Annotated in this window: 50 protein-coding genes (1 of these 50 only partly in view); 29 read left to right on the top strand and 21 right to left on the bottom strand. The window is 70.4% G+C overall.

What is annotated here, in order from left to right; all coding sequences use genetic code 11:
* The first annotated feature begins 197 nt into the window (after positions 1 to 197).
* Positions 198 to 1,487, top strand: coding sequence for a hypothetical protein (locus ABD256_RS29690; RefSeq protein WP_344426226.1), 1,290 nt, complete (start codon positions 198 to 200; stop codon positions 1,485 to 1,487).
* Between the two features lie 110 nt (positions 1,488 to 1,597).
* Here ABD256_RS29690 and ABD256_RS29685 read toward each other — a convergent pair whose 3' ends face one another.
* The 8 genes from ABD256_RS29685 to tkt all read right to left on the bottom strand — a co-directional run bounded on the left by ABD256_RS29685 (position 1,598) and on the right by tkt (position 12,426).
* Positions 1,598 to 2,974, bottom strand: coding sequence for an FAD-dependent oxidoreductase (locus tag ABD256_RS29685; protein ID WP_344426224.1), 1,377 nt, complete (start codon positions 2,972 to 2,974; stop codon positions 1,598 to 1,600).
* 43 nt (positions 2,975 to 3,017) lie between these two features.
* A complete protein-coding gene (locus ABD256_RS29680) occupies positions 3,018 to 3,626 on the bottom strand; it encodes a PadR family transcriptional regulator (RefSeq protein WP_344426221.1) in 609 nt (202 codons plus the stop codon).
* Positions 3,627 to 4,213: 587 nt separating this feature from the next.
* Positions 4,214 to 4,993, bottom strand: coding sequence for a 6-phosphogluconolactonase (gene pgl / locus ABD256_RS29675; protein WP_344426218.1), 780 nt, complete (start codon positions 4,991 to 4,993; stop codon positions 4,214 to 4,216).
* Complete coding sequence (gene opcA, locus ABD256_RS29670) at positions 4,990 to 6,015, bottom strand: glucose-6-phosphate dehydrogenase assembly protein OpcA (protein WP_344426215.1); 1,026 nt, start codon at positions 6,013 to 6,015, stop codon at positions 4,990 to 4,992. Before opcA ends, pgl begins: the two co-directional genes overlap by 4 nt.
* Positions 6,012 to 7,541 (bottom strand): glucose-6-phosphate dehydrogenase, encoded by a 1,530-nt coding sequence (gene zwf, locus ABD256_RS29665; RefSeq protein ID WP_344426212.1) that lies wholly within the window; start codon positions 7,539 to 7,541, stop codon positions 6,012 to 6,014. The genes opcA and zwf overlap by 4 nt, the downstream gene beginning before the upstream one ends.
* The gene (locus ABD256_RS29660) at positions 7,538 to 9,172 is read right to left on the bottom strand and encodes a glucose-6-phosphate isomerase (RefSeq protein ID WP_344426209.1); all 1,635 of its coding nucleotides are present in this window, start codon (positions 9,170 to 9,172) and stop codon (positions 7,538 to 7,540) included. The genes zwf and ABD256_RS29660 overlap by 4 nt, the downstream gene beginning before the upstream one ends.
* A 9-nt stretch (positions 9,173 to 9,181) precedes the next feature.
* Positions 9,182 to 10,297, bottom strand: a complete 1,116-nt coding sequence (tal, locus tag ABD256_RS29655; protein ID WP_344426206.1) for a transaldolase — start codon at positions 10,295 to 10,297, stop codon at positions 9,182 to 9,184.
* Positions 10,298 to 10,320: 23 nt separating this feature from the next.
* Positions 10,321 to 12,426 (bottom strand): transketolase, encoded by a 2,106-nt coding sequence (gene tkt, locus ABD256_RS29650; protein WP_344426203.1) that lies wholly within the window; start codon positions 12,424 to 12,426, stop codon positions 10,321 to 10,323.
* Between the two features lie 311 nt (positions 12,427 to 12,737).
* Here tkt and ABD256_RS29645 point away from each other — a divergent pair, with 311 nt between their 5' ends.
* Positions 12,738 to 13,718, top strand: a complete 981-nt coding sequence (locus tag ABD256_RS29645) for a heme o synthase (protein WP_344426201.1) — start codon at positions 12,738 to 12,740, stop codon at positions 13,716 to 13,718.
* Positions 13,719 to 13,730: 12 nt separating this feature from the next.
* Here the strand turns inward: ABD256_RS29645 and ABD256_RS29640 are convergent, their stop codons facing one another.
* Positions 13,731 to 13,973, bottom strand: coding sequence for a hypothetical protein (locus ABD256_RS29640; RefSeq protein ID WP_344426199.1), 243 nt, complete (start codon positions 13,971 to 13,973; stop codon positions 13,731 to 13,733).
* A gap of 93 nt (positions 13,974 to 14,066) precedes the next feature.
* On the bottom strand, positions 14,067 to 14,252 hold the full coding sequence (locus tag ABD256_RS29635) for a hypothetical protein (protein WP_344426280.1): 186 nt from the start codon (positions 14,250 to 14,252) through the stop codon (positions 14,067 to 14,069).
* On the opposite strand from ABD256_RS29635, the gene ABD256_RS29630 reads away from it, so the two are divergent.
* From ABD256_RS29630 to ABD256_RS29615, 4 genes are all read left to right on the top strand, one after another.
* Positions 14,209 to 14,967, top strand: coding sequence for a DUF5753 domain-containing protein (locus ABD256_RS29630; protein ID WP_344426269.1), 759 nt, complete (start codon positions 14,209 to 14,211; stop codon positions 14,965 to 14,967). The two genes, ABD256_RS29635 and ABD256_RS29630, sit on opposite strands and share 44 nt — an antisense overlap.
* A gap of 22 nt (positions 14,968 to 14,989) precedes the next feature.
* Complete coding sequence (locus ABD256_RS29625; RefSeq protein ID WP_344426196.1) at positions 14,990 to 15,241, top strand: DUF397 domain-containing protein; 252 nt, start codon at positions 14,990 to 14,992, stop codon at positions 15,239 to 15,241.
* 138 nt (positions 15,242 to 15,379) lie between these two features.
* A complete protein-coding gene (locus tag ABD256_RS29620; protein ID WP_344426193.1) occupies positions 15,380 to 17,719 on the top strand; it encodes an AAA family ATPase in 2,340 nt (779 codons plus the stop codon).
* A 10-nt stretch (positions 17,720 to 17,729) separates the two neighbouring features.
* The gene (locus ABD256_RS29615) at positions 17,730 to 18,347 is read left to right on the top strand and encodes an FKBP-type peptidyl-prolyl cis-trans isomerase (protein WP_344426190.1); all 618 of its coding nucleotides are present in this window, start codon (positions 17,730 to 17,732) and stop codon (positions 18,345 to 18,347) included.
* A gap of 229 nt (positions 18,348 to 18,576) precedes the next feature.
* Here the strand turns inward: ABD256_RS29615 and ABD256_RS29610 are convergent, their stop codons facing one another.
* Positions 18,577 to 19,548 (bottom strand): quinone oxidoreductase family protein, encoded by a 972-nt coding sequence (locus ABD256_RS29610; RefSeq protein ID WP_344426187.1) that lies wholly within the window; start codon positions 19,546 to 19,548, stop codon positions 18,577 to 18,579.
* A gap of 116 nt (positions 19,549 to 19,664) precedes the next feature.
* Here ABD256_RS29610 and ABD256_RS29605 point away from each other — a divergent pair, with 116 nt between their 5' ends.
* The gene (locus ABD256_RS29605) at positions 19,665 to 19,970 is read left to right on the top strand and encodes a hypothetical protein (RefSeq protein WP_344426184.1); all 306 of its coding nucleotides are present in this window, start codon (positions 19,665 to 19,667) and stop codon (positions 19,968 to 19,970) included.
* Positions 19,971 to 19,981: 11 nt separating this feature from the next.
* Here ABD256_RS29605 and ABD256_RS29600 read toward each other — a convergent pair whose 3' ends face one another.
* Complete coding sequence (locus ABD256_RS29600) at positions 19,982 to 20,878, bottom strand: LysR family transcriptional regulator (protein ID WP_344426182.1); 897 nt, start codon at positions 20,876 to 20,878, stop codon at positions 19,982 to 19,984.
* Between the two features lie 136 nt (positions 20,879 to 21,014).
* Between ABD256_RS29600 and ABD256_RS29595 the strand changes: the two genes are divergently transcribed.
* From ABD256_RS29595 to ABD256_RS29580, 4 genes are read left to right on the top strand one after another with little or no spacing between them, the layout of a single operon-like run.
* On the top strand, positions 21,015 to 22,247 hold the full coding sequence (locus ABD256_RS29595) for an aromatic ring-hydroxylating oxygenase subunit alpha (protein ID WP_344426179.1): 1,233 nt from the start codon (positions 21,015 to 21,017) through the stop codon (positions 22,245 to 22,247).
* 36 nt (positions 22,248 to 22,283) lie between these two features.
* Positions 22,284 to 23,282: a PDR/VanB family oxidoreductase gene (locus tag ABD256_RS29590; RefSeq protein ID WP_344426176.1), complete on the top strand. Its 999-nt coding sequence runs from the start codon at positions 22,284 to 22,286 to the stop codon at positions 23,280 to 23,282.
* Between the two features lie 26 nt (positions 23,283 to 23,308).
* Positions 23,309 to 24,655 carry an NAD(P)/FAD-dependent oxidoreductase gene (locus ABD256_RS29585; protein ID WP_344426173.1) on the top strand — a complete coding sequence of 449 codons (1,347 nt, stop codon included), beginning with the start codon at positions 23,309 to 23,311 and terminating at the stop codon, positions 24,653 to 24,655.
* A gap of 27 nt (positions 24,656 to 24,682) precedes the next feature.
* A complete protein-coding gene (locus tag ABD256_RS29580; RefSeq protein ID WP_344426266.1) occupies positions 24,683 to 25,861 on the top strand; it encodes an NAD(P)/FAD-dependent oxidoreductase in 1,179 nt (392 codons plus the stop codon).
* A gap of 21 nt (positions 25,862 to 25,882) precedes the next feature.
* On the opposite strand, the gene ABD256_RS29575 is transcribed toward ABD256_RS29580, so the two are convergent.
* From ABD256_RS29575 to mptB, 5 genes are all read right to left on the bottom strand, one after another.
* The gene (locus ABD256_RS29575; RefSeq protein WP_344426170.1) at positions 25,883 to 26,794 is read right to left on the bottom strand and encodes an acyl-CoA desaturase; all 912 of its coding nucleotides are present in this window, start codon (positions 26,792 to 26,794) and stop codon (positions 25,883 to 25,885) included.
* Between the two features lie 91 nt (positions 26,795 to 26,885).
* Positions 26,886 to 27,854: a COX15/CtaA family protein gene (locus ABD256_RS29570; RefSeq protein WP_344426167.1), complete on the bottom strand. Its 969-nt coding sequence runs from the start codon at positions 27,852 to 27,854 to the stop codon at positions 26,886 to 26,888.
* Positions 27,855 to 27,881: 27 nt separating this feature from the next.
* Positions 27,882 to 28,667 (bottom strand): ABC transporter permease, encoded by a 786-nt coding sequence (locus ABD256_RS29565; protein WP_344426164.1) that lies wholly within the window; start codon positions 28,665 to 28,667, stop codon positions 27,882 to 27,884.
* 76 nt (positions 28,668 to 28,743) lie between these two features.
* Complete coding sequence (locus tag ABD256_RS29560; protein WP_344426161.1) at positions 28,744 to 29,670, bottom strand: ABC transporter ATP-binding protein; 927 nt, start codon at positions 29,668 to 29,670, stop codon at positions 28,744 to 28,746.
* 24 nt (positions 29,671 to 29,694) lie between these two features.
* On the bottom strand, positions 29,695 to 31,296 hold the full coding sequence (gene mptB / locus ABD256_RS29555; RefSeq protein ID WP_425546541.1) for a polyprenol phosphomannose-dependent alpha 1,6 mannosyltransferase MptB: 1,602 nt from the start codon (positions 31,294 to 31,296) through the stop codon (positions 29,695 to 29,697).
* A gap of 131 nt (positions 31,297 to 31,427) precedes the next feature.
* On the opposite strand from mptB, the gene ABD256_RS29550 reads away from it, so the two are divergent.
* The 8 genes from ABD256_RS29550 to lepB all read left to right on the top strand — a co-directional run bounded on the left by ABD256_RS29550 (position 31,428) and on the right by lepB (position 38,941).
* Positions 31,428 to 32,279, top strand: coding sequence for a helix-turn-helix transcriptional regulator (locus ABD256_RS29550; RefSeq protein WP_425546540.1), 852 nt, complete (start codon positions 31,428 to 31,430; stop codon positions 32,277 to 32,279).
* Positions 32,276 to 33,721 carry a Fe-S cluster assembly protein SufB gene (sufB, locus tag ABD256_RS29545; RefSeq protein ID WP_344426155.1) on the top strand — a complete coding sequence of 482 codons (1,446 nt, stop codon included), beginning with the start codon at positions 32,276 to 32,278 and terminating at the stop codon, positions 33,719 to 33,721. Before ABD256_RS29550 ends, sufB begins: the two co-directional genes overlap by 4 nt.
* 1 nt (position 33,722) lies before the next feature.
* Positions 33,723 to 34,901 carry a Fe-S cluster assembly protein SufD gene (gene sufD / locus ABD256_RS29540; RefSeq protein ID WP_344426152.1) on the top strand — a complete coding sequence of 393 codons (1,179 nt, stop codon included), beginning with the start codon at positions 33,723 to 33,725 and terminating at the stop codon, positions 34,899 to 34,901.
* Positions 34,902 to 34,993: 92 nt separating this feature from the next.
* On the top strand, positions 34,994 to 35,764 hold the full coding sequence (sufC, locus tag ABD256_RS29535) for a Fe-S cluster assembly ATPase SufC (RefSeq protein ID WP_344426149.1): 771 nt from the start codon (positions 34,994 to 34,996) through the stop codon (positions 35,762 to 35,764).
* A 51-nt stretch (positions 35,765 to 35,815) separates the two neighbouring features.
* Positions 35,816 to 37,105, top strand: a complete 1,290-nt coding sequence (locus ABD256_RS29530; protein ID WP_344426146.1) for a cysteine desulfurase — start codon at positions 35,816 to 35,818, stop codon at positions 37,103 to 37,105.
* Positions 37,102 to 37,563 (top strand): Fe-S cluster assembly sulfur transfer protein SufU, encoded by a 462-nt coding sequence (sufU, locus tag ABD256_RS29525; RefSeq protein WP_344426143.1) that lies wholly within the window; start codon positions 37,102 to 37,104, stop codon positions 37,561 to 37,563. Before ABD256_RS29530 ends, sufU begins: the two co-directional genes overlap by 4 nt.
* A 5-nt stretch (positions 37,564 to 37,568) precedes the next feature.
* Positions 37,569 to 37,982 (top strand): metal-sulfur cluster assembly factor, encoded by a 414-nt coding sequence (locus tag ABD256_RS29520; RefSeq protein ID WP_344426141.1) that lies wholly within the window; start codon positions 37,569 to 37,571, stop codon positions 37,980 to 37,982.
* A gap of 185 nt (positions 37,983 to 38,167) precedes the next feature.
* Entirely contained in the window at positions 38,168 to 38,941 is a 774-nt protein-coding gene (gene lepB / locus ABD256_RS29515) for a signal peptidase I (protein ID WP_344426138.1), read from the top strand.
* Here lepB and ABD256_RS29510 read toward each other — a convergent pair.
* Positions 38,871 to 40,823 (bottom strand): ABC1 kinase family protein, encoded by a 1,953-nt coding sequence (locus ABD256_RS29510; protein ID WP_344426135.1) that lies wholly within the window; start codon positions 40,821 to 40,823, stop codon positions 38,871 to 38,873. The two genes, lepB and ABD256_RS29510, sit on opposite strands and share 71 nt — an antisense overlap.
* Before the next feature lie 202 nt (positions 40,824 to 41,025).
* On the opposite strand from ABD256_RS29510, the gene ABD256_RS29505 reads away from it, so the two are divergent.
* The 3 genes from ABD256_RS29505 (at position 41,026) to ABD256_RS29495 (ending at position 43,527) form a co-directional block, all read left to right on the top strand.
* The gene (locus ABD256_RS29505) at positions 41,026 to 41,565 is read left to right on the top strand and encodes a snapalysin family zinc-dependent metalloprotease (RefSeq protein ID WP_344426132.1); all 540 of its coding nucleotides are present in this window, start codon (positions 41,026 to 41,028) and stop codon (positions 41,563 to 41,565) included.
* A 70-nt stretch (positions 41,566 to 41,635) separates the two neighbouring features.
* Entirely contained in the window at positions 41,636 to 42,910 is a 1,275-nt protein-coding gene (locus ABD256_RS29500) for a sensor histidine kinase (RefSeq protein WP_344426129.1), read from the top strand.
* Positions 42,874 to 43,527: a response regulator transcription factor gene (locus tag ABD256_RS29495; protein ID WP_344426127.1), complete on the top strand. Its 654-nt coding sequence runs from the start codon at positions 42,874 to 42,876 to the stop codon at positions 43,525 to 43,527. Before ABD256_RS29500 ends, ABD256_RS29495 begins: the two co-directional genes overlap by 37 nt.
* On the opposite strand, the gene ABD256_RS29490 is transcribed toward ABD256_RS29495, so the two are convergent.
* Positions 43,511 to 45,232, bottom strand: coding sequence for a GGDEF domain-containing protein (locus tag ABD256_RS29490; protein WP_344426125.1), 1,722 nt, complete (start codon positions 45,230 to 45,232; stop codon positions 43,511 to 43,513). The genes ABD256_RS29495 and ABD256_RS29490 overlap by 17 nt on opposite strands.
* A gap of 106 nt (positions 45,233 to 45,338) precedes the next feature.
* On the bottom strand, positions 45,339 to 46,451 hold the full coding sequence (locus ABD256_RS29485) for a lycopene cyclase family protein (protein ID WP_344426122.1): 1,113 nt from the start codon (positions 46,449 to 46,451) through the stop codon (positions 45,339 to 45,341).
* 81 nt (positions 46,452 to 46,532) lie between these two features.
* On the opposite strand from ABD256_RS29485, the gene ABD256_RS29480 reads away from it, so the two are divergent.
* The 6 genes from ABD256_RS29480 (at position 46,533) to ABD256_RS44510 (ending at position 55,076) form a co-directional block, all read left to right on the top strand.
* Entirely contained in the window at positions 46,533 to 48,104 is a 1,572-nt protein-coding gene (locus ABD256_RS29480; protein WP_344426261.1) for a deoxyguanosinetriphosphate triphosphohydrolase family protein, read from the top strand.
* Positions 48,105 to 48,314: 210 nt separating this feature from the next.
* Positions 48,315 to 51,137 carry a S8 family serine peptidase gene (locus tag ABD256_RS29475; RefSeq protein WP_344426119.1) on the top strand — a complete coding sequence of 941 codons (2,823 nt, stop codon included), beginning with the start codon at positions 48,315 to 48,317 and terminating at the stop codon, positions 51,135 to 51,137.
* 73 nt (positions 51,138 to 51,210) lie between these two features.
* On the top strand, positions 51,211 to 51,885 hold the full coding sequence (locus ABD256_RS29470; RefSeq protein ID WP_344426117.1) for an acVLRF1 family peptidyl-tRNA hydrolase: 675 nt from the start codon (positions 51,211 to 51,213) through the stop codon (positions 51,883 to 51,885).
* Positions 51,886 to 51,899: 14 nt separating this feature from the next.
* On the top strand, positions 51,900 to 52,919 hold the full coding sequence (locus ABD256_RS29465; protein WP_344426114.1) for a pentapeptide repeat-containing protein: 1,020 nt from the start codon (positions 51,900 to 51,902) through the stop codon (positions 52,917 to 52,919).
* A gap of 138 nt (positions 52,920 to 53,057) precedes the next feature.
* Entirely contained in the window at positions 53,058 to 54,686 is a 1,629-nt protein-coding gene (locus ABD256_RS29460) for an ABC-F family ATP-binding cassette domain-containing protein (protein WP_344426111.1), read from the top strand.
* A gap of 180 nt (positions 54,687 to 54,866) precedes the next feature.
* Positions 54,867 to 55,076 carry a helix-turn-helix domain-containing protein gene (locus tag ABD256_RS44510; protein ID WP_110339417.1) on the top strand — a complete coding sequence of 70 codons (210 nt, stop codon included), beginning with the start codon at positions 54,867 to 54,869 and terminating at the stop codon, positions 55,074 to 55,076.
* Here the strand turns inward: ABD256_RS44510 and ABD256_RS29450 are convergent.
* Positions 55,063 to 56,361 carry a glycosyltransferase 87 family protein gene (locus ABD256_RS29450; protein WP_344426106.1) on the bottom strand — a complete coding sequence of 433 codons (1,299 nt, stop codon included), beginning with the start codon at positions 56,359 to 56,361 and terminating at the stop codon, positions 55,063 to 55,065. The two genes, ABD256_RS44510 and ABD256_RS29450, sit on opposite strands and share 14 nt — an antisense overlap.
* Before the next feature lie 156 nt (positions 56,362 to 56,517).
* On the opposite strand from ABD256_RS29450, the gene ABD256_RS29445 reads away from it, so the two are divergent.
* On the top strand, positions 56,518 to 57,671 hold the 5' portion of the coding sequence (locus ABD256_RS29445; RefSeq protein WP_344426103.1) for an ABC transporter ATP-binding protein. 712 nt of this gene lie beyond the right edge of the window; only the first 1,154 of its 1,866 coding nucleotides appear in the window; it begins with the start codon at positions 56,518 to 56,520; the stop codon falls past the right edge of the window.

Below are 57,671 nucleotides of genomic sequence, written 5' to 3'. Positions count from 1 at the left end.
CGCGCTCCGGGGCCGGCGTCCGGCATCGACACCGGTGTCGCGTGCTACCGGAAGTGGCTCACCAGCGTCATCCGCTGAGCGCCGCACGGGATGTATGTCCATTGTGGAGGATGAGCCGGGGCGGGTGCCGGTGGCGGCCGTCCCGCTCCTTCACCGTGAATTGACCTGTTCTTTGGATTTTCGTTACGAGGAAGTGCATGAGCAACAAGGTGCGAATGTGGGTTCTTTCCCTCTGTGCGGTCGTGGTCGTGGTCGTCATCGGTCTCTCGGTGGTCCTGAACCACACCGATTCCGGCCAGGGCGAGCAGCGGCAGCAAGGTTCCGGGGACGGCCAGACCGTCCAGCGGCCCGGTTACGCCGACAGCTCGTCGGTCGCCGATGCCGCTCCGCTTAAGGAGCAGCCGAATCCGCAGGCGGTGAACCACGGCGGCCAGCCGGTCGTCCAGGCGTGCGCGCTGCTGTCGCTCGACGACTTGACCGCGCTCGGCATCCGCGTCGACGCACGGCCGGATCCCAACGTGGTGAACTTCCAGCGGATCTACCTGGCCGCGGACGGCATCGGGCCGGTGAAGGCGGGCAGCCAGAACTTCTCGCACGCCGGGACCCTCGCGTTGAACAAGTGCAACTACGGGCTCCTCGGCCCGGACGGCGGCACCAACGACACCTTGGCGGTCGCGGTTTCCCAGCCCGGCTACATCCCCGGCGCCGGTACCGGCTTCGACAAGTACCCCGCCAAGCAGAACATGGGATCGGTCAAGGTGTATTCGCAGCGGCGCCCGGCGGGCAATCCGGCCGACGCCACCGGTGAAGCGATCCTGGTCCTGGGCAAAACGGTGGTCAGCGTCGACTTTTCGTTGACCGCGGGCGGGTACGCGCCCCAGTTGCAGGATCTCGCCGCCCGGATCGCGAAGAACCTCGAGACGCAGGCTGCGGCACCCGCCGGGCCCTCCACGATCACCTACGACAGCCCGGTCTTCCCGGAGCAGGCGCTACAGCCCTGCCCGCTGCTCACCCCGGACGCGGTCGGCCCCGCCACCGGTGCCGAGGTCTCACCGCTGGTGGCGGAGATGCCGGGGACGGCGATCGGCGCGGTGCGGTTCCCGCACGACGAGCAGGCGTACAACTACGTGCAGCTCGAGTGCGAGCGCGGTACCGGAACCGATGACGCCTTGTCCCGCAAGGGATTGTCGCTGGAGGTGACCAGTTACCTTTCCGAAGACGGTGCCAAGAAGTACGTGGAGAACACCGCGGGCGCCCACGGCGGCCAGCCGGCCGCGGCCCCGGTCGGTGACGAATCCCAGATCATGACCGACACCATGTCGGTCAAGACCGAGGGGGCACTGATCTTCCGCAAGGGCCGGTTCGCCTTCGAGCTCTACCTTGCCGACCACGACGGCCATCCCAACGGCATCACCGTGGCCGAGGCCAACGCCTCGCTGGTCCCGGCGGCGCAGAAGATCCTGCGGAACCTCGGCGACCAGCACTGACCAGACCCGGACACCACAGCGCACGAGGGCACGACACCGTGGGCGGCACGTCGCGCCGATCGGCTGCGCGGCGCTGCCTCGCCAAGCGATCGACAGCCCGCTTGCCGCGTTCAGCGGGTGGATGACCGGCCTGGCCGGTCCGGTGTGCGCGCGCCGCGGCCGGCGAGCATGCGGTGGACCAGTTTGCGCTTCAGCGGGGGGAGCGCCTGGACCGTCCTGGCGCCGCCGCGGAACAGGGCGAGCAGCGTCCTGCCGCCGACGCGGCCGTTGAGCGGGTTGTCCTTGCCGTAGAACTTCAGCGACTCGCGGACCGCGTCGAACCCGTACTCGATCATCTGCGCCTCGTACTCGTGGATGCCCTCGACGAGCCCGGTTTCGCCCCGGTGCGCCGCGACGAGCCGCTCGGCGAGCAGCCGGGCGTCCTTGAGCGCGGTGTTCGCGCCGACGCCGCGGCCGGGCGTCATGGTGTGGATCGCGTCGCCGAGCAGCGTCACCGTGCTGGTTTCCCATGCCGGGACCGGCACCGAGGTCGACTGGCGGGTGGACACCGCGCAGGTGGTGGGATCGCTCAGCTCGAAGAGCCGGTGCAGCACCGGGGACCAGCCCGCCGCCATCTCCTTCGCGATCTCGATGACCTCTTCGCCCGCTGCCTCCGCGAGCCCGGCCGGGCTGAGCCCCGGTGGCAGCGCGATGCCCCAGATCAGGTGGTCGGTGGTGTTGTCGAACTGCAGGCCAGGCCACGCGGCGAGCAGGTCGGCGTCCTGCTCGCCGATGCCGTTCTTCGGCCTCCGGTGCTCGTCCCACGGGAACTCCATGGTGTGCAGGATGAAGAACCGGCCGCGCGGCGCGAGGATGATCGACATGCCCTCGGTCATGTGCGGCGGGAGCAGTGCGCGGACCTCGTCGTCGAGCGGCACCTTCCCCGCGGCGCCGGCCATCTCGGCGTCGTCGAGCGTGGCGTGCGGGAGGTACTGCTCGCGCACGCGGGACCGGGTGCCGTCCGCGGCGACGAGCACGTCGCCGGTCGCGGTGGAGCCGTCCTCGAAGTGCGCGGTGATCCGGCCGTCGGCTTCGTGCTCGTAGTGGGTGAAGTACTTGCCGAAGTGCAGGATGTCGTCGACGCCGGTGCGCAGGAGCTGTTTCAGCGTCACGCGGCTGACGGACTTCTCGCTGTCCAGCGCGTCGCGGTCGAGCGGGAACTCGAGCGAGATCAGCTCGGTCAGCTTCTCGGTGTAGAGGTTGCCGCGACGCATCGGCGCGGCACAGGTCGCGACGAAGGTGTCGAACAGTTCGGGCGACAGGCATGCCCGCAGCGCCCGTGTGCCCTCCGGGTTGATGCCGACGCGATGGCCCTGCAGGAAGTCGACGCGCGTGCGGTCGCGTTCGTAGACGGCGACGCTCACGCCGTTGTTCTTGAGCGCGTGCGCCAGCGCCATCCCGCCGGTGCCGGCGCCGATGATCAGGACGTGGAAGGGTTTTTCGGGCATGACAGGGCTCCCCAGGTGTTCGGTGCGGGAAAACGAAAGTGGGTCAGTCGGCGCTCGGCGGACTGAGCCGCGCGATCTCCGCGGCGACCAGCTCGGCCGACCAGGTCAGCTCACCGCCGCGGATGTCGTCGATCAGGGAATCGAGCCAGTCCAGCTCCGCCGCGACGACGGCGCGCTGGACCTCTTCTTCGAGCAGCATGAGCCGGGGGAGGGCCGCCTTGCCCTCCGACAGCGCCCGCTCGGTGTCGGCGAGCCGTGCTTGGAGCGCTTCGCGCCGCGTCTCCAACAGGGAAAGCGCATCCTCGACGTCGAGCAGGGGCAGGTACGCGATCGCCACCGGGAACTCCGGGAAGACGTCCCTCGGCGCGGAAAGCATGGTGCGCAGCCAGTCCTGGAACGTCGTGCGGCCGAGCGCGGTGATCGCGTAGACGGTTCGCTCCGGTCGCGCCGGATCCCGCACGACCTCGCTCACCTCGATCAGCCCGTCCCGTTCGAGCCGCGTGATCGCCTGGTAAAAGCTGCTTCGCTGGTCGAGTGCGACGACCCGTTCCTTGCGGCGCTCCTTCAGCAGGCGCTGCATCTCGTACGGGTGCATCGGAGCTTCGAGCAGCAGCCCGAGCACGACGAACAAGAGCGGAGAGGGACGCTTCACCGGACTCATAGTGATGAACGTACTAGTGAGAAGCTCACTAGTCAAGATGGCCGCGATGTGGCGGACGTTCAGGCCGGGTGATCGGGCGGGGTGGGATCCGTCAACGCCCTGAAGGCGGCCTTCGGGGAATCTGACGCCGCGAACCCGGCCCTCGCGGCGGGCGCCGTGGCAGCGCTTATGCCCTCAAGGGCACCTTGGGGGCATGGACGCCGCGAAGGTCACCTTCAGGGCATGCGCGAACGGGATGACGGGCCCGCATGCCTGGAAGCGGCCTAATGGGGCCTCACCGCCGCGAATGCGGCCCTCACGAGCCTGCCCCGCTCGCGCGATCTGCTCCGCTCCCGCGCTCATGAGCTGAAGGTGCCCCTGGGGGAATCTGATGCCGTGAAGGGCACCTTCGGGGCATCAGCCCCGGCATGCTCCGCGCCGTGAGGGGCGAGAATGCGGCGTCAGATTCCCCGAAGGCGTCCTTCAGGGCGGAGGGCCTCATACGTCCGCCACCCAGTCGCCTGAATCGACGCGCATGAACAGCCCCCCGTACGCCCGCGTATTTAGCGAAGTGCCATCGCGGGTGGAAAACCGAGCGGTCAGGAGATCGGGGGGCGGTACACCTTGGTGAGCTTGCCGGCGGCGGCCCGGTCGAGCAGCCACAGCGTCCGCCGCTGACCGCGGGCGCCCGCGACCGGCAGCTGCACTTCGCCCGCACCGGAGAGCGCCAGCGCCACCGCGTCGGCCTTCGCTTCGCCCCCGGTCATCAGCCACACGTCGTGCGAGCGCCTGATCGTCGGCAGGGTCAGCGAGACCCGGGTCGGCGGCGGTTTCGGGCAGTTCCGCACGGCCACCACGGTCCGTTCGGCCTCGTACGCCGCGGGCGATTCCGGGAACACCGACGCGGTGTGCCCCTCGCCGCCGAGGCCGAGCAGCGTGATGTCGAACGACGGCACGTCGCCGTGGTCCTCCGGCTTCGCGTTCTTCGCCAGTACCTCCGCGTACGCCGCGGCGGCCGCCTCCGGGTCGTCGCCGAACTCGCCGTCCGACGGCGCCATCGCGTGCACCCGCGCCGGGTCCAGCGGCACGTGGTCGAGCAGCGCCTCGCGTGCCTGCTTCTCGTTGCGGTCGTCGCTGTCCGCGGGGACGAACCGCTCGTCGCCCCAGTAGACGTCCAGCCGCGACCAGTCGACGGCGTCGCGCGCGGGGGAGTCGCGGAGCTGCTCCAGCACCGCGATCCCGGTACCGCCGCCGGTGAGCACGAGCGACGCGGACCCCTTGGCCGCCTGCACGTCGACCAGCTTGGTGACCAGCCTCGCCGCCGCCGCGGCGGCGAGCAGCTCGGTGTTCGCGTAGACGACGACCTCGGTCTTGCTCACGACTTGCCCTTTCCGGCCGGGGCCGCGGCCGCGGCGGCCGCGGGCGTGGTGGTGGTGGGCTTCTTCTTCGTCGCGCTCGACTTCGGGGCGGTCGCCTTCGCGGTCCCCGCGGCGAACTTGCCGAGCCCGCCGAGCGAGGCTTCGTAGATCTCGTCCGGGTCGAGCCTGCGCAGCTCCTCCACCAGGCAGTCCTTGGTGTCCCTGCGCTGCAGCGCGATCCGCCTCGTCGGCTGGCCCGGCTGGGTCAGCATGCCGACGCGGCCGTCGGGCCGGTGCAGCTCCACCGTGCCGGACCGGCGTTCGAGCGAAACCGACACGATGCCCTGCGCGCTGCTCGTCTTGACGCGCTTGACCGGCACCTTCAGGTAGGCCGCGAGCCAGCCCGCGAGCAGTTCGGTGGACGGGGAGTCCGCCTCGCCGGTCACGGTCGCCGACTGCACCTTCTCGTACGGCGGGAGGTCGAGCGCCGACACGAGCTGGGCGCGCCAGTGCGTCAGCCGCGTCCACGCCAGGTCGGTGTCACCCTCCACATAGGACTTCGAGCGGGTGGTGAGCGCCCTGATCGGGTTGCGCTCGGCGGCGGAGTCGGTGATCCGCCGCTGCGCCAGCTCGCCGAGCGGGTCCTTCGCCGGCGCCTTCGGGCCGGTGCCGGGCCACCAGGTGACGATCGGCGCGTCCGGCAGCAGCAGCGGCACGACCGCGCTCTGCCCCTGCGCGGCGAGCGGCCCGTACAGGCGCAGCACGATCACCTCGCTGGCGCCCGCGTCACCGCCGACCCTGATCTGGCCGTCGATCCTCGCCGCCGCGGTCCGCGAACCCTTCGCGACCACGATCACCCGGGACGGGTGCTCGCGGCTCGCTTCGTTGGCGGCGTCGATGGCCTCTTCGAGCTTGTCGTCGTCGTCCGCGACGATGACCAGGGTGAGCACCCTGCCCAGCGCCACGGCGCCGCCGCGCTCGCGCAGTTCGACCATCTTCTTGTTGAGCTGCGAAGTCGTGGTGGATGGCAGATCGATGATCACGGACGCCTCCAGTTCCGGCCGTCGCGTGCCAGCATCTCGTCGGCCGACGGTGGTCCCCACGAGCCGGGGGGATAGGTCTCCGGCTCGCCCTTCTTGGCCCAGTGGTCGAGGATCGGGTCGAGGATGTTCCAGGACAGCTCGACCTCTTCGTTGACCGGGAACAGCGACGGCTCGCCGAGCAGCACGTCCAGGATCAGCCGCTCGTAGGCCTCCGGCGAGGACTCGGTGAACGCGTGGCCGTAGCCGAAGTCCATCGTGACGTCGCGGACCTCCATCGTGGTGCCGGGCACCTTCGAGCCGAACCGCAGTGTCACGCCCTCGTCCGGCTGTACCCGGATCACCAGCGCGTTCTGGCCCAGTTCCTCGGTGGCCGTGGAGTCGAACGGCAGGTGCGGCGCGCGCTTGAACACGATCGCGATCTCGGTGACCCTGCGCCCGAGCCGCTTGCCGGTGCGCAGGTAGAACGGCACCCCGGCCCACCGGCGGTTGTGCACGCCCAGCGTCACCGCCGCGTAGGTCTCGGTCTTGGAGTCCTTCGCGAACCCGCCTTCCTGCAACAGGCCGGGCACCTTCGTGCCGCCCTGCCAGCCGCCCGAGTACTGCCCGCGCGCGGTGGTCTGGTCCAGCGGTTCGATCGGCTTCGTCGCGGCCAGCACCTTCACCTTCTCCGCCCGCAGCGCGCGCGGCTCGAAGGACAGCGGCTCCTCCATCGCGGTGAAGGCGAGCAGTTGCAGCAGGTGGTTCTGGATGACGTCGCGAGCGGCGCCGATGCCGTCGTAGTACCCCGCGCGGCCGCCGAGGCCGATGTCCTCGGCCATGGTGATCTGCACGTGGTCGACGTAGTTGGCGTTCCACACCGGCTCGAACATCTGGTTGGCGAAGCGCAGCGCCAGGATGTTCTGCACGGTCTCCTTGCCGAGGTAGTGGTCGATGCGGAACACCGACTCCTCGGGGAAGACGTCGTTGACGATCCCGTTGAGCTCCTTGGCGCTCTTCAGGTCGTGGCCGAACGGCTTCTCGATGACGACCCTGCGCCAGGTGTCCTCGTCCGCGTTCGCCAGGCCGGACCTGGCGAGCTGCTTGGTGACCACCGGGAACGCGCCGGGCGGGATCGACAGGTAGAACGCCGTGTTCCCGCCCGTGCCGCGCTCGGCGTCGAGGTCCCTGACCGTCTGCGCGAGCCGGTCGAAGGCGTCGTCGTCGTCGAAACTGCCCTGCACGAACCGGATCCCCTCCGCGAGCCGGTTCCAGACCGACTCGCGGAACGGGGTGCGGGCGTGCTCGGCGACCGAGTCGTGCACCAGTTCGCCGAAGTCCTGGTGCTCCCAGTCCCGGCGGGCGAACCCGACGAGCGAGAACCCGGCGGGCAGCAGTCCCCGGTGCGCGAGATCGTAGATCGCGGGCATCAGCTTCTTGCGGGACAGGTCGCCGGTGACCCCGAAGATCACCAGGCCGGACGGCCCCGCGATCCTGGGCAGCCGCTTGTCACGCGGGTCCCGCAGTGGGTTCGTCCACTGCCTGCTCACTTGACCGCCTCCTGGATCGCCGAGATCAGCTGGGCGAGCCCGGCGGCGCGGTCGGTGAAGTGCAGGCGCAGCACGGGCCTGCCGTGCTCGGCGAGGACCTGGCCGTCCCCGAGTGCCTGCGCGTGCTGGAGCTGGCCGAGCGTGTACGGCCGGTCCGGCACCGCGAGATCGGCTTCGACCGCGCCGGTGACCTGGAGGAAGATCCCGTTCTGGTGGCCGCCCTTGTGGTACTGGCCGGTCGAGTGCAGGAACCGGGGACCCCAGCCGAAGGTGGTCTGGCGGCCGGTCCGCTTCGCGATCTCGGTGCGCAGCAGCGCGGCCGAGGCGTCGTCGAGCCGGTCGAGGTAGGCCTGCACCGCGATGTAGCCGGTTTCCGGCGCGGAGCCCAGGAACGCCTTGACGATCTCGCCGAGCGAGCCGGTGCCGGTGACCCCGTCGGACGGGTGGACCGCCACCGCACCATCCACAGAGGACGGTTCCGCGCCGCCTTCGAGCGCGGCTGGGTTGTCCAAAAGGGACCGTGCGGCCTTTTTCGCGGCCTCGACGTCGGGCTGGTCGAACGGGTTGATCCCGAGCAGCCTGCCCACGAGCGCGGTCGCGAACTCCCACAGCAGCATCTGCGCGCCGAGCGAGCCGGTGGTGGCGATCTTGGCGTTGCCGTCGGCGGGCCCGATCGCCACCGGGGTGGCGTCGGCGCGTGCGTCGGTGAAGCCCGGTGCGTCCGGGCCTTCGACGGCCACCGGCAGCAGCCCGGTGCCCTGCTTGCCGGTGGACTCGGCGATGAGCTGCTCGGCCCAGTCGGCGAAGCCCGCGATACCGGACCCGGTGTCGGCGAGGACGACCTTCTCCGCCCCGTCGGCGTGCGCCGCGCCCAGCGCCGCGGCGAGCCGCACCGCCGGGTTCTCGGGGGAGTCGGTGCCGAGCGATCCGGCCGCGAGCGCGGCCTGGTCGAGCAGCCGCGCCACATCCGCGCCCGCGAGACCGGCGGGCACCAGCCCGAACGCGGTGAGCGCCGAGTACCGGCCACCTACGTTCGGATCGGCGAGGAACACCTTGCGGTAGCCCTCTTTCCCGGCCAGCTCCGCGAGCGGTGAGCCGGGGTCGGTCACCACGACGATCCTGCTCGCGGCGTCGATCCCGTTGTCCGAGAACGCTTTCGCGAAGATCCTGCGGTGGCTGTCGGTCTCCACGGTGCCGCCCGACTTGGACGACACCACGATCACGGTCCGGTCGAGATCACCCGCGAGCGCGTCGGAGACCTGACCGGCGTCGGTCGTGTCGAGCACGGTCAACGGGACCTGATCGGTCCCGGTGATCACCTCGGGCGCGAGCGAGGAGCCGCCCATCCCGGCCAGCACCACCCGGTCGACGCCCTCGGCCTGCAGTTCCGTGCGCAGCGCCTCGATCTCGCCGATCAGCGGGCGCGAACTCTTGTGCAGCGTGGTCCAGGACAGCCGGATCGACGCCTCGGATTCCGCGTCGGGTCCCCACAGCGTGGCGTCCTGCGCGGCGAGCTTCGACGCGGCACCGTCCTCGACCAGCTTCGCGACCAGCTCGGCCGCTTTTCCTTCCAGCGCGGCGTCGACGATCTCGACGCCGGTTTCCTGCCCTGCCGTTTCGTCGCCTGCCATGGTCCTGGTTCAGCCCTTCGCCTTGTCGAGCTGGCCGGTGACGGACTCCAGGAGATCGCTCCACGACTTCTCGAACTTCTCCACGCCCTCGTTTTCGAGCGTGAGGAAGACGTCCGTGATGTCGATGCCCACCGCGGAGAGCTGGTCGAACACCCGCTGCGCCTCGGCGCCCTTGCCGGACACCGTGTCACCGGTGATCTCGGCGTGGTCCGCGGTGGCGTCCATCGTCTTCTCCGGCATGGTGTTCACCGTGTCGCGGACCACGAGCTGGTCTACGTAGCGGGTGTCGGAGTACTCCGGGCTCTTCACGCCGGTGGATGCCCACAGTGGACGCTGTGCGTTGGCGCCGTCGGCTGCCAGGGCCGTCCAGCGGTCGGTCGCGAACTTCTTCTCGAAGGCGTCGTAGGCGAGCAGCGCGTTGGCGATCGCCGCCTTGCCGCGCAGGGCTTTTGCTTCTTCGGTGCCGATGGCCTCCAGCCGCTTGTCGACCTCGGCGTCCACACGGGACACGAAGAACGACGCGACGGAGTGGATGCCCTTGAGGTCGTGGCCGTTCGCCTTCGCCTGCTCCAGTCCGGCGAAGAACGCGTCGATCACCGCTTCGTACCGCTCGACGGAGAAGATCAGCGTGACGTTGACGCTGATGCCCTCGGCGAGCGTGCGGGTGATCGCGGGGAGGCCTTCCTCCGTCGCGGGGATCTTCACCAGCAGGTTGGGCCGGTCCACGGTCTTCCAGAGGTCCTGCGCCTCGGCGACGGTCTTGTCGGTGTCCTTCGCCAGCCGCGGGTCGACCTCGATCGAGACCCTGCCGTCCACGCCGTCGGTGGCGGCGTAGACGTCGCGGAAGAGGTCGGCCGCGTTGCGGACGTCGGTCGTGGTGAGCTCGCGCACGGTGGCGTCGAGCCCGGCGCCCCTGGCCGCGAGCTCGCGGACCTGCTCGTCGTAGGCCTCGCCGTCGGCGAGCGCGTTGGCGAAGATCGTCGGGTTCGTGGTGACGCCGACGACGTGCTTGTCGCGGATGAGCCCGGCGAGGTTGCCGGAGTTCAGGCGCTCCCTTGAGAGGTCGTCGAGCCAGATCGAGACGCCCGCGCCGGAAAGCTGGCCGAGCCGGTCTGTAGTGCTCATGACTGCTTCATCCCCTTTTGAGGTCAGGAGTTCTTGGTCTTGGTGAGCGAGCGGCGCGCCGCGTCGACGACCGCGTCCGCGGTGAAACCGAACTCGCGGAACAAGGTCTGGTAGTCGGCGGAGGCGCCGAAGTGCTCGATGGAAACGGTCTCGCCGTGGTCGCCGACGAACTTGTGCCACGGCTGCGCGATACCGGCCTCCACGGAGACCCTCGCCTTCACCGAGGACGGGATCACCTGCTCGCGGTAGGCCTGGCTCTGCGCGTCGAACCACTCGACGCACGGCATCGACACGACCCGGGTCGGCACGCCGTCCGCTTCGAGCTTCGTGCGCGCCTCGACGGCGAGCTGGACCTCGGAGCCGGTCGCGATCAGCACCACATCCGGGGTGGCGCCGGACGCCTCGGCGAGCACGTACCCGCCCTTGGCGACGCCCTCGGCGCTGGTGCCTTCGAGCACCGGCAGGTTCTGCCGGGTCAGCGCGAGACCCGACGGGTGCTCGTTGTCCTCCAGCACCGCCTTCCACGCCGCCGCGGTCTCGTTGGCGTCCGCGGGGCGGACCACGTTGAGGCCGGGGATCGCGCGCAGCGCGGAGAGCTGCTCGATCGGCTGGTGCGTCGGGCCGTCCTCGCCGAGGCCGATCGAGTCGTGCGTCCACACGTAGATCACCGGCGCCTTCATCAGCGCGGCGAGGCGGACCGGGGGCCGCATGTAGTCGCTGAAGATGAGGAACGTCGCGCCGTAGGGACGGGTGCCGCCGTGCAGCGCGATCCCGTTGAGGATCGAGCCCATCGCGTGCTCGCGCACTCCGAAGTGGAGGGTGCGGCCGTACGGGTTCGCCTGCCACATGTCGGTGGAGGCCTTCTCGGGGCCGAACGAGTCGGCGCCCTTCATCGTGGTGTTGTTGCTCTCCGCGAGGTCGGCCGAACCGCCCCACAGCTCGGGCAGCGCGTCGGCGACGGCGGACAGCACCGCGCCGGAGGCCTTGCGGGTCGCGACGCCCTTCGGGTCGACGTCCCAGGTCGGCAGGTTGTCGGCCCAGCCGTCCGGCAGCGTCCTGGTGGACAGGCGGTCGGCGAGCGCCTTGCGCTCCGGGTTCGCCGCGGCCCACGCCTCGAACTTCTCCTGCCACTTCGCGCGCTCCGCCTTGCCGCGCTCGGCAGCCTTGCGGGTGTGCGCGATGACCTCGTCGTCGACCTGGAAGTCGCGCTCGGGGTCGAAGCCGAGGACCTTCTTCACGGCGGCGACCTCTTCGGCGCCCAGCGCGGCGCCGTGCGCCTTGCCGGTGTCCATTTTGGTCGGTGCGGGGTAGCCGATGACGGTGCGCAGCAGGATGAACGACGGGCGCTGCGTCTCGGCCTTCGCGGCCGCGATCGCCTCTTCGATCGCGACGACGTCCTCGCCACCCTCGACGACCTGGACGTGCCAGCCGTAGGCCTCGTAGCGCTTCGCGGTGTCCTCGGACAGCGCGATGTTGGTGTCGTCCTCGATCGAGATCTTGTTGTCGTCGTAGAAGACGATCAGGTTGCCCAGCTCCTGGCGCCCGGCGATCGACGAGGCCTCGGAGGTGACGCCCTCCTCGATGTCGCCGTCGGAGGCGATCACGAAGATGTTGTGGTCGAAGATGCTCTCGCCGGGGGCGGCGGCGGGGTCGAGCAGGCCGCGCTCGCGGCGGGCCGCCATCGCCATGCCGACCGCGTTCGCCAGGCCCTGGCCGAGCGGGCCGGTGGTCGTCTCGACGCCGGGGGTGTGCCGGTACTCCGGGTGGCCGGGGGTCTTCGAGCCCCACTTGCGCAGCTGCTTGAGGTCTTCGACCTCGAGGCCGTAGCCGGCCAGGAAGAGCTGGATGTAGAGGGTCAGGCTGCTGTGCCCCGCGGACAGCACGAACCGGTCGCGCGCGGGCCACTCCGGGTCGGCGGGGTCGTGCCGCAGCTCGCGCTGGAAGAGCGTGTAGGCCAGCGGCGCGAGGCTCATCGCGGTGCCGGGGTGGCCGCTGCCGCAGTTCTCCACGGCGTCGGCCGCGAGTACCCGCACGGTGTCGACCGCGCGGGTGTCGGTCTCGGTCCAGTCCGAAGGCACGTTGCGTCGGAGCAATGGGTTGTTCTCGCTGGTAGAGGCGGTTTCTGACACTGAACTCGAACTCCCCGTCTTCATGCGTTGATCTGACTTGTGCCTACTGGTCTAAATCGATCCGGAAGGCAGGATATTCCCGCTCCGGCCTGCGCGCAGAAGGGCCACGCGACTACTGTCAAGACCGTCGCGGCCAGCCTAGTGGTTCGGGTACCCGCGCGATCGGTCAGCAACACGCCGGTACCCCGGAACGGGGACCGCGGGACCGCCGATTACGATCGGTTGCGGGCTTGCCGCCCGCTCGGTGTACCGCCTCCGCCACGGAAGTTGTCGGGCGTCACACCGCCCCGAACCTGACGCAGGGAGTGAGAGTGTCGTTGGTGAACGCTGCGCACGGCCGCAGTGATGACACCAGCGCCGTGCACCCGCCGACCGAACAGCCGCGCGGTGGCAGGCGAACCGTACGCCAGGTCGTCGGCGCGTACACCGCGCTCGCCAAGCCGAGGGTGATCGAGTTGCTGCTCGTCACCACGATTCCGGCGATGTTCCTTGCCGCGCGCGATATTCCGTCGCCGTGGCTGGTGCTGGTCACGCTGGTCGGCGGCACGATGGCCGCGGGCAGCGCGAACGCGCTCAACTGCGTGATCGACGCCGATATCGACAAGGTGATGAACCGCACCAAGCGCCGCCCGCTCGTGCGGGACTCGGTGCCGGTCCGCGGCGCGCTGATCTTCGGGCTGGTGCTCGGCGCCGCCTCGTTCGCGGTGCTGTACCTCGCGGTGAACCTGCTCGCCGGGATCCTCGCGATCGCGACGATCCTGTTCTACATCTTCGTCTACACGCTCGTGCTGAAGCGGCGCACCGCGCAGAACGTGGTGTGGGGCGGTGCCGCGGGCTGCATGCCGGTGGTGATCGGCTGGGCCGCGGTCACCGGGACGGTGCAGTGGCCGGCGTTCGTGATGTTCGGCGTCATCTTCTTCTGGACGCCGCCGCACACCTGGGCGCTCGCGATGAAGTACCGCGACGACTACGAGCGCGCGGGCGTGCCGATGCTGCCGGTGGTGGCCACCGCGCAGCACGTGGCGAAGCAGATCGTCATCTACTCGTGGGTGATGGTGGCCTGGACGCTGCTGCTGGCGCCCGCGACGAGCTGGCTGTACACGGCGTTCGCGGCGCTGGCCGGCGTCTGGTTCCTGTTCTACGCGCACAGCCTGTACAACTCGGTGCGGCGCGGGGAGAAGACGAACCCGATGTCGTTGTTCCACCGGTCGAACACCTATCTGATGATCGTGTTCGTGGCGCTGGCCGTCGACTCCGCGATCGGGTTGCCGACGCTCGGCCTGCCGTTCTGACGGGCATCGCGTTCAGGACTGCTCCGCCTCGACGTCTTGTGCGGCTCGGGCGATGGCGGCGTTCAACGCGCTCTGGAATGCGACGATGTCGTGCTGGGACAGGGTGAAGAACTCGTCGTCCGGCCCGGCGATCGCGATCTCGCCGTTGTTGGCCTCGACCGCGCAGACACCCAGCCGCAGGTTGCTGTCGTAGCAGCGGACGAGCCACTCGCGCCGGGGTGAGTTCTGGGTGAGCACCGAGATGTCGCCGTCCATGAGGGTCCCTTCACTGGCCTAGTGTCCCGACAAATATTGATGTACGTCAGATTTGGTGGCAATCCCTCGTTAGAGTGAGGGGGCTGGCTATGATCATCGCGGTGGAGTTGACTGGCGCCAGTCCCGAGCGTGGAGGTGGAGCGTGTCCCGTCGTGCCGGTCCTTCGGTGAAGTCCCGCAGGCTGGCGATCCTGCTGCGCCGGTTGCGGGCGGCCAGCGGGCTGAGCGCGGCCGAGGTGAGCAGGCAGACCGAGATGTCGGCCAGCAAGGTCAACCGCATGGAGAACGCCGAAATCGGCTTCTACCTGGACGATCTGGAGAAGATCCTCGACTTCTACCGCGTCTCGGCGCGGCGGCGCGTCGAGATCATGGACATCGCCCGGCACGCCGAGCAACGCGGCTGGCTGCGCATGACCGCGCCCAACATGCCCGCCGACTGGCAGACCTGGGTCGACTTCGAAGACGAAGCCAGCGGTATCCAGGACTACGCGCCGCTGATGATTCCTGGTCTGTTGCAGACTCCCGAGTACGCCAAGGCGATCATCCAGGCGACAGGGAACGGGCTGTCGCCCGACGAGGTCGATGCCAGGGTTGCCAGCCGGATGGCTCGCCAGGGCGTGCTTTCTCGGTCGGAACCGTTGCGGCTGCGGGTGATCCTCAACGAGAGCATCCTTGAACAGCCGTTCGCTTCACCCGGCGCGCAGGCCCGCCAGCTACGCAGGCTGGCTGATAGTGCGGGACAGGATCACGTCACGATCCAGGTGGTTCCGCGCGAGGCAGGGCTGCATCCCGGTTTCGTGGGCGGGTTCACCATCCTGGAGTACGACGACGAAGCCAGTCTCGTGCTGCTGGAAAACACGGTCTCAAGCCTGTTCCTCGACGAGGAAGAACACATCGATGTCTACACGCAGGCGTGGGCGACCCTGGGCGAACTGTCCCATGGCCCGGACGAATCCGTGGAGTTGATCGCGGCGGCTGCCGCACGCCTTTCGTGAGGGGGCATGGGATCATGTCTCTATGAGTCCGCGCGATCTCCCCAGTCCCCGCTGGTTCAAGAGCAGCTACAGCGACGACACCGCCAACTGCGTCGAGGTGGCGTTTCTGCCTGACTGGCGCAAGAGCAGCTATAGCAACTCCAGCGCCAATTGCGTCGAGGTGGCTTTCGTTGCCGCCGCCGTGGGGGTACGGGACTCCAAGGCGCCCACCTCGCCCGCACTTGTGCTTCCCGCGCTTGCGTGGCAAGGGTTTGTGCGTGAGCTGTCCTCCTGAGGACATTGTCCCATGCCGGATGTCAAGCCCGTGACCTGGGTAATTGGCCGAAAAAAAAGGTGTTACATCCGGGAATCCTGGCGCGATGAGGTTCGTTGAGCGTCCACGAACCCTCCCACCTCCGAAAGTAGGTCCGGCTTGTCCGTGTCCCCGACGCAGCAGCACTCAGACCGGGAACCAGGGACCGACGAAGTCACCCGCGAACAGCGGTACGTCAGCGGGTTGTACGCCAAGCTCGACGAAGAACGGGAACTCGCCCAGACCCGGCTCGACGCGGTGCTCGGCCAGTCCGGCGGGACCCCGCAGGCCCGCACGGAACGCGACGTCGCCACCAGCACCCACTCGGACCGGCTCGCGCAGCTCGGCTCCGTCGAGCAGGGCCTGTGCTTCGGCAGGCTCGACTTCCACGACGACGAGACGACCTACGTCGGCAGGCTCGGCCTGTTCGACGAGGACCACGACTACGAGCCGTTGCTGCTCGACTGGCGCGCACCGGCCGCGCGGCCGTTCTACCTGGCCACGGCGGCTTCGCCGGAAGGGGTGCGGCGACGTCGGCACATCCGCACGCTGAGCAGGAAGGTCGTCGGCGTCGACGACGAGATCCTCGACCTGAGCGCCGCCGATCAGGGGCACGACCTCGGCCTCGCGGGCGAGGCGGCGCTGCTGGCCGCGCTCGAGCGCAAGCGCACGGGTGAGATGAGCGACATCGTCGCCACGATCCAGGCCGAGCAGGACCAGATCATCCGCGACGAGCTCGGCGGGGTGCTCGTCGTGCAGGGCGGTCCCGGCACCGGGAAGACGGCGGTGGCGCTGCACCGCGCGGCGTACCTGCTCTACACCTACCGCCAGCAGCTCGCGAGCCGCGGCGTGCTCGTGGTGGGGCCGAACAGCACGTTCCTGCGCTACATCGGGCAGGTGCTGCCGTCGCTCGGCGAGACGGGCGTGTTGCTGGCCACCACGGGCCGGCTGTTCCCCGGAGCGACCGCGCGGGGGACCGATTCCCGCGAAACGGCCGAGGTGAAGGGCCGCGTCACGATGGTGGACGTGCTCACCGCAGCGGTGCGGGACAGCCAGCGCGTTCCGGGCGAGGTCATCGAGATCGTGGTCGAGAGCGAAACGTTGCGGATCACCGGGGAGATCGCCGAACGCGCCCGTGAAAAGGCGCGCGCGACCCTTCGTCCGCACAACGTGGCGCGCCGGGTCTTCGCCGACTCGGTGGTCGACGCGCTGACCGAGCAGGCGACCGAGCACCTCGAGGTCGACCTCTTCGAAGGCGTGCCCGAAATCGCGTTCGAGGAAGGGGAATCCACGGACGCCACGGTGCTCGACACCCGGGACGTGGACGAGATCCGCGCCGAGCTGGCGAACTCGCCCGAGGTGCGCGAGGCGATCGAATCGCTGTGGCCGACCGTGACCCCGCAACGGTTCCTGCGCGAGTTCTACGCCTCGGCCGAACGCATCGCGTCGGCGGCGGGGGAGTGGCTCACCGAAGCCGAACGCGGCTTGCTCGCGCGGGCGGCGAAGTCGCCGTGGACCACGGCGGACATGCCGCTGCTCGACGAGCTGGCCGAACTGCTCGGCGAGGACGATGCCGACCAGAAAGCCAAGCAGGCCAAGCGGGAACGCGAAGAGCGCGCCTACGCCGAGGGCGTGCTGCACATCATGGAGCAGGACGACGAACTCGCCGACGAGGAGATCCTGCGCGTCGGTGACATCCTCGACGCGGAGCTGTTCGCCGAGCGCCAGGAGCGCCGCAGCGCGCTCACCGCGGCGCAGCGCGCGGCGCGGGACCGGAACTGGACGTTCGGGCACGTGATCGTCGACGAGGCGCAGGAGCTGTCCCCGATGGACTGGCGGCTGCTCATGCGGCGCTGCCCGTCGCGGTCGATGACGCTCGTCGGCGACGTCGCGCAGACCGGCGCGCCGGCGGGCGCGTCCTCGTGGGACGAGATGCTGAGCCCGTACGTCGAGGACCGCTGGCGGCTGCGCGAGCTGACCGTCAACTACCGGACGCCGTCGGAGGTCATGGCGCTCGCCGCGGTCGCGCTGCGCGAGGTCGACCCGGCGCTGAGCGTGCCGACTTCGGTGCGCGACACCGGAAACCGGCCGTGGCGTGCCGAGGCGGCCGAAGCGGACCTGCCGACGTTCGCGGAATCCGAACTGGCGTCGGTGGACGGCGGCACGGTGGCGGTGCTGGTGCCGCAGGGCAGGCTCGGCGCCGTCCGGGACGCGTTCGCCGCGCTGCTCGACACGGCGGCGGAGCGGTTGTCCGTGCTGGCCGTCGAAGAGGCGAAGGGACTCGAATACGACGCGGTGGTGGTGTTCGCGCCGGAGGAGATCACGAAGGGCTCGGCGCGGGGGTGGAACGATCTCTACGTCGCGCTGACCCGTGCCACCAAACGGCTCGGGATCGTGCATGACGGCCCCCTCGCACCGGCACTTTCGGCCGCGAGCGAGCCGGGTCCGGCGCCCGGATAAGGTGAGCGCCATGCGTAACGCTGGCAAGATCATGATCGCGGCCGTCGCCGCCGCGCTGAGCCTGGGTGCCTGCGCCAACTCGGAGGAGCCTTCGCCGGACGCGCCCGGCACCGGCCCGACCGTGTCCGCGCCGGCACCGGCTGGAGCGCCCTCGTCCGCCTCGCAGGCCCCGCCGTCCGGGAGCGTCACCGCGCAGCCCGAAGCGCAGGGCAAGGAGTGCACCGCGGACGACATCAAGGTCACCGGGGACCCCGGTAAGAAGCCGGAGATCGCCATTCCGGACACCTGCAAGCCGCCTGCCAAGCTGCTGAGCAAGGACCTCAAGCAGGGCACCGGCGCGGAGGCCAAGGCAGGCAGCCAGCTCGAAATGAACTACGAGCTGGTGACCTGGTCCGACAAGGCGGTCAAGGACAACTCCTACGACCGGGGTGAGGCCTTCAAGCTGAACCTCGGCGGCGGCGACGTCATCCCCGGCTGGGACCAGGGCCTGGTCGGGATCAAGCAGGGCGCCCGCCGCCTGCTGATCATCCCGCCGGACCTCGGCTACAAGGAGAAGGGCGCCGGCGGCGGTCAGATCAAGCCGAACGAGACGCTGGTCTTCGTGGTGGACGCCGCCAAGGTCGGCTGATCTTCGCGACTCCGCCGGGACGCGGTTCGCGGTCCCCTGAAGGAAGCCTTAGCGGCGCCAGAGTCCCCGAAGGCTCCCTTCAGGGCGTCCGCCCCGGAGCAGAGCCGCCCCGCCGCGATCTCGGCCTCGTGCGCGAGGTGAACGCCGGGGTCCCGTATGCCCCGAAGGACGCCCTCAGGGACGTAGATGCCCCGAAGGGCGCCTTCGGGGCATCGTGCCCGGTGACCCGTCAGGGGATGAGCAGGAGCTTGCCGGTGGTACGGCGGCCCTGCAGGTCCTCGTGCGCGGTGCGGACATCGGCGAGCGGGTACCGCCCGCCGATCCGGATGTCGAGCGTGCCGTCGGCGACGGCGTCGAACAGGTCCTTCGCGCGCCAGTCGAGCTCCTCGCGGGTGGCCGTGTAGTCGGCGGCTGTCGGCCTGGTGAGGTACAGCGAGCCGCCCGCGTTGAGGCGCTGGGGGTCGATCGGCGGCACCGCGCCGCTCGCCGCGCCGAACAGCGCGAGCAGCCCGCGCCGCTTCAGGCTCTTCAGGCTGCCGTCCACAGTGGACTTGCCGACGCCGTCGTACACCACCGAGACGCCTTCGCCGCCGGTCAGTTCCCGCACGGCCTCGGCGAAGTCGACCCGGTCGTACCGGATCACCTCGTCCGCGCCCGCGCCGCGCGCGAGCTGGTCCTTCTCCTCGGTGGACACGGTTCCGATGACGCGCGCGCCGCGCGCCTTCGCGAGCTGGATCAGCAGCAGCCCGACGCCGCCCGCCGCGGCGTGCACGAGGATCGTGTCGCCGTCGGAGACGGGGTAGGTCGACGCGACCAGGTAGTGCGCGGTGACGCCCTGCAGCAGGGTCGCGGCGGCGACTTCGTCCGAAACCGGGTCGGGCACCCGCACCGCGATGCCCGCGGGCACGAGCGCGCGCTGCGCGTAGCTGCCGAGCGCGCCCTGCCAGGCGACCCGGTCGCCGACCGCGAAACCGGTGACGTCCGCGCCGATCTCGGCGACCGTCCCCGCGCCTTCCAGGCCGAGCGTGAACGGCAGCTCGATCGGGTAGATGCCCTCGCGCTGGTAGGTGTCGATGTAGTTGACGCCCGCCGCGGCCACGTCGACCAGCAGGTCGCCGGCGCCCGGCGCGCCGACCTCGGTCTCGGCCACGTCCAGCACCTCGGGACCGCCGGTCCTCGTCACCCGCACTGCCTGGGGCATTCGTCCTCCTCACGTTTCGCAAGCGACTGTTCTCCGGTGCAACCCGGTGGTACCGGATCATGTTCCCGTGATCGGCGCCGCAGCGCTCGCGCCGCCAGGTGGCTAGGATCGTCCGCGTGGCTGAGCAGAGCGAAGAGACCCCCCAGGTGCCCACGGCGCGTCAGGTGACCGCGGCGCGCCAGTTCGTCGCCGCGCACGGCAAGCCGTCGAAGGCGGTCGTCGAGAACATCGGGCGCGTCGGCGCGCGGGTGGTGCTCGTCGGCGCGGACGGCGCGCTCGGTGACGTGGTGGTGGTCAGCACGCAGGCGGGCGAGGCGCTCGTCGAGCAGGTCGACGACCTCGAGACCGCGAGCTGGGACGCCGAAACCGTCAACGCGACGGTGATCGGGCCCGCGCACCGGCGCCGCATGGCAGGCCGCTGACCGGCGCCTGATCACTCGATGGTCCGCGCGACGGCGAGCGCCGCCGTCACGAACCGCCGCACCGCGGCCGAGGCGTCGTCGCGCCGCCAGGCGACCTGCAGCGAGATCTGCGGGGCCGGTCCCGTCAGCGGGCGGAAGGCGACGCCCACCATCCGCAGGTTCGCGTAGAACGCGGGCTGCAGCGAGACGCCCATGCCGCTGGCCACCAAGCCGAGCTGGGTCTCGATATCGGTGCCCTCGGCGACGATGCGCGGGCTGAACCCGTGTTCGCGGCAGTAGCCGGTGATGATGTCGAAGAACTCGGCGCCGAGCGGGCGCGGCCACAGCACGAACGGCTCACCGGCGAGGTCCTCCGGGCGGACCCGCTCGTCGCAGGCCAGCCGGTGGTCCTCCGGCAGCGCGACCATGAGCGGTTCCGAGACGAGCGGCTCGGTCCGCAGCGCCGGATGGGGGCTCGCTTCGCGGACGAGTGCGACGTCCAGCCTGCTTTCGGCGAGTGCGACGAGCTGGGCCGCGGTGTCCATCTGGGTGACTTCGAGCCGGAGGTCCGGCGCGTCCTCCCACACCGCCCGCATGATCCGCGGCGCGATGCTGGCCAGCGCCGTGCCGACCGCGCCGATCACCAGCACGCCCGCCGTCCCGCTGGCCGCCTTGCGGACCCGTTCGGCCGCCCGGTCCGCCTCGAACAGGACCCTCGGTGCGGCTTCGAACAGCGCCTGGCCCGCCGGGGTCAGCTCGACCATCCGGCTGGTGCGGGAGAACAGCACGGCGCCGAGGTTGTCCTCCAGCGCCCTGACCTGCTGGCTCAGCGCCGACTGGCTGACGTGCAGCCGCTGCGCCGCGCGGCTGAAGTGCAGCTCCGTCGCCACCGCCATGAACGAGCGCAGCTGCCGCAGCTCCAGAGCCATTAGGTCATCCTTATGCAACGACCACTTTTTCGCAATGCCGCATGCGATACACCGAGCCGATCGGCCCGCACAATGAATCGTGCCAGCACGCCAAGGGCGGAAGTAGCCGCCCGAAACGGGGTTTGGGACGGGTTTCATGACCGTAGTGAATGCCGATGCCGGTGACATTGTTTCCGGTGTCGTCCGCGAAGACCATCGGCCGGGTTATTCGCTGCCGCGAGCCGCCTACACGGATGCGGACGTGTTCGCCTCGGATATCGAACGGGTGTTCCTGAGAACCTGGTTGTTCGTGGCGGCCTCGGCCGAAGTGCCCGCGGGGGCGTACGCGGCGTGGAGCGTCGGCGGCGAGTCGGTCGTGCTCACCAGGACCGCGGACTCGGTGCTGCACGCGCACCACAACGTCTGCCGTCACCGTGGATCGCGCCTGCTCGACGATGGTGGCGGCCGGGCGAGGACGATCGTGTGCGGATACCACTCCTGGACCTATGGCCTGGACGGCGCCCTGCGCGCGGCGGGAGACATGGGCGAGGGGTTCCGCGAGCGGTGCGGCGGCGAGCTCGGTCTGCGCCCGGTGCACGTGCGCGAGGCGGCCGGGCTGGTGTTCGTCTGCTTCGCGGGGCAGCCGCCCCCGTTCGACGGCGCGGCGGCGGCGATCGCGGACCAGCTCGGCCCGCACGAGATCGACTCGGCCGAGGTGATCGCGCGATTCCGGTACCGGGTGGCCGCGAACTGGAAGACGCTCATCGAAAACAATCGCGAGTGCTACCACTGCCGTCCGAATCATCCCGAGTTCTGCCTCTCGAATTACGAGCTCGGGGTGAACGGGGACGGCAGGATCGACCCCGGATACGAGGAAGAATTCGCGCGACAACGAGCAGAATGGCGTGCGCAGGGATTGTCGGAAAAGCAGGTCAGCTTTCCGGGCGGGGATTTCTACCGGGTCGCGAGACTGCCCCTTCGCGACGGTTTCGAAACCGAAAGCCTCACCGGCCGCCTTGTCGCCCCCTTGCTGGGCAGGCTGACGAGACCGCGCACGGGGAGTGTTCGCGTCGTGACGCTCCCGAATTCGTGGAGCCACGTGAACGCCGATTACGCGGTGACCACCCGGCTGACCCCGGTGAACGCGGGGACCACCGACGTCGACGTGACGTTCCTGGTCCGCGGTGGCGCGACCGAGGGGGTCGACTACGACACCGACGAGGTCGTGGCGGTCTGGAAGGAAACGTCCGAACAGGACTGGGAGCTGTGCGAGCGGAACTTCGCCGGTGTCTCCTCACGCGGCTACCTGCCGGGGCCGCTGTCCCCGGTCACCGAGAACTCCATCGCGGACTTCCACGAGTGGTGGTTCCGCCAGTCCGAACCGGACTGACCAGGACGGGCCAGTATCGACCGATTGGATCGAGGTATGCGGTCTTCGACGATTCCCGCCACCGAGGCCGGCGCGCCGGACGTGGACGGGGAAGCAGTGGTCCGCCGGGCGGAGACGGTGGCCGACGGCGTGCTGTCGGTGGAACTGACCGCGCCCGGCGGTGGCCCGTTGCCGCCGTGGAAGCCGGGCGCGCACATCAGCGTCGTGCTCGGATCCGGTCTCGTGCGCGAGTATTCGCTGTGCGGTGACCCCGGCGACCGGGACACCTACCGGATCGCGGTGCTCGACGAACCCGGTGGCCGGGGTGGCTCCCGTGAACTGCACCGCACGGCCGTGCCGGGTGCGCGACTGGGTTTTCGCGGTCCCCGCAACCACTTCGCGCTGGACGACTCGGCTACGCGCTACCTGTTCATCGCGGGCGGGATCGGGATCACCCCGATCCTGCCGATGGTCAGGGCGGCCGCCGCGCGCGACGCACGATGGGCGCTGCTCTATGGCGGAAGGTCCCGGCGGTCGATGGCCTTCACTGACGAGGTGCGCGCGCTCGGCGGGCCGCGGCTGACGCTCGTGCCGCAGGACGAACTCGGCCTGCCCGATCTCGGTTCGCCACTGGCGGCGGCGGGTTCGTCGACCGCGGTGTACTGCTGCGGCCCGCCGCCACTGCTGGCAGCGGTGGAGCGGCAGTGCGACCGGCTCGGCATGCTCGGCTCGCTGCGGGTCGAACGCTTCCGCCCCGGTACCCCGGAACCGGCTACCGGCAATGCGGACCAGCCGATCGAGGTCGAACTGCGGCGGTCCGGCAAGCGGGTCACCGTGCCGCCCGGCCGCAGCGTGCTCGGTTCGGTCAGGGAGGTGCTGCCGCGCGTCGCCTCGTCGTGCGAGGAAGGGTACTGCGGCACCTGCGAAGCACGCGTCCTCGACGGCGTGCCCGACCACCGTGACACAGTGCTGTCCGAAGAGGACCGTGCGCGCGGCGACTGCATGATGATCTGCGTCAGCCGCGCTCGTGGCGCGACGCTCGCACTGGACCTGTGAGCAACCCGATCCCGAAAGGACCCGTCATGACCGGTGACGACCGCACGAGCGCGATTCCGGACTCGGCGACCCACGTCGTCGTCGGCGCCGGCGTGCACGGCCTTTCCACCGCCTGGCACCTCGCCAGGAAAATCAGGAAACTCGGCCGCACCCCCGATATCGTCGTGCTCGACAAGACCGCGATCGGGGCCGGCGCCTCCGGTATCGCCTGCGGCGTGGTGCGCAACAACTACTTCCAGCCCGCGATGCGCGAGCTGATGGCGCATTCCGTGCGGATCTGGGAGGAGTACGCCGGGGAGCTGTCCTACCACCCGGTCGGCTATTTGCAGATCTCGCCGGAGTGCATGGCCGGGGACGTGGCGGGAATCCACGAAGAACAGCGCGGGATCGGCTACGAGTCGGTGTTCGTCGACGGCGCCTCCGCGACGCGGCGGTATTTGCGCGCGCTGTTCCCGGATTGGCGTGCCGAGGGGATCACGAACGTCCTGCACGAGAAGCGCGGCGGTTACGCGAACAACATGGCGTCGGTGCGCGGGCTCGCCCGCATGGCGCGTGCGGAGGGCGTCCGGATCGTCGAAGGCGTGCGGGTCCGCGGGATGCGCAGGACCGGTGGCGCGGTGACCGCGGTCAGGACGGACGCCGGGGAGATCCGCTGCGAGCACGTGGTCGTCGCGGCGGGGCCGTGGATCCGCGAGGTGTGGCGGATGCTCGGCCAGCCGGACCGGGTCGGGATCCCGCTCGACGGCGGCGCGGTCTTCGACAGTCCGATGTGGACTTACTGGGCGTTGCAGGAGGGCACCCTCAAGGTGGCGCCGGACTTCCTCGCCGACGCGGGAGGAGCCGCGCCACCGGTCATCCACATGGACAGCGACGCGCCCCTGTACGACGAACGCGGCGAACTCGTCACGGATTCGCTGTGGGGTGTCTACTTCAAGCCGGACGCGAACTTCGGCGGTGTGCAGGGCGGCACGGCGCCGAGCCGCGTCGACCGCCCGCACGACGAGGTCGCCGTCGACCCGTACGGACCGGCGAGCCCCGAGTTCGTCGTGGGGGAGCGGTTCGGGCGGACGTGGACGGCCGCGCTGGCGCACTGCCTCGGCCGCTTCGAAGGGACGGCGCACCTGCTGTCCAGGGAGCCATCCGGCGGGCTCGGCTGCTTCACCCCGGACAGCTTCCCGGTGTTCGACACCGTCGGGGAGAACGTCTCGGTCATCGCCGACTCGAACCACGGCTACAAGATGATCGGCGTCGGCGACCTGGTCGCGAAGGAGATCCTCGGTGCGCCGCAAGCACTTCTCGAACCGTTCCGGCTGTCCCGGTTCGCCGCCGGTCGCCTGCACCCGGTGAGCAGTTCGCCGTTCCCGTGGAGTTGACACGAAATGGAGCGTGGCTTGGAGAACGTGGATGTCGTGATCGTCGGCGGCGGCCTGGAAGGACTCGCGATCGCGTGGGCGCTCGCCGAGCGGGGCGTGCGGGATGTCGTGGTGCTGGAACGCTCGACGCTGTGCTCCGGCGGCACCGCGAAGTCCAGCAGCATCGTCCGCTGCCACTACGGCGTGGCCTCGCTGGCGGCGATGGCCTGGTACGGGGTCGAGGTTTTCGAGAACGCCGAGGAGCTGCTGGGCGCGGACGTGGGGTTCCGTGGCGTGGGGTACGCCGCCGGGGTCGGCGAGGACGACCTTCCGGCGCTGCGGGCGAACATCGCGATCCAGCGGTCGGTCGGCGTCGAGGTCGCCGAAATCACCCCGGACCGGCTGCGCGAATGGTGGCCCGCGATGCGCGTCGACGACTTCCGCGCCTTCGCCTACGAACCGCGCGGCGGCAGCGGTGACGCGTACCTGACCGGGATGGCCTTCGCCTCGGCGGCACGGGAACGGGGCGTGCGGATCCGGCAGCACACACCGGTGCGGCGGTTGATGAAGGGGACCGGCGGCAGGGTTATCGGCGTCGAAACCGGTGCGGGGGAACGGATTTCCGCGGGCACGGTGGTGCTGGCCAACGGGCCGTGGTCGGTACCGCTGGCCGCACCGCTGGACCTGGACCTGCCGGTGCGCGCCCAGCGTGCGCAGATCGTGCTCGTCGACTCCGGCACCGAGCTCGGGCAGGCGCCCGTGGTGTCGGATCTGGTGAGCCTGCAGTACTTCCGGATGGAGCCGTCAGGGGACGTGCTCGTCGGCAACAGCGATCACGCGGTGCCCGAGTACGTCGACCCGGATCGCTACCGCCAGCGCGCGGACGGCTCGTTCGTCGAGACGGCAGTGGAGAAGCTCGCGCACCGCTTCCCCGGCTGGCCGGATCCCGGCGTGGTGACCACCTACGCCGGCTGCTACGACGTCACCCCCGACTACAACCCGGTGATCGGGCCGTCCGGGGTGGCGGGGCTGTTCCTCGCCGTCGGGTTCAGCGGGCACGGGTTCAAGCTGGCGCCCGCGGTCGGGCGGCTCAGCGCGGACCTGCTCCTCGACGGGGTCAGCGGTGATCCCGCCATCGACGCGGAGGACTTCCGGTTCGGCCGGTTCGCCGCGGGCGCGGCTCTGCGCAGCGCGCACCGGTACGCGGGCGCGGGGGAGATGCGCTGATGTCCTTTTAGGACACCGCTTTTACGGCACCGGGGCCCGTTTCGCGGCGAGGCGTTCGGGTTTCGGCCAGCGCACGTTCTTCGCCAGCCCGAGCCGTTCGAAGAGCCAGATCAGCCGCGCCGACACGTCGACCTGGCCGCGCAGCACGCCGTGCCGCGCGCAGGTCGGGTCGGCGTGGTGCGAGTTGTGCCAGGACTCGCCCATCGACAGGATCGCGAGCGGCCAGAAGTTCGCCGCGCGGTCCCTGCTTTCGAACGGCCGCTCGCCGACCAGGTGGCAGATCGAGTTCACCGACCAGGTCACGTGGTGCAGGAACGCGATCCTGACCAGGCCCGCCCAGAAGAACGCGGTCAGCGCGCCCTGCCACGACCAGCTCAGCAGCCCGCCGAGCGCGGCGGGCAGCCCGAGGCTGAGCACGATCCACAGCCAGAAGTAGCGGTTGACGACCCGGAGGTCCTCGTCGGCGAGCAGATCGGGCGCGAACCGTTCGTAGTTGGTCACTTCGCGGCGGAACATCCAGCCCATGTGCGAGTGCCAGAACCCGCGCAGCATCGCCGACGGCGAGGTGCCGAAGAGCCACGGGGAATGCGGATCGCCCTCTCGGTCGGCGAACGCGTGGTGCCTGCGGTGGCTCGCCACCCAGAAGATCACCGACCCCTGGACGGCCATGCTGCCCGCGATGGCCAGCGCGACGCGCAGTGTTCTGCCCGCTTTGAAGGCGCCGTGGGTGAAGTAGCGGTGGTACCCGACGGTGACGCCGAGCGTGGCGACCGTGTAGAACACGGCCGCGAGCGCGAGATCGAGCCAGGAGACACCCCAGCCCCACGCCAGCGGCAGCGCGGCGAGCAGTGCCGCGAACGGCACCAGCAGGAAGGTCTTGAGGACGATCATCTGCCCGGTCGGGCGGTGGCCCGAGATCAACGGTTTGGTCATGGCCGACCTCACTGCGCGTGGATGCGGACGTTCGGCACAGCGAGCGTAACCACGCGGCCTGACCGCGGCGTGACGTCGTGGTGAACGGACCTCAGCCCGCCGGGGTCAGCTCGTGCTCGGTGTCCGACGGGGCCGTGAGCCGGTGCTGGTCCCGCGCGGCGCACCACAGGTTCGCGGTGGCGATGAGGACGAGTGCGGAGCCGAGCACGTGCAGCGAGACGAGCGCCTCCGGCACGCCGAGTCCGTATTGGACGGACCCGAGCGCGCCCTGCGCGAGCGCGATGACCCACACGGTGACGTAGGCGCGCCACAACTTCGGCGTCGCACCGGCGCGGAAGAGGTAGAGGCCGTAGCAGGCGAGCACGATCAGGTAGCAGACCAGCAGCGCGCCGTGCACCGTGGCGAGGGTGCCGACGGGGGCGTCGAGCCGGTGCGTCTTCGGGTCACCGCCGTGCGGTCCCGCGCCGGTCACCACGGTCCCGGCGATCAGCACCGTCCACATCGAGGCGATGAGCACCACCAGGAACGTGCGCCCGGTGTCGCCCGCGCGCCAGCGCACCGGCTGCCCGTCGGACGCGAATTCGCGCAGCAGCAGCACGGCGAGCCAGATCAGCGGTGTCGAGGCGAGGAAGTGGATCGCGACCGTCCACCACTCCAGCTTGGCCAGCACGGTGATCCCGCCGACGACGGCCTGCAGCACCACGCCGCCCGGCATCGTCCAAGCGAGCTTCACCAGCCGCTTCCGCTCGGGGTGCTCGTGCGCCACGCGCCACGCGGTGATCAGGCACAGCGCGGCGACCGCGATCACCACGCCGGTCAGCATCCGGTTGCTGAACTCGATCCACTGGTTCAGCGCGTGGTATTCGGGGTGGTCGACCGGGAGCATGCTGCCCTGGACGCATTCGGGCCAGGTGGGGCAGCCGAGCCCGGAACCCGTCACCCGCACGACCGAACCGGTGACACCGATCCCCGCCTGTGCGATCACGGCGGCGATGGCGACGGTCCGCTGCACCGCGCGGGTGGGATAGGGCAGGCGGCCGATCAGCGAGCTGAATTGCACTGTTCGATGGTATGCGGCGGGCTTTTCTCAGGTGAGCCGGGTCGTCTTCGACGCGAGCCCGCCCGCGACGACGGCCCAGCCGAGAAGCACGCCGATGGGGCCCCACGCGAAGGATCCGTCGACGAGCGCGGCCCGCAGCCCTTCGGCGAGCGCGCCGGACGGCAGCAGTTCGACGACGACGGCGACACCGCTCGGCAACGCGGACGGCGCGAGCAGGATGCCGCCCGCGAGCAGCAGCACGAACCACACGATGTTCGCCAGCGCCAGCACGGCTTCCGCGCGCAGGGAACCGCCGAGCAGCACGCCGAGCGAGCCGAAGGCGAGCGTGCCCGCGACGAGCAGCACCACCGCCGCCGCGATGCCGCCACCCGAGGGCGTCCAGCCGAGGAACGCCGCGACCACGCTCAGCACGACCGCCTGCAGCGCGACCACGACGAGTGCCGCCGCGAGCCGCCCGGCGACGAGCAGCCAACGGGGGAGCGCGGTGGCGGAAAGCCGTTTCAGCACGCCGTAACGGCGGTCGAAGCCGAGTGCGATGGCCTGTCCGGTGAATGCGGACGACATCACCGCGAGCGCGAGGATCCTCGGCGTCACCCAGTCCACTCTGGACAGTGCGCCGATGTCGCCGGTGGGCAGGATGTTGAGCAGGCTCAGCCCGACCAGCAGCGCCAGCGGGATGAGCAGGGTTAGCAGTGTCTGCTCGCCGTGGCGCAGGGTCAGGCTCGCTTCGACCTTCGCGTGCGTCAGCAGCATCTTCGGCAGCTTCCCGCGACCCGGCGCGGGGGTGAACGTGCCCGCGGCGAACTGACTCATGCGATCGCCTCGCTCCCCGAGACAGTGTTCGACTTTCTTGGGCGCGTGGCGTCTTCGACTCGCTCGCAAGCGTCGCTCATGCCCGCAACTCCCGTCCGGTCAGCTCGAGGAAGACCTCTTCGAGGCCGCGCCTGCCGACGTGCAGCTCTTCGGCGAGTACGCCCTGCTGCGCGCACCACGCGGTCACCGTCGACACCACCTGCGGATCGACGGCGCCTTCGACCCGGTACGCGCCGGGCGCCGCCTCCTGCACGCGGTAGCCCTCAGGCAGCGCGGCGGCGAGCAACGCGGTGTCCAGCCCGACCTTCGCCTTGAAGCGCAACTGCGCGGCCTCGTCGGTCTCGGCGGTCAGCGCGCTCGGCGCGCCGTTCGCGATCACCTTGCCGCCGTCCACGATCACGACGTCGTCCGCGAGCGCTTCGGCTTCCTCCATCAGGTGCGTGGTGAGCAGCACGCTCACCCCGTCCGAGCGCAGCGCGCCGAGCAGGTCCCAGACGAGACGGCGCGCCTGCGGGTCCATGCCGGCCGTCGGCTCGTCGAGGAACACCAGCTCCGGGCGGCCGACGAGCGCGCACGCGAGCGAAAGCCGTTGCTGCTGCCCGCCGGAGAGGCGTTTGAACGGGGTGCGGCGCACCGGGGAGAGACCGAGGGTGTCGAGCAGCCACGCGGGATCGAGCGGGCTCGCGGCGCACGAGGCGACCAGCCGGAGCATCTCGTCGGCGCGGACGCCGGGGTAGGCGCCGCCGCCCTGCGGCATCACGCCGATGCGCGGGCGGAGCCGTTTCCCGTCGCGAACCGGGTCGAGCCCGAGCACGCGCACCGAGCCCGCGTCGGGGCGCAGGAAGCCTTCGCAGATCTCGACGGTGGTCGTCTTGCCCGCGCCGTTCGGCCCGAGCAGGGCGAGCACCGTGCCGCGGGGCATCGCGATGTCGAGGCCGTCGACCGCGGTGACGGACCCGTAGCGCTTCACCAGCCCGGTGATTTCGACGGCGGCTGAACTCACGAGAACCGAGAATACGGCGTGGCCTCAGGCGAGGTGCTGCGGCATCTGCTTCGAGCGCCTGACCGGCCACGGCACGAGTGACGGCTGCCGCCTCCGCACGATGACCAGCGCGATCGCGACGACGACGCCCGCGGCGAGGTAGGCGAACGCGAGTACGAACGGCCGCCCGGAGAACGTGCTCCCGGTCGGCGGGGTCAGGAACGGCAGGATGACGCTGATCACGGCCGCCGCGACCCGGAAGCGTGAGGTGCCCGCGGCGGCGGCGAGCGGGATCACTGCCCACAGCAGGTACCAGGGCTGCATCGCGACGTGCAGCACCGACGCGGCTCCGAGCGAGACGCCGAGCCCGATGATCGGGCGGTAGCGCCAGTTGAAGCTGTCCCAGAGGAACTTGACGGTGATCACGGCGGCGAGCGCGTAGCCGAGCAGCGTCATGACCGACACCAGCGAGCTGGTCTGGTTGCCGAGCCCGAGCGCGATGCCGAGCACCCCGCCGACGTTGGACAGCTCGGTGATCGGGGAGATCCAGCTCCAGACCATGCCGGGCGTGCTCAGCGCGGCGATCCAGCCGAAGCCGAGCCCGGAGCCGAAGCACACCGCCACCGTGACGACGGCGAACACGAGCGCCATCGGCAGTCCCGCGCGGACCAGGTCGCGCAGCCTGCCGTGCCAGCGCCTCGCCACCATCACCGCGAAGAACGGGAGCGCGAACAAGGCGTTGACCTTCACCATCGCGCCGAGCGTGATCACCGCCACGCCGAGTGCGATGGAGAGCAGTTCCCCCTTCGCCAGCGGCGGCGGGTCCTCGTCCTTGATCCGGACCGGCAGCCGACGGAGGCCGAGTTCGAGGCCCGCCATCATCAACCCGAGCGCGAGCGCGTCGTTGTGCGCGCCCGCGACGAGGTGGAAGAGCACCAGCGGGTTGGCCGCGCCCAGCCACAGCGCGGTGGACGGCTGGACACCGAAGCGGCGGGCCAGCCGGGGCAGCGCCCAGACGATGAGCGCGACGCCCGCGAGCGCGAGTGCGCGCTGCAGCAGCACGCCGACGACGATGTGGTTGCCGGAGATCCCGGCCAGCCATCCGCCGAGGCGGAGGTAGAGCGGCCCGTAGGGCGGCGAGGTTTCGCGCCACATGTTGGACACGTTGGCGGTCAGCGGGTCGCCGACACCGAGCGCGTCGGCGGGCCCGAGCGCGTACGGGTCCATGCCGCGGTGCACGATCTCGCTCTGCGCGAGGTAGGCGTAGACGTCGCGGGAGAACAGGGGCGGGATGAACAGCAGCGGGATCGCCCACATCGCGACCGTGCGGTCGAGCTGGCCGCGCGAGGCGATCCGCTCCCGCGCCGGGCTGGCGAACCGGCCGAGCATGAGCCAGCCGGCGACCATCATCCCGATCCCGGCGAACGCGATCGCCAGCGCGACCGTGGGGATGCGGGCGAACAGCCGCAGCACCGGGATCTCGAGCACCGGGTTGAGCACCGGCGCCGCGCCCGCGCCGAGCGAGCCGAAGGCGAGCAGCAGCGCGCCGACCGTGCCGAACATCCGGACGAGGTGCAGCCCGCGGACGTCGGAATCCGGCAGCGGGTCCGCGTCGAGCGGCCGAACGGGTGACGCCACGGCCGCCACCGTCCCTCGTCCCGCCGCCCGCCAGCCGAATGCCACGAACGGAGCGTAGCGACTCCCGGCCGTCGTGACTCCGGTCACTCACCGATGGTCCCGCCTTTGCTGTCGGCGGGTAAATACGACACACTTATGTTGTGAAAAAGACCGGAGCATCCATCCCGCAGGACGGCGAGCCGCGCCGTGCCGCGGCTTCGGGTGTCCCGGCGCAGGTCAACGCGGACGGACGCACCCGGCACGAGGTCGCGCGGCTACTGCTGGAGCAGGGCCCGATGACCGCCGTGGTCGTCGCGGACCAGCTCGGGATCAGCCCGACCGCCGTCCGCCGCCACCTCGACGCGCTGGTGGCCGACGGCGAGGCCGAGACGAGGGACGCGCCGAGGCGCGGGCCTCGCGGCCGTGGCCGCCCGGCCAAGCTGTTCCTGCTCACCGAGAGCGGCCGTGCCCGGTTCGGGCACGCCTACGACGATCTCGCGGTGTCCGCGATCCGCTTCCTCGCCGAGCACGCGGGGGAGGACGCGGTCCGCGCGTTCGCCGAGCGCCGGGTGGCCTCGCTCGTCGGGCCGCACTCCGAGGCCGTCACCGACGCCGCGGAGCCGACGGCGCGGGCCGAGGCCCTCGCCGCGGCGCTGACCAGGGAAGGCTACGCTGCGTCGACCCGCAAGGTCGGCGCGGGCGAGCAGCTCTGCCAGCACCACTGCCCGGTCGCGCACGTCGCCGCGGAGTTCCCGCAGCTGTGCGAGGCCGAGACCGAGGCGTTCGCCAAGCTGCTCGGCACGCACGTGCAGCGGCTGGCGACGATCGCACGCGGTGACGCCGCGTGCACCACACACGTACCCGTCGCCAAGGCGGGTACTCCGGAGGCCGCAGGGCAGCCGGAGGACACCCCGCCCGATGGGCACCGATCCGCCGGGGCCGCCACCCCCGGCGGGGACGCACCCCGAAAAGGGGAAGACACAGTATCCGCGAATGGAGGGCACCCCGCATGACTGCCGCTGCCGAGCAGCGCACCACCACCACGCCCCTGAGCCAGGAAGAGACGATCAACTCTCTTGGCAACTACGCGTTCGGGTGGGCCGACTCCGACGCGGCGGGCGCGAGCGCTCGTCGTGGACTGAACGACGACGTGGTCGTCGACATCTCGGGCAAGAAGTCCGAGCCGGAGTGGATGCGCGAGGCGCGCCTGAAGGCGCTGAAGCTGTTCGACCGCAAGCCGATGCCGAACTGGGGCGCCGACCTCTCCGGGATCGACTTCGACAACATCAAGTACTTCGTGCGCTCGAGCGAGAAGCAGGCCGCGAGCTGGGAAGACCTCCCCGAGGACATCAAGAACACCTACGACAAGCTCGGCATCCCCGAGGCGGAGAAGCAGCGCCTCGTCGCGGGCGTCGCGGCGCAGTACGAGTCCGAGGTCGTCTACCACTCCATCCGCGAGGACCTGGAGAAGCAGGGCGTGCTCTTCCTGGACACCGACACCGCGCTGCGCGAGCAGCCGGAGCTGTTCAAGGAGTACTTCGGCTCGGTGATCCCGGCCGGTGACAACAAGTTCTCCGCGCTGAACACCGCGGTGTGGTCCGGCGGCTCGTTCATCTACGTGCCGAAGGGCGTGCACGTGGACATCCCGTTGCAGGCGTACTTCCGGATCAACACCGAGAACATGGGTCAGTTCGAGCGGACCCTGATCATCGTCGACGAAGACGCCTACGTGCACTACGTCGAGGGCTGCACCGCGCCGATCTACCAGTCCGACTCGCTGCACTCGGCGGTCGTGGAGATCATCGTGAAGAAGGGCGCCCGCTGCCGCTACACGACGATCCAGAACTGGTCGAACAACGTGTACAACCTGGTCACCAAGCGCGCCAAGTGCGAAGAGGGCGCGACCATGGAGTGGGTCGACGGCAACATCGGCTCCAAGGTGACCATGAAGTACCCGTCGGTGTTCCTGATGGGCGAGCACGCGAAGGGCGAGGTCCTTTCGGTCGCGTTCGCCGGTGAGGGCCAGCACCAGGACGCCGGCGCGAAGATGGAGCACCTGGCGCCGCACACCTCCTCGACGATCGTGTCGAAGTCGGTGGCGCGCGGCGGTGGCCGCACCTCGTACCGCGGCCTGGTGAAGGTCGCGAAGCGGGCGCACCACTCGCGGTCCAGCGTCGTGTGCGACGCGCTGCTGGTCGACACCATCTCGCGCTCGGACACCTACCCGTACGTCGACATCCGCAACGACGACGTGTCGATGGGCCACGAGGCGACGGTGTCCAAGGTCAGCGAGGACCAGCTCTTCTACCTCATGTCCCGCGGTCTGACCGAGGAAGAGGCGATGGCCATGGTGGTCCGTGGCTTCGTCGAGCCCATCGCGCGCGAGCTGCCGATGGAATACGCCCTCGAGCTGAACCGCCTGATCGAACTGCAGATGGAAGGATCCGTCGGCTGAGATGACGGCACCAGCAGACACGAACACGAGCAACACCGCGGCTGCGGCCGAGGCGGTCGTCCCGGCGGCATCCCGCGCCGAGCGGTTCTCCTCCTACGACGTCGAGGCCTTCGAGGTCCCCGGCGGGCGCGAGGAGAACTGGCGCTTCACACCGATGAAGCGCCTGCGCGGCCTGCACGACGGCACGGCCGTCGCCGACGGCGAGGTCACCGTTTCGGCGGAGCCCGCGCCCGAGGTCACCGTGGAAACGGTGTCGCGCGGCGACGAGCGGCTCGGTGCCGCGGGCGTGCCGAGCGACCGGATCGCCGCACAGGCGTTCTCGTCGTTCGCCGACGCCACGCTGGTCACCGTGCCGAAGGAGACCAAGGCGAGCGCGCCGACCGTCGTCAGGCTGACCGGGCCGGGCGAGGGCAAGACCGCGTTCGGGCACGTGCAGGTGCGGGCGGAGCAGTTCGCCGAGGCCGCGATCGTGCTCGACCACGTCGGTTCCGGCACCTACGCGGACAACGTCGAGTTCGTCATCGGCGACGGCGCGAAGCTCACCGTGGTGAGCGTGCAGGACTGGGCCGACGACGCGGTGCACGTTTCCGAACAGCACCTCAAGCTCGGCAGGGACGCCTCGCTCAAGCACATCGTGGTGACCCTCGGCGGTGACCTGGTGCGCGTGAGCCCCACGGCCACCTTCGCCGACCGCGGCGGTGACGTCGAGATGCTCGGCCTGTACTTCGCCGACGCGGGGCAGCACCAGGAGCACCGGCTCTTCGTGGACCACGCGGTGCCGAACTGCAAGTCCAACGTGATGTACAAGGGCGCGCTGCAGGGCGAAGGCGCACACGGCGTCTGGATCGGCGATGTGCTGATCAGGGCCGCGGCCGAGGGCACTCAGACCTACGAGCTCAACCGGAACCTGGTGCTCACCGAAGGCGCGCGCGCCGACTCGGTGCCGAACCTGGAAATCGAGACCGGTGAGATCGAGGGCGCCGGCCACGCCAGCGCGACGGGAAGGTTCGACGACGAGCAGTTGTTCTACCTCCAGTCGCGCGGGATCGCGGAGGGACAGGCGCGCCGCCTCGTGGTGCGCGGCTTCTTCCACGAGATCCTGGCGAAGATCGACATCCCCGAGGTGCGCGAGCGCCTCGCGGCCGCGATCGAAGCCGAGCTCGAAGCCGTCAATGCCTGATCTGACTGCCTGATCAGCCTGCCTGATCTGACTGCCTGATCAGGCTGCCTGATCCTCGAACACTTTCCCGCCACAGACACAGGAAACAGAACATGCCAACCCTGGAAATCAAGGACCTGCACGCCTCGGTCGCCACCGACGAAGGCGCCAAGGAGATCCTCAAGGGCGTCAACCTGACGATCAAGTCGGGCGAGACGCACGCGATCATGGGCCCGAACGGCTCGGGCAAGTCCACGCTGTCCTACGCCATCGCCGGTCACCCCAAGTACGAAGTGACCTCCGGCGAAGTGCTGCTCGACGGTGAGAACGTGCTCGAGATGAGCGTCGACGAGCGCGCTCGCGCGGGCCTCTTCCTCGCCATGCAGTACCCGGTCGAGGTGCCCGGCGTCTCGATGTCGAACTTCCTGCGCACCGCGGCCACCGCGGTCCGTGGCGAGGCCCCCAAGCTTCGCCACTGGGTCAAGGAGGTCAAGGAGGAGATGGGCAAGCTCGACATCTCGTCCGAGTTCGCCGAGCGCAGCGTCAACGAAGGGTTCTCCGGTGGCGAGAAGAAGCGCCACGAGATCCTCCAGCTTTCGCTGTTGAAGCCGAAGTTCGCCATCCTCGACGAGACCGACTCCGGCCTCGACGTCGACGCGCTGCGCGTGGTGTCCGACGGGGTGAACGAGTACAAGGCGAACAACGAGGTCGGCGTCATGCTGATCACGCACTACACCCGCATCCTGCGCCACATCACGCCGGACTTCGTGCACGTCTTCGCCGGTGGCCGGATCGTCGAGTCCGGCGGCAAGGAACTCGCCGACGAGCTCGAAGAGAACGGCTACGTGAAGTACGTCGGCAAGGCAGAGCCCGCCACCGCCTGACGTGCAGTCCATTTCGGAGTCCCCGAACGCACCGAGAGAGGGGTTGGCCAAGTGACCACCACCACTGCTAACTCTCTGCCGATCGAAGTCGACGCGATCCGCGCCGACTTCCCCATCCTGTCCCGTACCGTCCGGGACGGGAAACCCTTGGTGTACCTGGACTCCGGCGCCACCTCGCAGCGGCCGACCCAGGTGCTGGACGCGGAGCGCCGGTTCCTGGAGACGTCCAACGCGGCCGTGCACCGGGGTGCGCACCAGCTCATGGAGGAGGCCACCGACGCCTACGAGTACGCCCGCGCGCGTACCGCGGAGTTCGTCGGGGTGTTCCCGGAGGAGCTGGTGTTCACCAAGAACGCCACCGAGGGCATCAACCTGGTCGCCTACGCGATGAGCAACGCCGCGACCGCGGGGCCGGAAGCGGAGCGGTTCCGGATCGGGCCTGGCGACGAGATCGTCATCACCGAGATGGAGCACCACGCGAACCTGGTGCCGTGGCAGCAGCTTTGCCAGCGCACCGGTGCGACGCTGCGCTGGTTCGGCGTCACCGCGGACGGCAGGCTCGATCTGTCCACCGTGGACGAACTGGTCACCGAGCGGACGAAGGTGCTCGCGTTCACGCACCAGTCCAATGTGCTCGGCACCGTCAACCCGGTGAAGCTGCTGACCGAGAAGGCGAAGAAGGTCGGCGCGCTGACCGTGCTCGACGCCTGCCAGTCGGTGCCGCACGCGCCGGTGGACTTCGCCGATCTCGGCGTCGACTTCGCGGTGTTCTCCGCGCACAAGATGCTCGCGCCGTCCGGTATCGGTGTCCTTTACGGACGTCGTGAGCTGCTCGAGGCGATGCCGCCGTTCCTGACCGGTGGCTCGATGATCGAGCTGGTCAGGATGGAGGGCACCACGTTCGCCCCGCCGCCGCAGCGGTTCGAGGCCGGTTCGCCGATGACCTCGCAGGCGGTCGGGCTCGGTGCCGCCGTCGACTACCTCTCGGTGGTCGGCATGGAGCGCGTCGCCGCGCACGAGCACGTCCTCACCGAGGCGGCGCTGGCCGGGCTCGGCGGGATCGGCGGCGTCCGGATCATCGGGCCGACCGACACGGCCGACCGCGGTGGCGCGGTGTCGTTCGTGATCGACGGGGTGCACCCGCACGACGCGGGCCAGGTGCTCGACAGCCTCGGCATCGCGGTGCGCGTCGGGCACCACTGCGCGTGGCCGCTGCACCGGAGCTGCTCGGTCCCGGCGACCGTGCGCGCGTCGTTCTACCTCTACAACACGCTGTCCGAAGTGGACGCTCTGGTAGCGGGTGTTCGCGAGGCCCAGCGCTTCTTCGGAGTTGAGCGGTGAACCTGGAGAGCATGTACCAGGAGATCATCCTGGACCACTACAAGAACCCGCACGGCCGCGGCCTTCGCGAGCCGTTCGACGCCGAGTCGTTCCAGGTCAACCCGACCTGCGGCGACGAGGTGACGCTGCGCGTGAAGATCGACGGTGACAAGGTCGCCGACATCTCCTACGAGGGCCAGGGCTGCTCGATCAGCCAGGCGTCCACCTCGGTGCTGACGGACCTGGTGGTCGGCAGGACGGTCGGCGAGGCGTTCGGCACGATGGACGCGTTCGTCGAGCTGATGCAGGGCAGGGGACAGGTCGAACCCGACGAGGAGGTGCTGGAGGACGGGATCGCGTTCGCCGGCGTCGCCAAGTACCCTGCCCGCGTGAAGTGCGCGCTGCTCGGCTGGATGGCGTTCAAGGCCGCGGTGGCGGATTCTGGGGTGGCGGCCACCACCACGACCCCGAAAGAGTGAGGACCATGAGTAACGAGACCCAGACGACCGAGGTGCCCGAACACCGCGAGGGTCGGACCGCCGCGGACCTGCCGGAGCAGCAGGCGAACCCGGGCGCCGACGTGGCGAAGATCGAGGACCTCGAAGAGGCCATGCGCGACGTGGTGGACCCCGAGCTGGGGATCAACGTCGTCGACCTCGGCCTCGTCTACGACATCCACGTCGACGAGGAGAACACCGCGACCATCGACATGACCCTGACCTCGGCGGCCTGCCCGCTGACCGACGTCATCGAGGACCAGGTCTCGTCCGTGCTGGTCGGCGGCGCCGGCCTGGTGAAGGACTTCCGGATCAACTGGGTCTGGATGCCGCCGTGGGGCCCGGAGAAGATCACCGAGGACGGCCGCGAGCAGCTGCGCGCCCTCGGTTTCACCGTCTGAACCACCTCTGGAAAAGCGCCCCGGTCACGCCGGGGCGCTTTTCTCGGTCGAATTGTGTATAACGACCTATACGGCATCGCTCTGGGGTATTCGTCCCGATCATGGCAGGATGAACCGCGCGGACCGAGGGGTCGGTCCGTCCACAATGGACGTAACGTCCGTGGCCGGGTGACGATGGGGCGAACGTGACCGAATCAGACTTTCCGCCACCACCTCCCTCGGTGCCGCGGCGCCGGTTCTCCCGCAGGCTCGCGCTGGCGCTCGTGCTGGCCGCGGCCGGGCTCGTGGTGGGGCTGGTCGGGGTGATCAAGGTCCTCGGCTACCGGACGTTCGACGACGACCGGACGGAGATGGCGGCGACCATGCCGGTCAGCGGCAAGGCGATCGTCTCGCCGGTATCGCCGACCGCGCTGCACCGGGGTGACATCATCGTCTTCGACATGTCGGCCTACCCCGGCGGCAAGAACAGCGGCTCGACGATGAAGCGGGTCATCGGCGTCGGCGGCGACACCGTGGCGTGCTGCGACGCGGGCACCCGGCTCACGGTCAACGGCGAGGCGGTCACCGAGGACTACATCCGCCCGGCGGGTTACGCGGACCGGGAGTTCTCGGTGAAGGTGCCCGATGGCACCGTTTTCGCCGCGGGCGACCAGCGCGACGACTCGCGAGACTCGCGGACGTACGTCACGGCGCCGGGCAGTGGCGGGATTCCACTCGACAAGGTCACCGGTGTCGTCGTCGGCGCCGGGAACATCTTCTCGGCCCAGGCGCTCGACCCGACGAGGGCGTTCACCGACGCCGGGCTTCCCGGTGTCCCCTTGCGCGACACCGGGTACCGCACCGGGAGCTGGTTCCTGATCGGCGGCCTCGCGGTGTTCGTCGTCGCGCTCATCGCCGCGATCGTCCTGCGCTCCACCGGAAGACGACGAACAGCAGGCGAAGACCCACCAGCGCGCTGATCACCAGCAGGTTGTAGCCGAACACCTGGTTGAGCGTCAGGTCGTCGGCGACGCGCGGCCCGCCGGTACTGGCCAGCAGCAGTACGGCCATCACACCGGTGGCCGCGCCGACGAACGCGAGCAGCACCTCGTGCACCAGCCCGGTGACCACGTCGCGGTCCCGTTCGTCGGCGAACAGGCGGACGTTGACCGACAGCCTGCCCTGTTCGAGCGCGCCGGTGATCCGGTCGACGCGGCGCGGGATCCGGCGCAGCACGGGCAGCAGGCTCAGCAGCTCCTCGGTGGCGGTGTCCCGCAGGGTCTCCGGGCGCAGGCGGGCGCCGATCTGCGCGTCGGCGAACGCGCGGGACTCCACGACGATGTTGAACCCCGGCGCCAGCAGCGCCAGCGTGCCTTCCACGGTGGCGAGCGCGCGGAAGACGGCCGCGATGGCGGGTGGAATGGCCAGCCCGAACTCGGCGACGATGCGGAACAGGTCGGTGAACATCTCCACGTCCGGCGCCTCCCCATGGTTGAAATGCTTCGCTACCAACGCACCCAGCGCGCGTTCGAGGCGCTGTTCGTCGATGTCGTCCGGCCGGTCCACGATTTCGAGCAGTCCGTCGCGCAAGGCCGCCGGGTCCGCGCGGTCGATCGCGAGCATCAGCCGCCGCAGCCCGCCGCGCAGCCCGGAGTCGAGCCTGCCCACCGAGCCGAAGTCGAGCAGGCCGAGCTTGCCGTTCGCCAGCAGCAGCACGTTCCCGGGGTGCGGATCGGCGTGGAAGACGCCGTGCAGCATCACCTGGCGCAGCAGGCAGTCGAGCAGCGAGCGGGCCAGCGCGGCCCGGTCGGCGTCGGGGATCCGGCCGCCGGAGGAGCCGAGCGGGGTGCCGTCGAGGCGGTCCATCACCAGCACCCGGTCCGTCGACAGCTTCGAATGGACCTTCGGCAGCGCGATGGCGTCCCCGGTGCAGGCGGCCCGGACGGCGTTGAGGTTGCGCGCCTCCACCCGGAAGTCGAGTTCCTCCGCCAGCGCGTCGGCGAAGCCCTCGGCGAGATCGACGACGCCGAGGGCCTGCGCCCATTTCGCCCGTCGCTGCAAGGATTCCGCGACCCGGCGCACGATGTCGAGATCGCGGTCCACCTTCTTCTCGATCCCGGGCCGCTGCACCTTGACGACGACGTCGGTGCCGGATTTGAGCCGTGCGCGGTAGACCTGCGCGATCGACGCGGCCGCGATCGGCTCCGGATCGAACTCGGCGAAGATCTCGTCGGGTGCGGCGCCGAGTTCCTCGCGGAGGAGGCGCTCGATCTCGTCGACCGGCGCGTGCGCGACCTGGTCCTGCAGCTTGCTGAGCTCGTCGATGAACACCGGCGGCAGCACGTCGGGTCGCGTCGAGAGCACCTGTCCGAGCTTGACGAACGTGACCCCGCCTTCTTCGAGCGCCTTGCGCAGTGAGCGCGCGAGCCTGGCGTGCCGCACGTCGCCGGTCGCGCGCCTGCCGGTGAGGTACGGGCCGAGACCGTGCCGGATCGCGATGCGCGTGATCTGCGAGTACCGGCGGGCGCGGGAGAACCGCCCCTTGAGCGCCCGCAGCCGCCCCAGCAGGCCGAGCCCGCCTCCGCTGGGCACCGCCATCTCGGCCACGAACAGGAACAGCAACGTGGTGAGGAAGGCGCATCCCGCGATCGGGATCACCAGGCCGGCGAACGTGCCGCGGGACCAGGCGCCGTGCACGGAGTAGAGCACCGAACCCGCCACCGCCCACCCGAAACCGGCGCCGACGAGGGTGCGGAGCGTGCCGATGCGGACGCCGAGCACGCGGCGCGAGGCGACCACGAGCGGCCACAGCATCAGCACGAAGAACGGCAGGCTCAGCAGGCCGAACAGCAGAGAGGTCATCACGTTCCGAACGGTCGCGGCGGGTGTCGGAACGGATCAAACCACGGTGGGTGCCGCACCGAGTCGTCCTCGCGGGTGGCGCTCCTCCCTCCGGAGGGGGAACGCAACCACTTCCTACTTTTGGACGTGGTTGGCAACTTTCCGACCCCTTAGCGTGACTTTCCGCAGCAGGACGACTTCTCCCAGCCGGAAAGGCAGACGCATGAGTGCTTCAACGGGCAGGCGGGCGGCGGCGGGCTTGGTGATCGCGGGTGCGGCACTGGCGGCGCAGCTGCTCGGTGGCGGGCCTGCGAACGCGGCGCCCACGGTGACCACCCTGCACTACGACTCCAGCGGCGCGCCGGACTACGTCGCGCAGATCGACCAGGGCGCGGAGAACTGGAACAACGCCGTGCAGAACGTGAAGCTCGAAAAGGGCGGCTCGGCGACGATCATCATCCACGAAACGCACGACGGAAAGGGTTCGTACACCCAGACCGACGGGCACGGCAACGGCGACATCTACATCGACTCGACGCAGGTCGACGAGGGCAACGACCCGACGAGGATCGCGGCGCACGAGATCGGGCACAACCTCGGGCTCCCCGATCACTACGAGGGCCCGTGCTCGGAGCTGATGTCGGGGCACGGCCCCGGCACCTCGTGCAAGAACGCGAAGCCGGACGCGAACGAGGCGGCCAAGGTCGAAGAGAACTTCGCGAACGGGCTCGTCACCGCGACGGCTCGGACGTTCCGGGACTGACCCCGGTGGACGCGCCTCCCTCCCGCGCCGGAGGGAGGCGCGCCGCCGTTTCGTCTGCGACGATTCCGGCATGGCGTTGCGGCGGGTGCTGGGCCCGGTGATGAGCCGGTCCACCTACCGCGGGTGGATCTACCTCGTGGTGGGCGGCGCGATGGTGGTGCCCTACCTGCTCCTGGTCGCGGTCGTGGTGCCGATGGTGATCCCGGTCGTGATGGCGACGCCGAAGGCGTTTGCGTTCGGGTGCGTGCTGGCGTTGCTCGTGCTCGCCGGCACGACCCTGCTGGCCCCGGTGCGGGTGCTGGAGGGCACCGCGGTGCGCGAGCTGCTCGGTGACCCGGTGCCCGACGCGGTGTTCGGGCCGGTGCACGACTGGCGGCAGCGCTGGCGAAGCGGCGCGATGGTCGTGGTGCACGTGCTGGTGGGCGGCGTGCTGAGCCTGATCAGCCTGCTGGTGCCGATCACGGTGGGGCTCTCGATCGCGGGGCCGTTCACCGGCAGGCTCGCGCTCGGCAGCGACACCTCCGGCCTCGTGGTGCCGAAGGGCTGGGCGGGGATCTGGGTGCCGCTGCTCGCGCTGCTGGGCGCGCTGGTGTTCCTGTACGTCGTCGCGGGATCGGTCCGGCTGCTGGCGATGACGGCGACGCGGTTGCTCGGCGCGTCGCCGAGCGAGCGGATCGCCCAGCTCGAACGGCGCACCGAGCGGCTGGCGGAGCGCAACCGGCTCGCGCGCGAGCTGCACGACTCCGTCGGGCACGCGCTGAGCGTCGTCACCATCCAGGCGGGCGCGGCGAGGCGGACGCTGCACCGCGACCCCGATTTCACCGAGCGCGCGCTGAGCGCGATCGAGGAGTCGGCACGCGCCGCGCTCGACGATCTCGACCACGTGCTCGGCCTGCTGCGCGAAGAGCCGTCGGGGAAGGCACCGCAGGCAAGCCTCGGTGAGCTGTCCGCGCTGCTTTCGGCGACCCGCCTCGCCGGGGTCGAGGTCGAGACCGAGGTGACCGGCGAACTCGCCGCGCTGCCGCCCGTGGTGTCCCGCGAGGCTTACCGGATCGTGCAGGAATGCCTGACGAACGTCGTGCGCCACGCCGGTAGGGTGCCGGTGACGCTGCGCGTGGCGGTGGGGGAGTCGCGTGTGGACCTGCTGGTCCGCAATCCGCTCGGGCACCAGGCGCCGGGAGAGCGGTGCGGCGGCGGAAGAGGGCTGCGGGGCATGGCGGAACGGGTCGACGTGCTGCGAGGCGAGCTGCACGCCGGTCGTGCGGGCGAACACTGGGAGGTCGGCGTGAAACTGCCGTGGGGTGCGGTATGGCCGGGGTGCTGCTCGTCGACGACGAGGAACTGATCAGGGCCGGGCTGCGCGCGATCCTCGACTCCGAGCCGGATATCGAGGTGGTCGGGGAAGCCGGTGACGGCGCGGAGGTCGCTGGCCTGGTCGCGAGGCTGCGCCCGGACGTGGTGCTGATGGACGTCCGGATGCCCAAAGTGGACGGTATCCGCGCGACGGCGCACTTACTGTCCACAATGGAGGACCCGCCGAAGGTGATCGTGGTGACCACGTTCGAGAACGACGACTACGTCTACGACGCGCTGCGGGCAGGCGCGAGCGGGTTCCTGCTCAAGCGCGCGCGGCCGGAGGAGATCGTCACCGCCGTCCGCACCGTGGTGGCGGGGGAGTCGCTGCTGTTCCCCGCCGCGATCCGCAGGCTGGCCGAATCACACCGGCCCGAGGAGAAGGGCCGCGACGCGCTGGCGAAGGCTTCGCTGACCGAGCGGGAGTCCGAGGTGCTCAGGCTGATGGCCGCCGGTCTGTCCAATGTGGAGATAGCGGGAAAGCTGTTCCTCGGCATTCAGACGGTGAAGACGCACGTGGGCAACGTGCTCGCGAAGCTCGGCGCGCGGGACAGGACGCAGGCGGTGATCAGGGCCTACGAGTCAGGGTTCATCACACCGGCCTGCTGAGCCGCTCCTCGCGCGGTACGGGCAGGGCGGTGCGGGTGCGCGTCAGCCCGCGAAGCACGTCGACGCGGTCGGAATCGGGCCTGCCGAGCACCCAGCTCGACCCGGCCACGCCCTTCGCGCGCTTCTTCAACGGCGCGAGCAGGCGGGACGCTTCGCGGTAGGACCCGAGCGCCGAGGTCGCGCACACCAGTGTCGCCAGCGAAACCGTCACCGCGATCCCTTCGGCGCTCCACGGGGTGTCGAGCAGCGCGGAGGCCACCGTGCTGATCTCGTCGACATCGCAGGCGATCAGGAAGTCGTCGCCGCCGACGTGGCTCACGGTCATCCTGGACAGCCGCGCCTCCAGGTCGGTGAGGGTGCGGCCGAGCGCGCGGATGAGATCGTCGCCGGCGGCGAACCCGGCGTTGTCGTTGACGGACTTGAACGAGTCGACGTCGAGCCACGCGGCCACGAACGGTTCGCGGCAGGCGATGCGGCGGTCGACGTCGCGCGCCACGGTTTCGCTGCCGGGGAGCCGGGTGAGCGGGCTGAGCGCGGCGGCGGCCTCGACCTTCGCCTCGGCGACACCGCGCACCACCTCGGTCACCAGCACGACGCCGAGGCAGCGGCCGTCCTCGCCGACCACCACGACGTCGTCGCCGGTGCGGCTCCAGTCGGCGTCGGTGACCAGTTCGAGGAATTCGAGCGCGCCGGCGTCGGTGTGGATCGTGTGCGGGCTGTCCGCGAGCCGGTCGGCCGACCGCTTGGCGTGCAGCGCGTGGCCGTACGGGCCGGTGACCGCGAGCAGGAACCGGGTCCGGTCGATCGACCACTGTGGACGGTTGTCCTCGTCGACCCCGACGATCCCGGACGGCCCGTCGGCGGCGGCGAGCACGGTGCGGACGTCCTCGCAGGTGGCCGTGTGCGGCAGGGTGCTGGCCTGGCGGAGGAAGTCGCCGACGCGCGGCGCGGCCCCGGCGCCGGAGCCGGTCCGGCGTTCGCCAGGGTCGAGCGTCGCGGCGGTGCGGACGCCGATCCACCGCGTGTCCTCGCCCGCCGCCGCGAACAGGTTGCCCTGCGCGATCCGGATGCCGAGATCTCGGACGACGTCGAGCTGTGCCTCGGTCTCGACACCGGTGGCCACGAGCCGCGCCTGCGTCCGCGAGGCGTAGTGCAGCAGCGCCTCGGCGACGGCGACGGCGCCGGGTTCGCTCGGCAGGCGGTGCAGGAGGCCGCGGTCCAGCTTGAGCACGTCGACCGGTGCGGTGGCGAGCAGGGTGAGCGGGAGATCGCTGCGGCCGAGCCCGTCGAGCGCGAGCCGGAAGCCGAGGTCACCGAGCCTGGTCATGCCGGAGAGCAGCTGCTCCGGCCAGGTGGTGGTGAACGGCGGGCCGAGTTCGAGCACCACCTCGCGCGGCCTGCGGCCGACCTTGGCCAGCGTGTCGAGCAGCGGGTCGAGCGCGTTTTCCGGCGCCGCCGCGGTCGCCGCGGTCAGGTTCAGGTGCAGGGGGAGCAGTGTCTGCTGCTCGGCCTCGTAGCGCACGGCGCTGGCCGCGAGCGCGACGTCGACCTCCACCAGCCGCCGTTCCCGGCGCGCGTGGTCGAGCAGTTCGTTCGCTGACCCCTTGCTCGGCCGCGCCAGCGCTTCGAGCGCGACGACACCGCCGGTGTGCAAGCTGTACAACGGCTGGAAGGCGAACCGGACGACACTCGGAGAGGCACCCACGCACAGATAGTCGCCGGAGCACCCGGAATTCGATACGCATGTCGGCAACTGTTCATCGCGATGGCACCCGGTGTGCCCGTATTGGCGTAACGCTGGCGCCGGGTTCTCACAGAGCGAGACGGGCGCGTAGCCGCCATGGCGCAGTCCGGAACAGGTTCGCCATGGCCGAGGTGGTGCCCGCGATGTCCGTTCTGCCCGACGTGTAGGCGCGTTGCAGGTCGTCCGGGAGCGCGAAGAAGAGGTCGAAGAACGCGGGCAGGGCGTCGGCGGGCATCGACCGCAGCGCGTGCAGGCCCTTCCGGCGGAGCTGGTGGACGGCGAGCGCGGAGGCGGGCCAGACCGCGTGCCGCGCCGCGCGCAGCGCCCGGCCGGGGCCGCCGGGGAGCCCGTCGGCGAGTGCGGCGGCGACCGCCGGAGCGAGCGCGAGCGAGGTCGCGATGCTGTACCCGGTCGCGGGGTGCACGAACCCGCCTGCCGCGCCGAAGCCGAGTGCGCTGCCCCGCACCGGTGGCGGGGTGTCGAGTGCTATTCGCACGCGTTCGCGGCGGCGCGGCTCGGTGACGCCGGCCCGTGCGAGCCTGGCGCGCAGCCGGTCCGCGAGGTGGTCGAGGGGCAGTCCCGGCTTGCGCGCCAGCGACGTTTCTTCCACCAGGACGCGGTCGTGGCCGAGCGGGATCGAGTACAGGAACGTGGCGGAGTCCCGCCAGTCCATGAAGACCGCGGTGGAAGCGTCCGCGGCGGGAGCCACCTCGGCCGCCTCCGCGGTGGAAAGCGTTACCCCGTAAGCAGTTTGCTCCGCACGCGGGCCGCGGTGCGGGCGGCTCCCGCTCGCGTCGATCACGACCGCCGCGGCGACACGGGATCCGCCGTCGAGCACGGCGGTGCTGCCGTGTCCACCTTGGACGGTCGAGTCGAGCTTCCCCTGCCGCACCTCCACCCGCTCGTCGGTGAGCCAGTGCCGTAGTCGGGTGTTGTCCAGCACCAGGTACTCGCGGCCGAGCACATGCCCCGTCCGTCCGAACGCGACGGTCGTGGCCGGTGCCGCCGCGATCGCGGCGGCGGGGAGCGAGGGCAGTTCGTCGCGCCAGAGCGCGTAGGTCGCCGTCCAGTGCCGCGCCGGCGCCGGGTCGACGAGCAGCGTGTGCAGCCCTTCGCGCGCGCACGCCGCCGCCACCGCCCAGCCCGCGGGACCGGCGCCCGCCACGAGTACGTCCACCACGGCACCGATCACACCACATCACCGGTGCCGCCGTGCTGTGCCGATCGGACGGTGGTGGATACGGTGGTGCGCATGCGACCGATGGACGAACCGGACCCGAGGGCGGCACGACGGGACAGCGAGGCCGGTGGCGGCGCCGGGCCCGCCACCGCGGACCTGGCGGTGAGCCCGTTCCGCGCGGACCGCGACCGGATCGTCAGCTCGCCGTTCTTCGCCAGGCTCGGCGGGGTCACGCAGGTGGTCAGCGCGGGCGGCTCCGGACTGCTGCACAACCGGCTCACGCACAGCCTCAAGGTCGCGACCGTCGCCCGCTCGATCGCCGAACGGCTGCTCGCCTCGCCCGACGCCGCGGATCTCGCGCGCAAGCTCGGCGGCCTCGATCCCGACGTCGCCGAGGCGGCGGCCCTCGCGCACGATCTCGGCCACCCGCCGTTCGGGCACCTCGGCGAGGGCGTGCTCGACCGCGTCGCGCGCCATCGGTTCAACCTCGCCGACGGGTTCGAGGGCAACGCGCAGACGTTCCGGATCCTGACCACCACCGACGTGCGGGGCCCGTCCGCGGTGGGGCTCGATCTCACCGCGGCGGTGCGCGCGGCGGTGCTGAAGTACCCGTGGTCCCGGCTGCACCGGCCGCGGCCGCACCCGTCGGAGATGCCCGTCCCGCCGCGCGGCGCGGCCGAACCGGGCGACGCGCCGGGCACCGGGTCGAGCAAGTTCTGCGCCTACAGCACCGAATGGGACGATTTCGAGCAGGCGAGGGCGCCGTTCGCGGGGCGCGTCGAACCGTGGCAGCAGACGGTGGAAGCGTCCGTGATGGACACCGCCGACGACATCGCCTACGCGATCCACGACCTGCAGGACTTCCACCGGATCGGCGTGCTGCAGCACGCCGAGGTCGCCGCCGAGCTCGGCGGCTGGACGGCGAACGCGCTCGAACTGGCCGGGCTCGACCCGGCGACGCTCGATTCCGAGGCTCGCCGTCCCGGCCGGTCGCTGGAGCGGATGCGACGGCGACTGCACGCCAAGGATTCGTGGATCGTCGACGACGACGCGTTCGCGCTCGCCGTGGCCAGGGTGCGCACCGAGCTGGTGGACGATCTGCTCTCCGGCGCGTTCGACGGGTCGATCGAGGCGGAACAGGCCCTCGCGGCGTTCTCCGCCCGCTGGACCGCCCGCCTGGTCGACGGCGTGCTGCTGACCCCGTCGCCGCCGACGCGGACCGGGCACCTGACCCTGCGCGCCGCGCAGTGGCACGAGGTGCAGGTCCTGAAGTTCGTGCACCGGCGGTTCGTGCTGCTGCGCCCTGATCTCGCGTTGCACCAGCGCGGCCAGGCGAGCCTGGTGTCCACCCTCGTCGACGCGCTGGACGCGTGGCTCGTCGACCGCGACGAGGCGTACCGGCTGCCCCGCCGCCTGCGCGATCTCGTCGAACTGGCGCGAACGGAGTACGCCGCGATCGCCCGTGCGGAGCCCGAACTCTTGGTCGGCGCCACCGGTGAGCCGGTGCGGGGCACCGACGCGGTGTACGAACTCGCGCGCGGGCGCGCGGTCATCGACTTCGTGTCCTCGTTGACGGACAAGCAGGCAGTGTCCCTGTTGGACGCTCTGTCGGGCAGGGCCTCCCAGCCCTGGTCCGAGTCGTTCGTGCTGTGATACGGGAATTCGGCCGGTGGCGACCTTCGCGCTCCGTGATCGGAAAATCCCGTTCGTGGATCACTCGAAAGGCTGATGTGTGCCATTGCGGTGAGTACTTAGCTTGATTCAACCGGTGATCGCCGGTGCTGGTCAGCGTGAGTCGGGGCACGCGCCGACAACTCGGAGGCGCAAGTGCGTCGAGCTCAGTCACGAAGAGGCAGAAGAGCGGTGCTGGCCGCGGGCGCGGTGGGTCTCGCCGCCGCGCTGGGGCTGGCGGTCCCCGCGACCGCCGGTGCCGCGGCCGGCACCGGCCCCGCCGGAATTCCCGCCAGTACCGCGGCGCAGATCGCCGCGCTGCAGGCGCTCAAGAAGACCGAAACCAAGGCAGAGTCCAAAGTAGACAGCAAGCTGCTCGTGGAGCGGAAGCTGCGCGCCGGGCGGGCCACCGCGTCGGCGGTGCCGAACCTGCGGACCGGGGTCGCCGTTTCCCGCGGCGGCACCGTGCTCGTCGACATCAGGGTCGACAAGGTCGGTGACGACCTGCTCGCCTCGCTCAAGACCGCGGGCGGCGCGGTGCGCGCGATCTCGGCCAAGGAAGCCAGTGTGCGGGCGGAACTGCCGCTCGACCGGGTGAGCGCGCTGGCCGAACGGGGTGACGTTCGCCGGATCGAGGTGGCGGACCAGGCGATGACGGCCCGCGAGCTGGAGGCGCCGGTGGCGCCGAGCCAGGCGATGAACACGAACGCGCCCACCGCCGTCAAGGAGTCCAAAGAGGACAAAGCGGCGCGGATCGGCGCGGCGGTGAAGAACGCGGTGGGGGCCGCCACCATCACCAGCGAGGGTGACCGCGCGCACAACGCGGACACCGCGCGCCAGCAGTTCGGCGTGACGGGGGTCGGCACGAAGGTGTGCGCGCTGTCCGACGGCGTCGACTCGATCGCCGCGTCCAAGGCCAAGGGCGAACTGCCCGCCGACGTCGACGTGCCTGCCGGTCAGGAAGGCGACGGGGACGAGGGCACCGCGATGCTCGAGATCCTGCACGACGTCGCGCCCGGCGCCAAGCTCGGTTTCGCCACGGCGTTCAACTCGGACGCGAGCTTCGCCGACAACATCAGGGCGCTGCGGTTCCAGTCGCACTGCGACGTGCTCGTCGACGACGTCATCTACTTCAAGGAATCGCCGTTCCAGGACTGGATCATCGCGCAGGCGGTCAACGACGTCACCGCGGACGGCGCGCTGTACTTCTCCTCGGCGGGCAACGAGGGCAGCGTCCGCGACGGCACCGCGGCGCACTGGGAAGGTGACTTCCTCGATTCCGGGCTGACCGCCGGCAAGTTCCAAGGCAGCGCGCACAACTTCGCCGGGACGGCCGGTGTCCAGGTCTACGAACCGGTCTCGAAGGCCTCGTCGGCCGGCATCCCGGTGAACCTGTTCTGGTCGGACCCGCTCGGCGCGTCCGCCAACGACTACGACCTCTACCTGTTCGACCAGGCCGGCAACGTGGTCAGCCTCAGCCAGGACAACCAGACCGGCACGCAGGACCCGTACGAGCGGCTGGACACTCCCGGCGGCGGCGGGACGGGCCTGCGGATCGCGGTCGTGAAGTACTCCGGCGAGAACCGGTACCTCTCCCTGTCCGCGCTGCGCGGGCGGTTCTCCGACTCCACCGACGGGCTCAAGGCGTACAACACCCCAGGGGTGACCCTCGGCCACAGTGCGGCACGGCAGGCGTTCAGCGTCGCGGCGACCCCCGCGGCGAAGGCGTTCGGCAGGCCACTCGAACCGGGCGACCCGGCGAACCCGGTGGGGCCGTTCCCCGGCACGTTCAGCGAGGCGTCGAAGGTCGAACGGTTCTCGTCCGACGGTCCGCGCCGCATGTTCTACGAGGCGAACGGCACGCCGATCACCCCGGGGAACGTGTCGTCGACCGGTGGCGAGGTGCGCGCCAAGCCGGAGATCACCGCGGCCGACGGCGTGCGCACGAGCGTGTCGGGATTCGACCCGTTCTTCGGCACCTCGGCGGCCGCCCCGCACGCGGCGGCCATCGCGGCCCTCGTGCTGTCCGGCAATCCCGGTATCCGCGGGTCCGAGGTGCGGGACGCGCTCGTCTCCACCGCGGTGGACATCGAGGCACCGGGCCGGGACGGGGTGAGCGGCGCCGGGGTGATCCTCGCCGACCGCGTGCTCGCCTACACCGGCGCGAGCCCGCAGCCGCTCGCCGTCGCGCGGCAGCCGATCGTCACGTCCTCGAACGGTGGTGCCTACCTGCGGCCGGGCGACACCGCGAAGGTGGCGTTGCCGGTGGTCAACGACGGCGACGGTGCCGCCGTGTCCACCAACGTGGTGCTGACCAGCACCACGCCGGGTGTGACGATCGCGCCGAGGGCGAAGTCGTACGGCACGATCAGCCCGCACCAGACCGGGGTCAACGACTTCACGGTGACGGTGCCGGCTTCGCAGCCGCTCGGCAGCACCGTGGTGCTCGCCGCGAGGGTGACCTTCGCCGGGTCGCTTTCGCCGACCACGCAGCAGTTCGCGCTGAGCGTCGGGCAGCCGTCGCCGGAGACCCGCACGTTCGCCTACGCCGGCGCGCCGGTGGCGATCCCGGACAGCGATCCGTCGGGCGCCAGCGTCCCGATCCAGGTGTCCGGGATCGGGCGCGCGGCGAAGCTGTCCGTCTCGATCGACGGGACGGCGTGCACCACGGACGCGGGCGCGACGACGGTGGGCATCGACCACTCGTACGTCAACGACCTGACCGCGACCCTCACCGCACCCGACGGCTCGAAGGCGATCCTGCTGCAGCGCAACGGCGGATCGGGCAACAACCTGTGCAAGGTCGTCTTCGCCGACGACGCCGCCAGCGCGTTCGCCACGGTGACGGCGGCGAACGCGCCGTACACCGGGACGTGGCAGCCGCGGAACCCGCTTTCCGCGGTGCGCGCGAACGCCGTGGACGGCACCTGGACCTTCTCCGCGATCGACGGGGTCGCGGGCGATGCCGGGTCCATCCGTGCGGTTTCCTTGCACATCAACGGTTTCGTCCAGTAGGGAAGCTGAACGGTATGGGCGCTCACGGGTTTTCCCGTGGGCGCCCGTGCCGTGCACGAAGTACGGTGAGCCGGTGAACAGGACGCGTCAGGTCGCCGGTGGCGGTCGCGCGGTCGAAGTGCCGCCGGAGCGCCTCGACGGCTGGTTCGCCCGGTTCGCCGACCGCCACGACGGGATCGCGCGCACCTGCCTCGGCACGGACGAGATCGTCGTCCTCGCGGGGAACGGGACCGCGGCGACCGCGGCCGTCCCGTTTCCGCCACTGGACGTCCCCGAAATCCCCGATGTGGCAGGGCTCGCGATCGAGGCGCTCGTCGTGCACGCGACCGCGCCGCGTCGCATCGGGCTGCTTCTGGTGCGCCTCGGCGGGCACAGCGTCGGCGTCGCGCAGGGCGGCAGGGTCGTGGTGTCCCGGACCGCGCGGCACCTGGTGCACGGCCGTTCCGCGGCGGGCGGGTGGTCGCAGCAGCGGTTCGCGCGGCGCCGGGAAGGGCAGGCGCGGCACGCGGTGCGCGCGGCCGCGGCCGACGCCGCCGAGGTGCTCGCGGCACGGCTGCCCGAGCTCGACGCGGTGGTGCTCGGCGGCGACCGCGCCGCGCTCGACGAGGTGCGGCGGGATCGCCGTCTCGCCGGGATCTTCGCGCTGGCGCGATCGCGCGTGCTCGACATCCCGGAGCCGCGGCGGACCGTGCTCGACGAGGCCGCCCGGCGGGCCACGGCGGTGGAGATCGTCGTCCGCGGCGCGTGAGAGGATCGCGCACCGTGAAACGGTCGACCTTCTGGCGCCTCATCGCGGGTGGCGTCGTGTTCGTGGCGCTGGCGATCGTCTGCCTGACCCTGGCGCCGGGGTGGTTCCACCCGCCGCTCACCGAAGCGGACCTTCGCGGGGTCGGCGGCGCGGAAACCCGGATCCAGCTCCAGCAGGCGCAGGCCCAGCTCCAGAACAACGTCCGCGGCACGGTACTGCAGGCGATCGCGGGTGTGCTCGTCATCGCGGGTGCCGCGGCGACCTGGCGGCAGGTGCAGGTCAACCGCGAGGGGCAGCTCACCGAACGGTTTACGCGCGCGGTCGACCACGTCGGCAGCGACAACCGCGATGTCCGCATCGGCGGGATGTACGCGCTGGAGCGGGTCGCGCGCAACTCGCCCGACGACCGCGACACGATCCAGTTCCTCCTCGCCACCTTCGTGCGCACCCACGCGCCGTGGGCGGTCGGCGCGCCGGACGGACCGGAGCACCCCACCGCGACGGTGGACGAAAGCGTGCCGTGGCTCCAGGTCAGGGCGCCGGACATCCAGGCGGCGCTGGACATCCTCGGCCGGGTGCCCTGTTCGAAGCACCGGCCGAGGCTCTATCTGTCCCGAGTGGACCTGAGGAGCCTGCAACTGCACAACGCGCGCCTCGTCGACACCCAGCTCCGGCACGCCAACCTCGCGCGGGCGTGGCTGCGCGGGGTGCGGATGGACCGGAGCGATCTCAAAGGGACCGATCTGCGCAGGGCGAACCTCGAGGCCGCGGTGTTCGCGAGCGCGAACCTCGGCGGGGTCCAGCTCGCGGGCGCGAGGGCGCGCCGGGCCGATTTCAGGGGCGCCGATCTCACCGGTGCCGATCTCGGCGGCGCCGACGTCTGCGGGGCGGACTTCCGCGGCGCGAACCTGACCAGGACCGCGCTGGCCGGTGCGGTCGCGGACGCGGCGACGAGGTGGCCGGACGGGTTCGATCCCGGCCGCCTGACCAGCACCGGGAGCGAGGCCGCGGGTGAGAAGCCCCACGCGCCGTAAATTCGGTGGACCACCGTCCGTATACTCGGTGCCGTGGGTTTTCAGGAGATCATGAGGGAATAGCTCCGGCCCGGGTCACCCCCGGTCCGTCGAAGCTGTCCCGGCACCCACCCCTTTCGCAGTCCACAGGAGACTCCCTTGATCACGGCCACGGGCCTTGAGCTGCGCGCTGGTTCGCGCATTCTGCTCTCCGGCACCACACTCCGCATCCAGCAGGGCGACCGCATCGGCCTCGTCGGTCGCAACGGCGCGGGCAAGACGACCTCGCTCAAGGTGCTCGCCGGTGAGGGCGAGCCCCACTCCGGCGAGGTCAAGCAGGCCAGCGACATCGGCTACCTTCCGCAGGATCCCCGCGAAGGCGACCTGTCGGTGACCGCGAAGGACAGGGTGCTGTCCGCGCGCGGTCTCGACGCCCTGTTGCGGGACATGGAAAAGCAGCAGATGGCGATGGCGGAGCTCGCCGACGACGCGGCCCGCGACAAGGCCATCAACCGCTACAGCAGGCTCGAGGAGCGGTTCGCGTCGCTCGGCGGGTACGCCGCCGAAAGCGAGGCGGCCCGCATCTGCTCCAACCTCGGTCTCGCCGACCGGGTGCTGGCGCAGACCCTGAAGACGCTGTCGGGCGGTCAGCGCCGTCGCGTCGAGCTGGCGCGGATCCTGTTCGCCGCGGCCGAAGCGGGCGCGGGCGGCAAGTCCGAGACGATCCTGCTGCTCGACGAGCCGACCAACCACCTCGACGCCGACTCGATCACCTGGCTGCGCGGGTTCCTCAAATCGCACGAGGGCGGTCTCGTGGTGATCAGCCACGACGTCGACCTGCTCGCCGACGTGGTCAACAAGGTGTGGTTCCTCGACGCCACCCGTGGCGAACTCGACCACTACAACATGACCTGGCAGCGCTACCTCGACGCGCGCGCGACCGACGAGAAGCGCCGCCGCCGTGAGCGCGCGAACGCCGAAAAGAAGGCGTCGGCGCTCCAGCAGCAGGCGGCGAAACTCGGTGCGAAGGCCACGAAAGCCGTTGCCGCCAAGAACATGGCGCGCCGCGCGGAGCAGATGCTCGCGAACCTGGACGACACGAGGCAGGCGGACCGGGTCGCGCGGATCAAGTTCCCCGAGCCCGCGCCGTGCGGGCGGACCCCGCTCACCGCCGAAGGACTGTCGAAGTCGTACGGGTCATTGGAAATCTTCACCGGTGTGGATCTCGCGATCGACCGCGGTTCCAAGGTCGTCGTTCTCGGCTTGAACGGTGCGGGTAAAACGACCCTGTTGCGATTGCTGGGCGGTATGGAAAAGGCCGATACCGGATCGACGGTGCCCGGCCACGGATTGCGACTCGGCTACTACGCACAGGAACACGAGACGCTCGATCATGACGCGAGCGTGTGGGAGAACATCCGTCATCTCGCACCGGACACCGGCGCACAGGAACTGCGGAACCTGCTCGGTTCGTTCCTGTTCACCGGCGAGCAGCTCGACCAGCCTGCCGGGACTCTCTCAGGTGGCGAGAAGACGCGTCTCGCGTTGGCGGGGCTGGTCTCCAGCGCCGCGAACGTGCTGCTGCTCGACGAACCGACGAACAACCTGGATCCGGCGAGCCGCGCGCAGGTGCTCGATGCGCTGCGCAGCTTCACCGGCGCGGTCGTGCTCGTCACGCACGATCCCGGTGCGGTGGAGGCACTGGAGCCGGAGCGCGTGATCCTGCTGCCGGACGGTACCGAGGACCATTGGTCGGCCGATTACTTGGAACTCGTGCAGTTGGCCTAAACCACACGGGCAGTTCCGGTGCTTGGTTGACCGTGAACAAACACTGGAATGGCCCAACATGATCGCAGTTTTGTCAGCTTTTTCGCTCCTCGTCTGGCATTCCGGCGCGCAGTGTTCGATCATTGCGGCAGTAGGGGCCGGAAGTGGCCCAGGACACTCTCGGGCGGAAGGCGGACGGACGTGGCGGACCTGAAGAAGGGCGCGCGGATCACCGGAAACACGCGTGACAAGCTTGCCGCTGATCTGAAGAAGAAATACGAGAAGGGGGCGAGCATTCGTTCGCTCGCGGAGTCCACCGGACGCTCGTACGGTTTTGTGCACCGCGTGCTTTCCGAATCGGGTGTGCAGCTTCGTGGTCGCGGCGGCGCCACTCGCGTCAAGAAGAAGTAACCGCGGACGGCTTCGCGCGCTCGTACTGGCGGAACACCAATAGCACGCCCAGCAGTGCGACCGGGTACACGAGGTAGCCGAATCTGGTCGCGGGCGCGAGCACGGTCTGCGCGCACAGCCCGACGGCGGTGCGGAGCACCGCGTCGGAGCCGGTGACGGGCGGGCGGAGCAGTACCCAGGCGCCGATCCCGATGGCGGCCACGCCGAGCAGGGCGAAGGCCGCGATCTTGCCCGCCGAGCCGAGCCCGGCGATCAGGTAGCCCGGGAACGGGCTCGCGGCGGGGGAGACCACCACGCCGGACCCGGTCGGGAAGCGGATCACGTGTTCGAGGAACGCGCCGGGGTCGGCGAGGAACACGGGCAGGTTCAGCACCACGCACAGGCCGATCGCCATCGCGGCGAACCGGCCGAACGCCCGCCTGCCCAGGTGCGCGAACACGAACACCGCCAGCACGACGACAGCGGCGGCGACGATCAGCTTCGCGCTCACCACCGCGCCTGCCAGCACACCGGACAGCACCGGCCTGCGCACCGCGGCCAGCGCCAGTGCGAGCACGAAGAGACCGAGGATCGCCAGGTCGGGGCCCGAGGTGGACCAGATCAGCGTGGTCAGCGGGAACACGGCGGTGAGCTGGGCCGCGGCCACGGTGATCCGCGGCCGCCCCAGCAGCCGCCACGCGCCCCACAGGCACAGGCACGCGCACAGCGCGAACATGAGGCGCGCGTCGGTGAGCGCGTCACCGACCGGGGTGCCCCCGAACAACGCCCTCGGGAGCCCGAAAACGGTCATCACGGGCCCGTAGGGGGTGTAGTCGTTGACCTCCGGCGGCCTGTTGAGCGAGAGCACGTCGACGTAGGGCGTGCCGTGGTCGAGCAGCAGGCTCGCGGAGCGCTCGATGACCCACACCTCGGGCTGTGCCGCCCATGACCACGGCGTGATGAGCCAGTCGACACCGGTCAGCCGCCGGATCACGAGCACCACGACGGGCACCAGCATCGCGAGGACGACGGCGATCACGACCGGCGTCCAGCGGGACGCGAGCGGGCGCGGCAGCGCGAGGCGGTAGCGCGCCGCGACGAGCCCGGCGATCGTCAGCACGAGGCCGAGTCCGTAGCCTGCCGCGGCGAAGCCGCCCCACACGCGGAACCCGTAGAACTCGTTGGTGAGCGCGGTGATCAGCGCGTAGCCGAGCGCGAACAGGTAGAACACCGCGTCGACGGTCCGCGGCGGCAGCCGGAAGCGGGCCGGGCGGCGGGTTTCGTCGAGTGTGGTCTCCCCGGTCACCACCGAAGGGTAACGAGCGGTCGCCGCCGGCTTGCTCGCGCGCCGGGAAGAAGTTCGGTGGAGGGGGAAGATTAACTTGAGTCCACACGTTAACCTGGTCATATGCAAGGCAAACCTCGATTATTGTCGAGGTTTGCTCGGAACTGGAGGGGCGAAGTGGACAACACCTGGTCACTGATGAACTCGGCGATGAACTCGGCGGACGCGCCGAAGGGGCTGGCGAAGGGGACGGTGCGGCGCGTCGCCCGGTTCGCGCGGCCGTACTGGCGGAGTCTGGCGATCTTCCTCGCCCTCACGGTGTTCTCGGCGGTACTCGCCGTCAGCACCCCGTTGCTCGCGGGGAAGGTCGTGGACATCATCGTCGGCGGGCACGAGGTGAGCATCGTCGTGTGGCTGGCCGTCGCGATCGCCGCGATCGCCATCGCGGACGCGGGCTTCGGGCTCGCCGAACGCTGGCAGTCCGCGCGGATCGGCGAGGGGCTGATCTTCGACCTGCGGCGCGCGGTGTTCGAGCACGTCCAGCGCATGCCGGTCGCGTTCTTCACCAGGACCCGCACCGGCGCGCTGGTCAGCAGGCTCAACAACGACGTGATCGGCGCGCAGCGCACCTTCACCGCGACCCTGTCCGGCCTGGTCACCAACATGATCCAGCTCGCGCTGTCGCTGATCGTGATGATGACGCTGTCCTGGCAGGTCACCCTGCTCGCGCTGGTGCTGCTGCCGGTGTTCGTGCTGCCCGCGCGGCGCATGGGCAAGCGGATGGCGGACCTGCAGCGCGAGTCGGCCGGCCTCAACGCGGGGATGACCACCCAGATGACCGAGCGGTTCTCCGCGCCGGGTGCCACGCTGGTGAAGCTCTTCGGCAGGCCGCACGACGAAGCGCGCGACTTCGGCAGGCGCGCCGGGCGGGTGCGGGACATCGGGGTGCGGACCGCGATGCTCACGCGCTGGTTCATGACGAGCCTGACGCTGGTTTCCGCGCTCGCGCAGGCGCTCGTGTACGGCCTCGGCGGCTGGCTCGCGCTGACCGGGCGGATCGAACCCGGCACGGTGGTCGCGCTCGCGCTGCTGCTCACGCGCCTCTACACCCCGCTCACCGCGCTGGCGAACGTGCGCGTCGACGTGATGACCGCGCTGGTCTCGTTCGAGCGGGTCTTCGAGGTGCTCGACCTGGAGCCGATGATCACCGAGCGGCCAGACCCGAAGCCGTTGCCGGCAGGGCCGGTGTCGGTGGAGTTCGACGACGTCCGGTTCGGCTACCCCGCCGCGGACCGGTTCTCGCTCGCCTCGCTCGAAGATGTGGCTACATT

This window comes from Amycolatopsis minnesotensis (assembly GCF_039529815.1).
Taxonomy (GTDB): Bacteria; Actinomycetota; Actinomycetes; order Mycobacteriales; family Pseudonocardiaceae; genus Amycolatopsis; species Amycolatopsis minnesotensis.
Note: the sequence above shows the minus strand (reverse complement) of the source record. Positions and strands in the feature narration are given on the sequence as shown.

Excerpts from the sequence above, each read along its gene's own strand:
- tal (WP_344426206.1), bottom strand. The coding sequence starts at position 10,297 with ATGAGCACTACAGACCGGCTCGGCCAGCTTTCCGGCGCGGGCGTCTCG.
- ABD256_RS29690 (WP_344426226.1), top strand. The coding sequence starts at position 198 with ATGAGCAACAAGGTGCGAATGTGGGTTCTTTCCCTCTGTGCGGTCGTG.
- ABD256_RS29520 (WP_344426141.1), top strand. The coding sequence starts at position 37,569 with ATGAGTAACGAGACCCAGACGACCGAGGTGCCCGAACACCGCGAGGGT.
- ABD256_RS29615 (WP_344426190.1), top strand. The coding sequence starts at position 17,730 with ATGCGTAACGCTGGCAAGATCATGATCGCGGCCGTCGCCGCCGCGCTG.
- ABD256_RS29590 (WP_344426176.1), top strand. The coding sequence starts at position 22,284 with ATGCGGTCTTCGACGATTCCCGCCACCGAGGCCGGCGCGCCGGACGTG.
- ABD256_RS29585 (WP_344426173.1), top strand. The coding sequence starts at position 23,309 with ATGACCGGTGACGACCGCACGAGCGCGATTCCGGACTCGGCGACCCAC.
- ABD256_RS29625 (WP_344426196.1), top strand. The coding sequence starts at position 14,990 with ATGAGTCCGCGCGATCTCCCCAGTCCCCGCTGGTTCAAGAGCAGCTAC.
- ABD256_RS29495 (WP_344426127.1), top strand. The coding sequence starts at position 42,874 with ATGGCCGGGGTGCTGCTCGTCGACGACGAGGAACTGATCAGGGCCGGG.
- ABD256_RS29505 (WP_344426132.1), top strand. The coding sequence starts at position 41,026 with ATGAGTGCTTCAACGGGCAGGCGGGCGGCGGCGGGCTTGGTGATCGCG.
- ABD256_RS29610 (WP_344426187.1), bottom strand. The coding sequence starts at position 19,548 with ATGCCCCAGGCAGTGCGGGTGACGAGGACCGGCGGTCCCGAGGTGCTG.
- ABD256_RS29565 (WP_344426164.1), bottom strand. The coding sequence starts at position 28,667 with ATGAGTCAGTTCGCCGCGGGCACGTTCACCCCCGCGCCGGGTCGCGGG.
- sufD (WP_344426152.1), top strand. The coding sequence starts at position 33,723 with ATGACGGCACCAGCAGACACGAACACGAGCAACACCGCGGCTGCGGCC.
- sufB (WP_344426155.1), top strand. The coding sequence starts at position 32,276 with ATGACTGCCGCTGCCGAGCAGCGCACCACCACCACGCCCCTGAGCCAG.
- ABD256_RS29500 (WP_344426129.1), top strand. The coding sequence starts at position 41,636 with ATGGCGTTGCGGCGGGTGCTGGGCCCGGTGATGAGCCGGTCCACCTAC.
- ABD256_RS29510 (WP_344426135.1), bottom strand. The coding sequence starts at position 40,823 with ATGACCTCTCTGCTGTTCGGCCTGCTGAGCCTGCCGTTCTTCGTGCTG.
- ABD256_RS29640 (WP_344426199.1), bottom strand. The coding sequence starts at position 13,973 with ATGGACGGCGACATCTCGGTGCTCACCCAGAACTCACCCCGGCGCGAG.
- ABD256_RS29480 (WP_344426261.1), top strand. The coding sequence starts at position 46,533 with ATGGACGAACCGGACCCGAGGGCGGCACGACGGGACAGCGAGGCCGGT.
- ABD256_RS29635 (WP_344426280.1), bottom strand. The coding sequence starts at position 14,252 with ATGCGGTTGACCTTGCTGGCCGACATCTCGGTCTGCCTGCTCACCTCG.
- ABD256_RS29685 (WP_344426224.1), bottom strand. The coding sequence starts at position 2,974 with ATGCCCGAAAAACCCTTCCACGTCCTGATCATCGGCGCCGGCACCGGC.
- ABD256_RS29595 (WP_344426179.1), top strand. The coding sequence starts at position 21,015 with ATGACCGTAGTGAATGCCGATGCCGGTGACATTGTTTCCGGTGTCGTC.
- ABD256_RS29600 (WP_344426182.1), bottom strand. The coding sequence starts at position 20,878 with ATGGCTCTGGAGCTGCGGCAGCTGCGCTCGTTCATGGCGGTGGCGACG.
- ABD256_RS29660 (WP_344426209.1), bottom strand. The coding sequence starts at position 9,172 with ATGGCAGGCGACGAAACGGCAGGGCAGGAAACCGGCGTCGAGATCGTC.
- ABD256_RS29575 (WP_344426170.1), bottom strand. The coding sequence starts at position 26,794 with ATGACCAAACCGTTGATCTCGGGCCACCGCCCGACCGGGCAGATGATC.
- sufC (WP_344426149.1), top strand. The coding sequence starts at position 34,994 with ATGCCAACCCTGGAAATCAAGGACCTGCACGCCTCGGTCGCCACCGAC.